Source organism: Streptomyces sp. NPDC093801 (assembly GCF_040701585.1).
Classification (GTDB): domain Bacteria; phylum Actinomycetota; class Actinomycetes; order Streptomycetales; family Streptomycetaceae; genus Streptomyces.
Window position 1 is genome coordinate 71,010 of sequence record NZ_JBFBDP010000024.1, and the last position, 56,423, is coordinate 127,432.

At 74.5% G+C, this 56,423-nt stretch carries 48 protein-coding genes and 1 pseudogene (1 of these 49 only partly in view); 20 read left to right on the forward strand and 29 right to left on the reverse strand.

The annotated features are described in order from the left end of the window. The first annotated feature begins 42 nt into the window (after window positions 1-42). From AB0469_RS26835 to AB0469_RS26845, 3 genes are all read left to right on the forward strand, one after another. On the forward strand, window positions 43-999 hold the full coding sequence (locus AB0469_RS26835; RefSeq protein WP_366454008.1) for a GNAT family N-acetyltransferase: 957 nt from the start codon (window positions 43-45) through the stop codon (window positions 997-999). After that, entirely contained in the window at window positions 996-1,478 is a 483-nt protein-coding gene (locus AB0469_RS26840; RefSeq protein ID WP_366454010.1) for a DUF402 domain-containing protein, read from the forward strand. The genes AB0469_RS26835 and AB0469_RS26840 overlap by 4 nt, the downstream gene beginning before the upstream one ends. 214 nt (window positions 1,479-1,692) lie before the next feature. Further along, a complete protein-coding gene (locus AB0469_RS26845; RefSeq protein WP_366454011.1) occupies window positions 1,693-2,739 on the forward strand; it encodes a lytic polysaccharide monooxygenase in 1,047 nt (348 codons plus the stop codon). Between the two features lie 3 nt (window positions 2,740-2,742). On the opposite strand, the gene AB0469_RS26850 is transcribed toward AB0469_RS26845, so the two are convergent. Beyond that, entirely contained in the window at window positions 2,743-3,603 is an 861-nt protein-coding gene (locus AB0469_RS26850) for an alpha/beta fold hydrolase (RefSeq protein ID WP_366454012.1), read from the reverse strand. A gap of 207 nt (window positions 3,604-3,810) precedes the next feature. Here AB0469_RS26850 and AB0469_RS26855 point away from each other — a divergent pair, with 207 nt between their 5' ends. Next, a complete protein-coding gene (locus AB0469_RS26855) occupies window positions 3,811-4,929 on the forward strand; it encodes an acyl-CoA dehydrogenase family protein (protein ID WP_366454013.1) in 1,119 nt (372 codons plus the stop codon). Between the two features lie 120 nt (window positions 4,930-5,049). Here AB0469_RS26855 and AB0469_RS26860 read toward each other — a convergent pair whose 3' ends face one another. Together AB0469_RS26860 and dnaE are read right to left on the reverse strand one after the other, a co-directional pair. Then, window positions 5,050-6,234 carry a hypothetical protein gene (locus AB0469_RS26860; RefSeq protein WP_366454014.1) on the reverse strand — a complete coding sequence of 395 codons (1,185 nt, stop codon included), beginning with the start codon at window positions 6,232-6,234 and terminating at the stop codon, window positions 5,050-5,052. Continuing rightward, a complete protein-coding gene (gene dnaE, locus AB0469_RS26865; protein WP_366454015.1) occupies window positions 6,231-9,851 on the reverse strand; it encodes a DNA polymerase III subunit alpha in 3,621 nt (1,206 codons plus the stop codon). Before dnaE ends, AB0469_RS26860 begins: the two co-directional genes overlap by 4 nt. A gap of 147 nt (window positions 9,852-9,998) precedes the next feature. Here dnaE and AB0469_RS26870 point away from each other — a divergent pair, with 147 nt between their 5' ends. Continuing rightward, window positions 9,999-11,129, forward strand: coding sequence for a DUF3533 domain-containing protein (locus AB0469_RS26870; protein ID WP_366454016.1), 1,131 nt, complete (start codon window positions 9,999-10,001; stop codon window positions 11,127-11,129). Between the two features lie 124 nt (window positions 11,130-11,253). Continuing rightward, the gene (locus tag AB0469_RS26875) at window positions 11,254-12,117 is read left to right on the forward strand and encodes an alpha/beta hydrolase (RefSeq protein ID WP_366454070.1); all 864 of its coding nucleotides are present in this window, start codon (window positions 11,254-11,256) and stop codon (window positions 12,115-12,117) included. Here AB0469_RS26875 and AB0469_RS26880 read toward each other — a convergent pair. Next, window positions 12,114-12,695, reverse strand: coding sequence for an NADPH-dependent FMN reductase (locus AB0469_RS26880; RefSeq protein ID WP_366454017.1), 582 nt, complete (start codon window positions 12,693-12,695; stop codon window positions 12,114-12,116). The genes AB0469_RS26875 and AB0469_RS26880 overlap by 4 nt on opposite strands. Before the next feature lie 243 nt (window positions 12,696-12,938). On the opposite strand from AB0469_RS26880, the gene AB0469_RS26885 reads away from it, so the two are divergent. The 6 genes from AB0469_RS26885 to AB0469_RS26910 all read left to right on the forward strand — a co-directional run bounded on the left by AB0469_RS26885 (window position 12,939) and on the right by AB0469_RS26910 (window position 22,569). Continuing rightward, the gene (locus AB0469_RS26885) at window positions 12,939-13,103 is read left to right on the forward strand and encodes an FXSXX-COOH protein (protein WP_366454018.1); all 165 of its coding nucleotides are present in this window, start codon (window positions 12,939-12,941) and stop codon (window positions 13,101-13,103) included. A gap of 29 nt (window positions 13,104-13,132) precedes the next feature. Next, the gene (gene fxsB / locus AB0469_RS26890) at window positions 13,133-15,391 is read left to right on the forward strand and encodes a radical SAM/SPASM protein FxsB, inactivated metallohydrolase extension form (RefSeq protein WP_366454019.1); all 2,259 of its coding nucleotides are present in this window, start codon (window positions 13,133-13,135) and stop codon (window positions 15,389-15,391) included. After that, window positions 15,388-16,182: an AAC(3) family N-acetyltransferase gene (locus tag AB0469_RS26895; RefSeq protein WP_366454020.1), complete on the forward strand. Its 795-nt coding sequence runs from the start codon at window positions 15,388-15,390 to the stop codon at window positions 16,180-16,182. Before fxsB ends, AB0469_RS26895 begins: the two co-directional genes overlap by 4 nt. A 43-nt stretch (window positions 16,183-16,225) precedes the next feature. Next, complete coding sequence (locus AB0469_RS26900; protein ID WP_366454071.1) at window positions 16,226-17,629, forward strand: TIR-like protein FxsC; 1,404 nt, start codon at window positions 16,226-16,228, stop codon at window positions 17,627-17,629. Then, window positions 17,613-21,596, forward strand: a complete 3,984-nt coding sequence (gene fxsT, locus AB0469_RS26905; protein WP_366454021.1) for an FxSxx-COOH system tetratricopeptide repeat protein — start codon at window positions 17,613-17,615, stop codon at window positions 21,594-21,596. The genes AB0469_RS26900 and fxsT overlap by 17 nt, the downstream gene beginning before the upstream one ends. Before the next feature lie 73 nt (window positions 21,597-21,669). Next, complete coding sequence (locus tag AB0469_RS26910) at window positions 21,670-22,569, forward strand: DUF4231 domain-containing protein (protein WP_366454072.1); 900 nt, start codon at window positions 21,670-21,672, stop codon at window positions 22,567-22,569. A gap of 133 nt (window positions 22,570-22,702) precedes the next feature. Here AB0469_RS26910 and AB0469_RS26915 read toward each other — a convergent pair whose 3' ends face one another. The 4 genes from AB0469_RS26915 to AB0469_RS26930 form a co-directional block, all read right to left on the reverse strand. Continuing rightward, window positions 22,703-23,182 carry a hypothetical protein gene (locus tag AB0469_RS26915; protein ID WP_366454022.1) on the reverse strand — a complete coding sequence of 160 codons (480 nt, stop codon included), beginning with the start codon at window positions 23,180-23,182 and terminating at the stop codon, window positions 22,703-22,705. 83 nt (window positions 23,183-23,265) lie between these two features. Further along, complete coding sequence (locus AB0469_RS26920; RefSeq protein WP_366454023.1) at window positions 23,266-24,150, reverse strand: S1 family peptidase; 885 nt, start codon at window positions 24,148-24,150, stop codon at window positions 23,266-23,268. Between the two features lie 161 nt (window positions 24,151-24,311). Continuing rightward, window positions 24,312-25,133, reverse strand: coding sequence for a DUF1684 domain-containing protein (locus AB0469_RS26925; RefSeq protein ID WP_366454024.1), 822 nt, complete (start codon window positions 25,131-25,133; stop codon window positions 24,312-24,314). Between the two features lie 118 nt (window positions 25,134-25,251). Continuing rightward, window positions 25,252-26,598: a DUF5685 family protein gene (locus AB0469_RS26930; protein WP_366454025.1), complete on the reverse strand. Its 1,347-nt coding sequence runs from the start codon at window positions 26,596-26,598 to the stop codon at window positions 25,252-25,254. Between the two features lie 285 nt (window positions 26,599-26,883). Here AB0469_RS26930 and sepF point away from each other — a divergent pair, with 285 nt between their 5' ends. Next, entirely contained in the window at window positions 26,884-27,342 is a 459-nt protein-coding gene (gene sepF / locus AB0469_RS26935) for a cell division protein SepF (protein ID WP_366454026.1), read from the forward strand. A 16-nt stretch (window positions 27,343-27,358) separates the two neighbouring features. On the opposite strand, the gene AB0469_RS26940 is transcribed toward sepF, so the two are convergent. Next, window positions 27,359-28,552: an acyl-CoA dehydrogenase family protein gene (locus tag AB0469_RS26940; protein ID WP_042811154.1), complete on the reverse strand. Its 1,194-nt coding sequence runs from the start codon at window positions 28,550-28,552 to the stop codon at window positions 27,359-27,361. Between the two features lie 33 nt (window positions 28,553-28,585). After that, on the reverse strand, window positions 28,586-30,304 hold the full coding sequence (locus AB0469_RS26945) for an MFS transporter (RefSeq protein ID WP_366454027.1): 1,719 nt from the start codon (window positions 30,302-30,304) through the stop codon (window positions 28,586-28,588). Between the two features lie 295 nt (window positions 30,305-30,599). Between AB0469_RS26945 and AB0469_RS26950 the strand changes: the two genes are divergently transcribed. Both AB0469_RS26950 and AB0469_RS26955 read left to right on the forward strand, forming a co-directional pair. Then, window positions 30,600-31,736, forward strand: coding sequence for a hypothetical protein (locus AB0469_RS26950; RefSeq protein ID WP_366454073.1), 1,137 nt, complete (start codon window positions 30,600-30,602; stop codon window positions 31,734-31,736). A gap of 262 nt (window positions 31,737-31,998) precedes the next feature. Next, complete coding sequence (locus tag AB0469_RS26955) at window positions 31,999-33,051, forward strand: phosphatase PAP2 family protein (RefSeq protein WP_366454028.1); 1,053 nt, start codon at window positions 31,999-32,001, stop codon at window positions 33,049-33,051. A gap of 133 nt (window positions 33,052-33,184) precedes the next feature. Here the strand turns inward: AB0469_RS26955 and AB0469_RS26960 are convergent, their stop codons facing one another. Together AB0469_RS26960 and AB0469_RS26965 are read right to left on the reverse strand one after the other, a co-directional pair. Further along, window positions 33,185-34,234 carry a YafY family protein gene (locus AB0469_RS26960; protein ID WP_366454029.1) on the reverse strand — a complete coding sequence of 350 codons (1,050 nt, stop codon included), beginning with the start codon at window positions 34,232-34,234 and terminating at the stop codon, window positions 33,185-33,187. A gap of 331 nt (window positions 34,235-34,565) precedes the next feature. Continuing rightward, a pseudogene (locus AB0469_RS26965) lies at window positions 34,566-35,144 on the reverse strand (transglycosylase family protein); the annotation flags it as partial. 293 nt (window positions 35,145-35,437) lie between these two features. Here AB0469_RS26965 and AB0469_RS26970 point away from each other — a divergent pair. Continuing rightward, window positions 35,438-36,253, forward strand: a complete 816-nt coding sequence (locus AB0469_RS26970) for a hypothetical protein (RefSeq protein ID WP_366454030.1) — start codon at window positions 35,438-35,440, stop codon at window positions 36,251-36,253. A 226-nt stretch (window positions 36,254-36,479) separates the two neighbouring features. Then, window positions 36,480-36,920 (forward strand): hypothetical protein, encoded by a 441-nt coding sequence (locus tag AB0469_RS26975; protein WP_366454031.1) that lies wholly within the window; start codon window positions 36,480-36,482, stop codon window positions 36,918-36,920. 16 nt (window positions 36,921-36,936) lie between these two features. Here the strand turns inward: AB0469_RS26975 and der are convergent, their stop codons facing one another. From der to AB0469_RS26995, 4 genes are all read right to left on the reverse strand, one after another. Beyond that, window positions 36,937-38,400 carry a ribosome biogenesis GTPase Der gene (gene der / locus AB0469_RS26980; protein ID WP_366454032.1) on the reverse strand — a complete coding sequence of 488 codons (1,464 nt, stop codon included), beginning with the start codon at window positions 38,398-38,400 and terminating at the stop codon, window positions 36,937-36,939. 74 nt (window positions 38,401-38,474) lie between these two features. Continuing rightward, window positions 38,475-39,062, reverse strand: a complete 588-nt coding sequence (locus tag AB0469_RS26985; RefSeq protein ID WP_366454074.1) for a lysophospholipid acyltransferase family protein — start codon at window positions 39,060-39,062, stop codon at window positions 38,475-38,477. Window positions 39,063-39,118: 56 nt separating this feature from the next. Continuing rightward, entirely contained in the window at window positions 39,119-39,820 is a 702-nt protein-coding gene (cmk, locus tag AB0469_RS26990; protein WP_366454033.1) for a (d)CMP kinase, read from the reverse strand. Between the two features lie 281 nt (window positions 39,821-40,101). Continuing rightward, complete coding sequence (locus AB0469_RS26995; protein WP_366454034.1) at window positions 40,102-41,190, reverse strand: prephenate dehydrogenase; 1,089 nt, start codon at window positions 41,188-41,190, stop codon at window positions 40,102-40,104. Between the two features lie 154 nt (window positions 41,191-41,344). Between AB0469_RS26995 and AB0469_RS27000 the strand changes: the two genes are divergently transcribed. The 3 genes from AB0469_RS27000 (at window position 41,345) to AB0469_RS27010 (ending at window position 42,981) form a co-directional block, all read left to right on the forward strand. Continuing rightward, the gene (locus AB0469_RS27000; RefSeq protein ID WP_366454035.1) at window positions 41,345-41,689 is read left to right on the forward strand and encodes a DUF952 domain-containing protein; all 345 of its coding nucleotides are present in this window, start codon (window positions 41,345-41,347) and stop codon (window positions 41,687-41,689) included. A gap of 87 nt (window positions 41,690-41,776) precedes the next feature. Beyond that, window positions 41,777-42,265: a Rieske (2Fe-2S) protein gene (locus AB0469_RS27005; protein ID WP_366454036.1), complete on the forward strand. Its 489-nt coding sequence runs from the start codon at window positions 41,777-41,779 to the stop codon at window positions 42,263-42,265. A gap of 29 nt (window positions 42,266-42,294) precedes the next feature. Beyond that, the gene (locus AB0469_RS27010) at window positions 42,295-42,981 is read left to right on the forward strand and encodes a nucleotidyltransferase domain-containing protein (protein ID WP_366454037.1); all 687 of its coding nucleotides are present in this window, start codon (window positions 42,295-42,297) and stop codon (window positions 42,979-42,981) included. Window positions 42,982-42,991: 10 nt separating this feature from the next. On the opposite strand, the gene AB0469_RS27015 is transcribed toward AB0469_RS27010, so the two are convergent. From AB0469_RS27015 to AB0469_RS27075, 13 genes are all read right to left on the reverse strand, one after another. After that, a complete protein-coding gene (locus tag AB0469_RS27015) occupies window positions 42,992-44,008 on the reverse strand; it encodes an ADP-ribosylglycohydrolase family protein (RefSeq protein ID WP_366454038.1) in 1,017 nt (338 codons plus the stop codon). Next, the gene (locus tag AB0469_RS27020; RefSeq protein ID WP_366454039.1) at window positions 44,005-44,796 is read right to left on the reverse strand and encodes an NUDIX domain-containing protein; all 792 of its coding nucleotides are present in this window, start codon (window positions 44,794-44,796) and stop codon (window positions 44,005-44,007) included. Before AB0469_RS27020 ends, AB0469_RS27015 begins: the two co-directional genes overlap by 4 nt. After that, on the reverse strand, window positions 44,793-45,881 hold the full coding sequence (locus tag AB0469_RS27025; RefSeq protein WP_366454040.1) for an AAA family ATPase: 1,089 nt from the start codon (window positions 45,879-45,881) through the stop codon (window positions 44,793-44,795). The genes AB0469_RS27020 and AB0469_RS27025 overlap by 4 nt, the downstream gene beginning before the upstream one ends. Continuing rightward, complete coding sequence (gene pnuC, locus AB0469_RS27030) at window positions 45,878-46,495, reverse strand: nicotinamide riboside transporter PnuC (RefSeq protein WP_366454041.1); 618 nt, start codon at window positions 46,493-46,495, stop codon at window positions 45,878-45,880. The genes AB0469_RS27025 and pnuC overlap by 4 nt, the downstream gene beginning before the upstream one ends. Before the next feature lie 139 nt (window positions 46,496-46,634). Beyond that, on the reverse strand, window positions 46,635-47,873 hold the full coding sequence (locus AB0469_RS27035) for a pseudouridine synthase (RefSeq protein ID WP_366454042.1): 1,239 nt from the start codon (window positions 47,871-47,873) through the stop codon (window positions 46,635-46,637). Beyond that, window positions 47,873-48,478 carry an SMC-Scp complex subunit ScpB gene (gene scpB / locus AB0469_RS27040; protein ID WP_366454043.1) on the reverse strand — a complete coding sequence of 202 codons (606 nt, stop codon included), beginning with the start codon at window positions 48,476-48,478 and terminating at the stop codon, window positions 47,873-47,875. Before scpB ends, AB0469_RS27035 begins: the two co-directional genes overlap by 1 nt. After that, the gene (locus AB0469_RS27045) at window positions 48,478-49,626 is read right to left on the reverse strand and encodes a segregation/condensation protein A (protein WP_366454044.1); all 1,149 of its coding nucleotides are present in this window, start codon (window positions 49,624-49,626) and stop codon (window positions 48,478-48,480) included. Before AB0469_RS27045 ends, scpB begins: the two co-directional genes overlap by 1 nt. Before the next feature lie 171 nt (window positions 49,627-49,797). Beyond that, window positions 49,798-50,280, reverse strand: coding sequence for a hypothetical protein (locus tag AB0469_RS27050; protein WP_366454045.1), 483 nt, complete (start codon window positions 50,278-50,280; stop codon window positions 49,798-49,800). Next, window positions 50,265-51,302 carry a ParA family protein gene (locus tag AB0469_RS27055; RefSeq protein WP_366454046.1) on the reverse strand — a complete coding sequence of 346 codons (1,038 nt, stop codon included), beginning with the start codon at window positions 51,300-51,302 and terminating at the stop codon, window positions 50,265-50,267. The genes AB0469_RS27050 and AB0469_RS27055 overlap by 16 nt, the downstream gene beginning before the upstream one ends. Window positions 51,303-51,751: 449 nt before the next feature. Beyond that, complete coding sequence (gene ald / locus AB0469_RS27060) at window positions 51,752-52,867, reverse strand: alanine dehydrogenase (RefSeq protein ID WP_366454047.1); 1,116 nt, start codon at window positions 52,865-52,867, stop codon at window positions 51,752-51,754. Between the two features lie 152 nt (window positions 52,868-53,019). Then, on the reverse strand, window positions 53,020-54,993 hold the full coding sequence (locus tag AB0469_RS27065; RefSeq protein ID WP_366454048.1) for a tetratricopeptide repeat protein: 1,974 nt from the start codon (window positions 54,991-54,993) through the stop codon (window positions 53,020-53,022). Between the two features lie 308 nt (window positions 54,994-55,301). Further along, a complete protein-coding gene (locus tag AB0469_RS27070; RefSeq protein ID WP_366454075.1) occupies window positions 55,302-55,934 on the reverse strand; it encodes an NUDIX hydrolase in 633 nt (210 codons plus the stop codon). 78 nt (window positions 55,935-56,012) lie between these two features. Continuing rightward, window positions 56,013-56,423: the 3' end of a CTP synthase gene (locus tag AB0469_RS27075; protein ID WP_366454049.1), read on the reverse strand. The gene runs 1,224 nt beyond the window's last position; the window shows 411 of its 1,635 coding nt (coding positions 1,225-1,635); its start codon lies off the right edge, out of view; its stop codon occupies window positions 56,013-56,015.

Sequence of the window (56,423 nt, forward strand, 5' to 3'; positions counted from 1 at the left end):
TTCGCAGGCGCCGGGGGCGGATCCGCCCGTAACGTCGGCCGCATGACCCTCCCCGCCGTTCACGTGCGCGACGTGCGGCCCGACGACCCCGCCGACAGCGGGGCCGTCGTACGCGTGCGCCGCGCCGCCCTGCCCTTCATGGTCACCACCCCCGACGGCGTCGCCTTCGAGCTCGGCTCCGCGCACCCCGGCGCCCGCTACCGCCTCCTGATCGCCGAGACCGCCGACGGGCGGGCCGTCGGCACCGCCCAGGTCGGCCTCGCCCACGACAGCCCCGAGCCCGGCCAGTCGTACGTCAACGCCTACGTCGACCCCGCCCACCGGTCCCTCGGCGCCGGCACCGCCCTGCTGCGCGCGGCGGAGGAGCACCTCGCCGCGTGCGGGGCCGTGGACGCGTACGCCTGGGTGCTCGACGAACCCGCCCACCGGGCCTTCGCCGAGCGGCACGGCTACCGGCCCAGCCGCTCCGCGCACTTCCTGCGCCTGGACCTGGCGGCGGACACCCTCCCGCCGCTCCCCCGCGCCCTGCCCGCCGGGGTGGAGCTGCGCCCCGCCTCCGCCTTCGCCGCCGACCCCAGGCCGCTGTACGAGGCCGACGCCGAGGCCACCGCCGACGAGCCGGGCGACGTCCCGGCCGTGCTCGACGACTACCGGGCCTGGCTGGACGGCGTCTGGCACGACCCGACCCTCGACCACGAGCTGACCTCGGTCGTCCTCGTCGACGGGGCCGTGGCCGCCTTCTCGGCCGCCCGCACCGACGGCCGCACCCGCTACTCCTCGGCGATGACCGGTACCCGGCGCGCCTTCCGCGGCCGCGGCCTGGCCAAGCTCGCCAAGACGGACTCGCTCCGCCGGGCCCGTGCGGCCGGCTACACCGACGCCTTCACCGGCAACGACGCCGGGAACGGACCGATGCTCGCCATCAACGAGTGGTTCGGATACGAGATCTGCGCGACCGAAACGCGCTACACGAAGAAGCTCGGAGGAGCCTCACGATGACCACCACCTGGACCATCACCCTCACCAAGGGCGGCCGTACCAAGATCGGCTACCCGGCGGTGCAGCTGGCCGACGACGGGGACCGGATCTCGGTGCGGGCCCCCTGGGCGGCCGAGGGCGTACGGGACTTCGGGTTCGTCCGCTTCGAGCCGGGCGACGTGTTCGTCGAGCACTTCTGGCGGACGCGCTGGTACGCGGTCAAGGAGGTCCGGAGCGGCGAGGGCGTCCTCAAGGGCTGGTACTGCGACGTCACGCGCCCGGCCGTCGTCCGCGAGGGCGGGATCCTCGTCGAGGACCTGGACCTGGACCTGTGGGTGTCGGCGGACGGGAAGACCGTCCTGCGGCTGGACGAGGACGAGTTCGCCGAGAGCGGGCTGGCCGCGAGCGACCCCGAGGCGGCGGCCCGGGCGGTACGGGCGCTGGACGCGCTGGAGGAGCAGGCCCGCTCGGCGGACGGGCTGACCGCCCTGCTGGGGTAGCCGGGCGGGCTTGCCTGTGGGGGTGCTTAGGGGCTCCTTAAGCGGACCCTAAGGATCCTCTCCGGGGGCGCGAAGGCGGCCGAACGGGCTTTCCCCCGGGCTAGCTTGGCCGGGCCAGGGAGGCCGCGGGAGGCGCCGGGCCCCGACGGGGGCGGCGCCGAAGCGGCCGGTTCCGCTGGTGCACCCCTGCCCCGCGCCCGAAGGAGATCCGCCCATGCCCGCACCCCGCCGCACCGCCGCCCGTATCGCCGCCGTCGGCCTCGCCCCGCTCGCGGTGGCCGCGTACGCGGCCGTTCCGGCGGCGGCCCACGGGTCGATGACGGACCCGGTCAGCCGGGTCGCCGCGTGCTACGCGGAGGGCCCCGAGGCGCCGAAGTCGCCGGCCTGCAAGGCGGCCGTCGCGGCGGGCGGGACGCAGCCCCTCTACGACTGGAACGCGGTGAACATCGCGAACGCCGCCGGCAAGAGCAGGTCCCTGATCCCGGACGGGCAGCTGTGCTCGGCGGGCAACGCCAAGTACAAGGGGCTCGACCTGGCCCGCGCCGACTGGCCGGCCACCCCCATGGCGGCCGGGGCGCACACCTTCCGCTACAAGGGGACCGCCCCGCACAAGGGCTCCTTCGAGCTGTACGTGACGAAGGACGGCTACGACCCGTCGAAGCCGCTGAAGTGGTCCGACCTGGAGCCCGCGCCCTTCGCGAAGGTCACCGACCCGGGCATGCGGAACGGGGACTACGTGTTCGGCGGGGTGCTGCCGAAGAAGACCGGGCGCCACCTCATCTACAGCATCTGGCAGCGCTCCGACAGCCCCGAGGCCTTCTACACCTGCTCCGACGTGGTCTTCGGCAAGGACGGCGGGAGCGGCGCCGGGACCGGGACCGGGGCCACCCCGGGCGCGGGCGCGCCGAGCGCGTCCGCGCAGCCCTCGCGGCCCGCGGCCGCCGAGCCGCCCAAGGCACCGACGGACCAGCAGATCTCCGACGGCGCGGGGAAGTCCACCGTGGAGCACGGGGGCCACGGCGACGACGACCCGAAGACGAACGGCCGGAGCGCCGCCTCCCCGATCGCCGCCGCACCGGTCTCCGCCCCGGTCCCCTCCCCCGCCGGCGGCAAGGAGGGCGGGAACCTCGCGGAGACCGGCGGGAACGGCGTCACCCCGGCGCTCGCGATCGCCGGCGCCGGGGTGGTGGCCGTCGGTGCGGCCGTGCTGTTCGCCGTGGCCCGCCGCCGGGCTGCCGGGGCGGGCCGGAGCGTGCGGTAGGGGTCAGTCGAAGACCGAGGCGCACGTGGTCCGTTCCGCGTGCGCCGGGTCGAGGGCGTTGACCGCCTCGTGCCAGGCGATGCGGTCGGTCAGGCCGATGGCCACGTGCTCCGAGAGGTCCAGGGGGCACAGGTCCTGGAGGACGACGTTGCGGACGTTCGCCCCGTCGAGGAAGGCGCTGCGGTACGGGGTGACCACCTCGTCGTACTTGGTCGCGATGACGGTGTAGGAGACGCCGGGGACGGTGTCGCCGCCCGCGTTCAGCTTCTGCTGGAAGGCGGAACCGACGATCTGGTCGGCCAGCCCCGGGGTCGCCGTGCTGATCAGGTCGGCGGCTCCGGGGAAGTACGGGAGCAGCTGGGTGAGTCCGGACAGGGTGGTGCCGTGGTTGTCGGGGGCGAGGCCGACGAGGGCGTTGACCCTGGCGGCGCCGCCCAGGAACTTCAGGTAGTAGCGCGGCATCATGCCGCCCTGGGAGTGGCCGACGAGGTCGGCCTTGGGGGCTCCGGTGGAGGCCAGCACCCTGTCGACGAACGCGTCGAGCTGGCCGGCCGACGTGGCGATGGGGCCGAGCCCGTTGAAGAGGGGCACGCCGGGCAGCTGGCCGTAGTCGAGGGAGTAGACGCAGTAGCCGCGGTGGACCAGGTACGGGGCGAACCCGAGCCAGTTGTCGACGGAGTTGCCGAAGGTGCCGTGGACGAGGACGACGGGGCGCGGGTGTGCGGCGGACGGCTTGCAGGACCAGTTGTTCCAGCCGCTGCTGGGGGCGGACGCCGCCTGCGCTGCGCCGGTGGGGGCGACGAGCGCGGCGGCGGCCAGGGTGAGGACGGCCAGCGGGCGGAGCAGGCGTCTCCAGGGCAGCATCGTGTGATCTCCTCGCGGTCAAGGGGAATGGCGTGGGGGTTCCGTCCCGTGATCCGGATCACAAGGGGGCTGCTGCCGCTAAATTACGGGCGAGTAGCAAGACTGGGAAGTTACGCGGCGGTAAAAACTCGCGTGTCCAGCGTGCCTCCGGTACCGCTCGGGAAGGATGGACGCGTCCGGACCCCCACCGCCGAGGTGATCACCGCCATGCACGAGGCCCCTGGAGCCGGTACCGCCCTGGCCACCCCGCCCGAGCTGGCGGCCGACCCGCTGGTTGCCGCCGTGACGGAGACGGCCGTGCGGGAGCTGCGGCCGCAGGCGGAGCGGACCGCGGCCGAGGGGGTGCCCCGCACGCACCTGGACGCGCTCGGCTCCTGCGGCGCGTACGGGCTGATCGGATACGAACCGGCGCCCTCTTCCGGCCTCACGCCCCGTCAGGTGGCCCGGGAGGTCCACGAGGTGCTGGCGGCGGTGGACCCGTCGACCTGGTTCGTGTGGACCCAGCACGTCCCACTGGCCAAGGCCCTCGTCCAGGCCGCCGACCCGGTGGCCGCCGCCCTGCGCGAGAGCTGGCTGCCCGCCCTCGTACGGGGGGAGCGGCGCCCGACGGCGGGCTTCGCCTTCCTGCGCCGCCCGCGCCCGCCCGTCACGGCGGAGCGGGTCCCCGGCGGGTGGCGGCTGGCCGGCCGGATGCCGTGGGTGACGGGCTGGGGGGTGGCCGACTCCCTGTACGCCGGTGCCGTCACCGGCTCCGACGAGGTGGTCCTCGCCCTGGTCGACTGCGCACCCGGCGGCCGGGACGCGGAGGGGCTGAGCGCCGTCGACGGGGCCCCGCTGTGGGCGATGGGCGGGACGCACACGGCCTCCGTCGAGCTGCGCGGGGTCTTCGTACCCGACGCCCGGGTCCTCGGCGTGCTGCCCCGGGCGGACTGGATCCGGGCCTACGACCTGGAGAACGCCGACGCCCAGCCGGCCGTCTTCGGCCAGCTGCGCGCCACGGCCGACTTCCTGCTCCGCTCGGACCCGTACGGGGAACTCGGCCTGCGCCTGGCGGAGAAGGCCGCCCGGCTGCGCACCGACGCCTACGCCCTGCGCGACGGACTCCCGGCCGGCGAGGGCGTCGGGGACCGGCTCTCCCTGCGGGCCGCGGCCCTGGACCTGGCCGTACGGGCGGCGGCCGCCTGCGTGGCCGTCGCCGGCGGCCGTGCGATCCAGTACGGGCACACCGCGGGCCGGCTCTCCCGCGAGGCCCAGTTCCACCTGATCCAGGCCCAGACCACCCCGCTGCGCACGGAGACGGCCCGGCTGATGCTGGGCGACCTCTGACCCCTGACCTCTGGCCTCCGGTCCCCGCCCTGGCCGCAGTCCCCGCGGCGGGCCGCTGAAGTCCTGCCCGTGGGCATGTGCCGGTCAGCTGCGGGAGCTCCGCCCCCGGACCCCCGCGCCTCAGACGCCGGCGAGGCCGGCCGGTACCGCAGCCGGGCGGACCGTGCCCGGGCCGAAGCGGGCGTTGGCGCGGTCGATGGCGGCTTCCACCGTCAGGCGGGCCTCGCGGACCGGGTCCAGGGAGAGCTGCCGGGTCACGCCCTCCGCGGCCGCGAGGTCCTCGGCGCGCAGCACCATGCCGGTCAGCCGGGCCCGTTGCAGGCCCGCCGCGTCCATGAGGCGGTACGCGAGGGTCCGGAGGTCCTCGTCGTGGGCGGAGGGTTCGGCGAGCCGCCGGGAGCGCTCCCACCGGGTGCCTCCGGCGAACTGGAGGGTCAGGCACAGGGACCGGGCGGCCTGGCGGCGTCCGCGCAGCTGTGCGCCGAGCCGGACCACCAGGCCGAGCAGGGCGGCCCGGGCGTGCGGTCCGTCCAGCTCCTGGCGGGTGAAGCCGGTCCGGGCGGCGGCGGAGGAGGGCAGGTCGCGGGGGGTGACGGGGCGGGGGTCGACCCCTCGGGCGCGTTCCGCGACGAGGCGGCCGGTCCGCTTGCCGAGGATCCGCTCCAGGACCCCGGGCGGGACCCGGGTGAGCGCTCCGACGGTGTGCAGCCCGTATCCGCGCAGTGCCTCGGCCTGGCGGGGGCCGAGCCCGTGCAGGGCCTCCACGGGCAGGGGGGCGAGGAAGGCGGCCGTCCGCCCGGCGGGCACGGCGAGGACCCCGCCGGGCCCCTGGATGCGGGCGGAGGCCATGGCCGCCACCGCCCAGGTGTCGGCGACCCCGATCCGTACGTCCGTGCCCAGCCGGGCCACGGCGCGCAGCCGGACCACTTCGGCGATGCGGGCGGCGTCGGCGCCGAAGTAGCGCCGGGCGCCGCGCACCTGGACCAGTGCGGCCCGCGGCGGCAGGGCCTGGACCAGCGGGGAGAACTCGCGCAGCAGCTCCAGCACCTCGCGGTAGCCCTCGCCGGGCAGGGCGGGGGCGCAGCGGACGTGCAGGACGCCGCCGGCGCCGGGGTCCGTGCCGGGGTCCGTGCCGGGGTCCGTGCCGGGGTCCGTGCCGGGGGCGGCCGCCGGGACCGGCCGGGGCGTACGCCGTGCACCGGAGGCCGTGGCGGAGGCGGCGCCCCGGCCGGAAGCGGCACCGGGCAAGGGCGTGGGGGCCGGGGTCGGCCCGGTCGTGCGGCGTCTGCCGGGGGCCGTCGTCATCCCGCGCTCCCCGGACTGGAGTGCCAGAGCTTGCGGCCGGTGGCGGCGCGTTCGCCGGGCGGCTGGAGGTCGGCCCACGGGTTCATCGCGTAGCCGGTGGGCAGGTGGATGCGGCGGCCGGTGTCCCCGGGGCCCTCGGGCAGGGGCCGTGCCAGGCGCGCCGTGACCGCCTCCAGGCCCTCGTCCTCGCGCAGCCGGGCCAGTTCGGCCAGGTCCCAGGCGGCCGCCCCGACGACGCTCAGGCTCTGCGGGCCGCGCCGTTGCACGACGCCCCGCACCAGCAGCAGGAAGGAGTGGAAGACGGTGTGCGCGCAGGCTTCCTGGCTGTCGTCGAAGAAGGCCAGGTCGACCAGTCCGGTGCCGTCGTCCAGGGTGGTGAAGACGACCCGTTTCCCGGAGCGGATCGGCGGGGTCTGGGTGGCCGCCTTGGCGCCCGCGACGAGCACGGTCCGCCCGTGCGCGGTCTCCCGCAGGCGGCGCGCCGGGACCACGCCCAGCTCGGCGAGGAAGGCGTGGTGGTCGGCCATCAGGTGGCGGGAGGCGTCCATGCCGAGGACGCCGAGTTCGGCGCTGAGCCGTTCGGCCTCGGTCAGGTCGGGCAGGCCGACGGGGGCGGTGGACCGGCCTCCGTCGAGGGGCAGTTGGGATCCTCCCCGCACCCCGGCGGCACGCTGGGCGCCGTGCAGTTCCGTCAGGTGCAGCAGCAGGTCGCGGCGGTTCGCGCCGAAGGCGTCCAGCGCGCCGACCTGTGCGAGCCGTTCGGCCACGGGGCGCCCCGGGTGGGCCCGGCTCCAGAAGTCGCGCAGGGAGGTGTACGGCTGTCCGGCCTCGATGCGCAGTGCCTCGGCCTCGCTGATGCCGTGGACGTCGGCCAGGGCGAGCCGCAGCCCCCACCGGTCAGGCCCCCGCCGGCCCGAGGTGTCGGACACCGGTTCGATGCGATGGGTGACCGCCGAGCGGTTCACGTCCAGCGGCAGCACCGGCACGCCCCGCCGGCGCGCGTCCGCCAGCAGCAGCCGCTTGGGGTACATGCCCGGGTCGTGGGTGAGCAGCCCGGCGTAGAAGGCCGCCGGGTGGTGGGCCTTGAGCCAGGCCGACTGGTACGTGGGCACGGCGAAGGCCACCGCGTGCGCCTTGCAGAAGCCGTAGCTGCCGAAGGCCCCGACGATCTCCCAGGTCCGGGCGACCACCTCCGCCGGGTAGCCGCGTCCGGCGGCCATGGCCGCGAACCAGGCCTTGATCCGGCCCTGGGACTGCGGGTCGGAGAGCCCGCGCCGCACCCGGTCGGCCTCGTCGCGGCCGCAGCCGGTCATGACGTGCACGATCTCGATGACCTGTTCGTGGAAGACCACCACCCCGTAGGTCTCGCGCAGCGCGTCGGCCAGGTCGGGGTGCGGGAAGCGGACCGGGGCGCGCCCGTGCCGGGCCTCGATGAAGGGCCGCACCATGTCGGCGGCGACCGGGCCGGGCCGGAAGAGGGAGATGTCGACGACCAGGTCGTGGAAGGCGGCCGGCTGGAGCCGTCCGACCAGGTCGCGCTGGCCGGGGGACTCGATCTGGAAGCAGCCCAGCGTCTCGGCCGAGCGGATCAGCTCGTACGTCGCCGGGTCGCCCGGCGGGACCTGGGCGGGGTCGTCGAGGTCGAGCTCCTGCCCCGTGGCGCGGCGCAGCTCGGCGACGGCGTGCGCCATCGCGGACTGCATCCGTACGCCCAGTACGTCGAGTTTGAGCAGCCCGAGGTCCTCCACGTCCTCCTTGTCGAACTGGGACATGGGGAAGCCCTCGCCGCTGGTGGGGACCACGGGGGTGCGCTCCAGCAGGGTGGCGTCGGAGAGCAGCACCCCGCACGGGTGCATGGCGGTCCCGCGCGGCAGCGCGTCCAGGGCTTCGACGAGGTCCCACAGCCGGGCGTACTCCTCTCCCCGCACGTCGTCGCGCACGCCGCGCAGTTCGGGCAGTTCGGCCAGGGCGGCGCGGGCGTCGCGGGCCCGGATGTGCGGGAAGGCCTTGGCGAGCCGGTCGACGGCGGCCGGGTCCATGGCCAGGGCGGCGCCGGCGTCGCGGATGGCGTGGCGGACCCGGTAGGTCTCGGGCATGGCGACGGTGGCGACGCGCTCGGCGCCGAAGCGGGCGATGATCCGGCGGTAGACCTCCAGGCGGCGGGCGGACTCCACGTCGATGTCGATGTCGGGCAGGACGCGGCGGCGCCTGGACAGGAAGCGTTCCATGAGCAGGCCGTGGGCGACGGGGTCGGCGTGCGCGATGCCGAGGAGGTGGTTGACGAGGGAGCCGGCGCCGGAGCCGCGGGCGGCCACCCGGACGCCCATCTCCCGTACGTCGTCGACGACCTGGGCGACCGTCAGGAAGTACGAGGCGTAGCCGTGGTAGGCGATGACGTCGAGTTCCTCGTGCATCCGCTCCCAGTACGCGCGGTCGCCGGCGTGGCCGCGCAGCACCATGCCCGCGCTGGCGCGGGAGGTGAGAACCCGCTGGGCGGTGCGGTGGGCGGCGCCGACGAGGCGGGCCTCGGGGAAGTGCACGGAGCCGAGGCCGAGGTCGTCCTCGGGGTCCACGGCGCAGGCCTCGGCGGTCTCGCGGGTGCGCGCGAGGAGTCGGCGGGCGTCGGCGGGACGCAGGCCGGCCGCCCGGGCGATCCGGTCGGCGGCCCCGGCCATGGCGGCGGGGTCCTTGAGCCACCGCTCGCCGCCGTCGAGGGGACCCCGGGGGTCGACGGGGACGAGGCGGCGCGCGGCGTCGAGGACGTCGGCGACGGGACCCTGACCGGGGTCGGCGTAGCGGACGGCGTTGGTCAGCACGGCGGGGACGCCCTGTTCGGCGGCGAAGCCGACGGTGCGGGCGGCCAGGCGCAGCGAGCCGGGGCCGGTCCCGGGGCGGCCGTGGTCGACGGCCTCCAGGCGCAGGGCGTCCCCGTAGACCTCCCGCCAGGGGGCGAGCAGCCGCGCGGCCCGGTCGGGCCGTCCGGCGGCCAGCGCCCGCCCCACCTCGGACCCGGGCCCGAGCAGGACGAACACCCCGCCGCCGCCGAGCGCCTCCCAGGGTGCCAGGGGCAGCCCGCCGCCTCCGGCGGGGGGCTGGAAGCCGCCCGCGGCGGCCGGACCGCCGCCCCACCCGTCCACGCCGGACGCGGCGGAGCGGGCACCGCCCGGCCAGGGGCCGCCGTCCCCGGTGCCCGGCCCCCGCTCCGCCGGCGCGGGAGCGTGCGCGGCGGTGACCAGGCGGCAGAGCTCCGCCCAGCCGGCGGCCCCGTCGCGGGCCAGGAAGAGCGCGCGGGGGGCGGACTCGTCGACGAAGGCCCCGCCCTTGACGGGTACGCGTCGGCGATACGAGGCCTCGGCCCCGCCCGTCCGGGGGCCGCCCGGCCCGCCGGGCGACGACTCCGCGGGGGAAACCGCCAGGTCCACGCCGAACAGCGGCCGGATCCCGGCCGCCGCGGCCGCCTTCGCGAAGCGGACCGCGCCCGCGAGGGTGTCGCGGTCGGTCAGGGCGAGGGCGTCCATGCCCCGCTCGGCGGCGCGTTCCGCCAGCCGCTGCGGGTGCGAGGCGCCGTAGCGCACGGAGAACCCCGAAACGGTGTGCAGATGCGTGAACCCGGGCACCCGCGGCCCTCCTGCTTCCCTCGACCTTCTTGCCTCCCCCCTTCGTCCACCATAGAGCAATTCGAATATCCGTGCGAAACACTTGTTCGATCATCCATTCGGTCCGCCCCTGCTGCGTCCGGCCCCCGGCGCGCCGAGCGTGGGGGCATGACCCAGCCCACCCGGCCCACCGGGCCCACCGACACCGCTCCGGGGCCGTCCGGCGGATTCCTCGCCGAGGTCAAGGACGCCGTGACCGTCCGGGCCGCCGTGCTGGTCCTGGGAGTGCTGGCCCTCCAGCTGGCCTTCATCACCTCGTACATCGGGGCCTTCCACCACCCGAAGCCCAGCGAGATCCCCTTCGCGGTGGCCGCCCCCGCGGAGCCGGTCGCCGCACAGGTCGCGCAGCGGCTCGGCGCCCTGCCCGGAAAGCCGCTCGACCCGCGGCCGGTCGCGGACGGGGCGACGGCGCTCGCGCAGGTCGGGAACCGGGACGTGGACGGCGCGCTGATCGTCGACCCGGCGCGCCCGAACGACCGGCTGCTGGTCGCGAGCGGCGCCGGGGCCTCCCTCTCCCAGGCCCTGGAGCAGATCGTGGGCCTGGCCGAGAAGTCCCGGGGCCGCGGGGTCGTCGTCGTCGACGTGGCCCCCGCCGGCCGGGGCGACAGCCGCGGCCTGAGCTCCTTCTACCTGGTCGTCGGCTGGTGCGTGGGCGGCTACCTGTGCGCCGCGATCCTCGCCATCAGCGCCGGCGCCCGGCCCGCGAACTCCGCCCGCGCCGTGATCCGGCTCGGCGCGCTGCTCCTGTACGCGATCGCCGCCGGACTGCTCGGCGCGGTCGTCGCGGGCCCGGTGCTGGGCGCGCTGCCGGGCCCGGTCACGGCCCTGTGGGGGCTCGGCACCCTGGTGGTCTTCGCGGTCGGCGCGCTCACGCTGGCCCTCCAGGGGCTGGCGGGCGTGGTCGGCATCGGCCTGGCCATCCTGCTGGTCGTGGTGCTCGGCAACCCGAGCGCCGGCGGCGCCTACCCGTACCCGCTGCTGCCGCCGTTCTGGCGGGCGATCGGCCCGGCCCTGCCGCCGGGCGCGGGTACGTACGCCGCCCGCTCCCTCACGTACTTCCGGGGCAACGGCGCGGCCGGCCCGATGCTCGTCCTGGCCGCCTGGGCGGTGGCCGGCGCCGCGGTCACGCTCGTCTGCGGGGCCGCCCGCCACGGCAGGCCGGGGGCGGCGGTGGGCAGCGGCCTGCCCGACGAGCCCGACGGGACGCCCGGCGCCGCGCCCGCCCCTTCCGGCTCCTGAAGGCCCCCTTCGCGCCCTATCGCATCGCCCGCCCCGGGAGCACAATCACCCTGACTGCTCGCGCCTGACGTGAGGGAGGGAGCGCGTGCGCGAAGAGGTGCGCACCGCTGACGGACGCGTCCTGATGGCGGAACACCGGGGCGACCCGGAGGGCAAGCCGGTCTTCCTGCTCCACGGCATGCCCGGCAGCAGGCTCGGCCCGGCCCCGCGGGGCATGGTCCTCTACCAGCGGCGGGTACGGCTCATCGCCTACGACCGGCCCGGCTACGGCGGCTCCGACCGGCATCCGGGGCGCACCGTGGCCGACGTGGCCCAGGACGTGGCGACGGTCGCGGACGCCCTCGGCGTGGACACCTTCGCCGTGGCCGGCCGCTCCGGCGGCGGCCCCGGGGCCCTGGCCTGCGCCGCGCTGCTGCCGGAACGGGTGACGCGGACGGCGGCCCTGGTGCCTCTCGCACCCCGGGACGCGGAGGACCTGGACTGGTTCGCGGGGATGGCCGCCTCGAACGTGCGGGAGTACACCACCGCCGCCGACGACCCCGAGGAGCTCACGGCCCGGCTGATCCCGCGCGCCAGCGGCATCGCCCGGGACCCCGGGCGGCTGCTGGACGAGCTGCGCCGGGAGCTGACCGCCAGCGACCGGATGATCGTCTCGGACGCGGGCCTGCGGTCGATGCTCCTGCGCAACTACCGCGAAGGGGTCCGCACTTCGGCTTTCGGATGGATCGACGACATGCTCGCCGCCAGCAGCCCCTGGGGGTTCGACCCCGCCGACATCCGCTGCCCCGTGCTGATCTGGCACGGGGAGCTCGACGTGTTCTCCCCCGTGGGCCACGCGCGCTGGCTGGGCCGGCGCATCCCGGGCGCCACCACCACCATCGACCCGGACGCCGCGCACTTCGCGGCCCTGCGCGCGCTGCCCGACGTCCTCACCTGGCTGCTGCGCGAGCTCCCCGACCCTCCCCTGGGCGAGCAGCAGCCCGCCTAGGCCGCCCCTCCCGCCGCACCGGCGAGCAGGGCGAGGACCCCGGCGAGGCGTTCGCGGACGGCGGGGTCGGCGATCGTCCCGTCGGCTCCCACCGTCCCCCGGTCCACCGGGATCCGTACGCAGGCGGCGTCGACGACGGCGGCGCCCGTGTAGCCGAGCACCGTCCGCAGCATGGCCTCGGCGCCCCCGCCGCGGCCCGGGGCGGCCGCGTTCACCCAGGCCACGGGCTTGTCGGAGATCTCGGTGCCGCCCACCGTCCAGTCCAGCAGGTTCTTGAACGAGCCCGGCAGGGTGCCCGCGTACTCCGGCGCGCAGACCAGCAGCGCCGCCGCCCCGGCGATCGCCTCCCGCAGCGCGGCCACCGGGGCCGGCAGCGGGTCGGTGTCCTCGTCGGGGTTGAAGTGCGGGAGCCCCGCGAGGCCTTCGTAGCGGACGGCGGCCACCGGCGCGGGGGACCCAGCGGCCGCGGACGCGGCGGCGACGGCCTCGGCGGTGCGCAGCACGGCCTCGTTGACGGAGCCGGCGCGCAGGCTTCCGGAGAGGAGCAGGATCACGGGGAGTGCGTCTGACGTGGGCATCCGTCCACGCTACCGACGGACCCTGGACACCCGCCGGCCGCCCCCGGGGAACGGGGTCCTTCCGGGCGGCGAACGGCCGCGTTCGGCACCTCGAGTATTCCCCCACTCTTTCTATAGAACGCTTGACCAGGCGTCATGTCTCGGTTGCCAATGGGGTGCAGGCGAGTAAAGTCCCAGCCAGATGCCGGCGGCGCGCCGGCGTCATTCTTCCCCGTTTCATCTGGCCTCCCCGAGGACGGTGCCATGAACACTTCCGCAACCCCGCCGACCAGTGCGGTCAAGGACCGCCGGGTCCCCCTCGACAAGATCGACATTCACAGCGCGCCGGTCGCCGCGGCCCTCGGCCGGGTACTGCCGTCGGAATCCGGCCGTCACGCGCAGGCACCGATCTTCAACTCTGCGCTCTGACAATGGAGCAAGCGCTCTAGACTGGTGGAATGACCGGCCTGATCGCATTTCGCGAGATCGTCCTGAAAGTTCACAGCAGATGCGATCTCGCTTGTGATCATTGCTACGTCTACGAACACGCTGATCAGAGCTGGCGAGCCCGGCCGAAGACGATCTCCCCCGAGGTCATTTCCCAGACCGCGTCGCGGCTCGCCGAACATGCCCGTGACCATGCACTCCCCTCCGTCACGGTGATCCTCCACGGAGGGGAACCCCTGCTGGCGGGCCCGGACCGACTCCGCCTGGTGTGCGAGGAGTTCACCCGTGCACTCGCCGGGACGGCCGAGCTCGACCTGCGCGTCCACACCAACGGGCTCCAGCTCGGGCCCCGTTACCTGGACCTCTTCGCCGAGTACGGCGTCCGGGTCGGCGTCTCCCTCGACGGGGACCGCGCGGCGAACGACCGCCACCGGCGCTTCGCGGACGGCCGCTCCAGCCACCCGCTGGTCCTGCGGGCCGTCGACCTGCTCCGCTCGGAGCCCTACCGCCACCTGTACCAGGGCCTGTTGTGCACCGTGGACGTCTCCAACGACCCGGTCGCCGTCCTGGACGCCCTGGTCGCCCTGGAGCCGCCGCGGGTGGACTTCCTGCTCCCCCACGCCACCTGGCAGACCCCGCCGCAGCGGCCCGCAGGCGCGCCCGACGCGTACGCCCGCTGGCTGCTGCGGGTCTTCGACCACTGGGAGCGGCTGGGGCGGCCGGTGCCCGTGCGGCTCTTCGAGTCCCTGCTGTCCACGCTGCGCGGCGGACCCAGCCTGACGGAGTCCCTGGGGCTGGCCCCGACCGACCTGGTCGTCGTCGAGACCGACGGGACGCTGGAGCAGGTCGACTCCCTCAAGAGCGCCTACGAGGGGGCGGCCGCCACCGGGTTCAACGTCTTCGACCACGCCTTCGACCGGGTGGCGGCCCACCCCGGGGTGCGGGCCCGGCAGCTGGGGCTGGCGGGCGTCAGCGCGACGTGCCGCCGGTGCCCTGTCGTACGTTCGTGCGGCGGTGGGCTCTACACCCACCGCTACCGGGAGGACGGGCCGGGCGGCCCGGGCTTCGACAACCCCTCCGTCTACTGCTCCGACCTGCGGGAACTGGTGGAGGGCGTCGAGGGGCGGACGGCCGCCCGGGAGGCCGCCCCGCAGCTGGCCGACCCCGCCGAACTCGCCCGCTCCCAGGAGGAGCTGACCCGCGCCCTGCTGGCCCGGCTGAACGGCGAGCTCGCCGCCGATCCGGAGTGGGCGCGGGCCTGGGAGGTGCTGACCCGGGCCGAGGGGGCCGGCCCGGACGCACTGGACGCCGTACTGGACCACCCGTTCACCCGGACCTGGGTGCTGGAGGCTCTCGACGCGGCCCGCGAGGGGCGCCCGGACGCCCCGGCCGCCGCCCGCAGGCTGGCCGCGCTGGCGGCGGCGGCCGTGCTGCGCGGCGGGCTGGATGCGGCGGCCGAAGTGACCTACCGGGACGGCGAGGTGTACCTGCCGACCCTGGGCCTGCTGCGGCTCGGGGAGCCGGGTACGGAGGGCCGCGCCGTCCTGCACGCCACCGGCGAGGAGTACGCGGTCGTCCGGGCGGGCCGCACCGAGCACCGCTTCGGCCCGGCGGCGGGCGACGCGCGCTGGCTGCCCGTACGGACCTGGCGGCCCGGGCCGGGGCAGCCCCCGGTGGCCCTGGAGGACCTGGACCCGTACCGCAACTGCTTCGCCCGCCCGCCCCGGCTGCGGCTCGGCGCCGGGGAGGCCGACGCGTGGCGGCGCCGCCTCGACGCGGCCTGGGCCCTGCTGCACCGCACCGTCCCCGAGTTCGCGCGGGCGGCCGCCGCCGGGCTGAGCACCCTGACCCCGCTGGCCGGCGGCCCGCGGGCCCAGGGCTGGGGCGAGGCCGGGCGGCACGGGCCGGGCGCCCTCGGGGTGCCCTACGCGGCCGGGGTGCGGGAGACCGCGCTGGCCCTGCTGACCGGGCGGCGGCGGGCCCGGCTGCGGGCGCTGGCCGAGGTGGCCGACCTGTACGCGCTGGACGGCGCCTGGCAGCACCCCTCACCCTGGCGGACCCGGCCGGTGCCGGTGTCGCGGCTGCTGGCCGACGTGCACGAGCGGGTCGCGGTGGAGGCGTACCGGCGGGCCACGACCACGCAGGAACCGGGCGGCGCGGACCGGCTCCACCGGGCCCTGGACCGGCTCTCGCAGGCGGCCGAGCTGACGGTGACCGGCAAGCGGCTGGTGGAGGAGCTGCGCTGGGAGCTGAAGGCGGTGGACGCGTGAGCGGCCGCCTCGCCCTGGCGGTCCAGCTGCGGCTGCTCGGCGTGCGCCCGCGCCGGCGGCTGCTGGTGCACGCCGCGCTCGGCGGCACCGGCCTGCACCCCGGGACGCTGCGCGAGGCCCTCACCGGGGTGCTGGGGCCGCAGGGCACCCTGGTGGTCCCGGCCTTCACCGCGGAGAACTCCCTCACCTCCTCCGCCCACCTGGCCCGGATCGCCGGCCTCGACGAGGACGCGGTGGCGGCCTTCCGCGCCCGGATGCCCGCCTTCGACCCGGAGCGCACCCCGAGCCAGGGCGTCGGCGCCTTCGCCGAGGCGGTCCGCACCGCGCCGGGCGCGGCCCGCAGCGCCCATCCGCAGACCTCCTTCGCCGCGCTCGGGGCGGACGCGCGGCGGATCTGCTCGGAACACCGGCTGGAATGCCACCTGGGCGAGGATTCCCCCCTGGGAAAACTGTGCTGGGAGGGAGGGCAGGTACTCATGATCAATGTGGGATTTTCGGCGTGTACCGCTTTCCACCTCGCGGAGTACCGAATTCCGAAGCCCCCCTTGCGCATGTACGACTGTGTGGTGAAGGTGAACCTTCCGGGCGGGCGGCGGGGGCACGGGGACGAGGGGGAGTGGACCAGGTACGAGGACGTCGCCCTGGACGACAATGATTTCGCGGAGATCGGCCGGGCGTTCCCGGATTCGCTCCTGCGCAGGGGGAAGGTGGGCGGGGCACCCGCCGTTCTGTTCTCGATCGCGGACGCCGTCGATCACGCCCAGGCCTGGATGACCGAAAACAGATGCTGATTGACTGAACGAGGAGGGGATGTGGCGGAAGAGCTCCGGAATGATGTTCCTTCGCTCGCATCTTCGGGACGGGGGTCGTGTGCCCGCATCAGTGCAGCCGTACTTTTTTCTCAGTTATGCGCATACGCCGAGGTTCGGGCCCGGAGGACCCGACCCGGACATGTGGGTGGAGCGGCTCTTCCGTGATCTCTGCAACCACATCATGGCTCTCACCAGCCTGCCCGCCGGCTCCGAGGTCGGCTTCATGGACCGCGAGATACGCAACGGCGAGGGCTGGTCGGAACGGCTCGGGGCGGCCCTCGCCACCTGCCGGGTCTTCGTCCCCCTGTTCTCGCCGCGCTACTTCGCCAGCCAGATGTGCGGGAAGGAGTGGTTCGCCTTCGCCCAGCGCGCCATCCAGGTGGGCGCCGCCAGCAACGAGAAGACCGAGGCCATCGTCCCCGCCCTGTGGGTACCGGTGCCCCCCTCCCAACTGCCGCTTCCGGCCGAGCGGTTGCAGTTCAACCACAGCACCTTCGGCGAGCGCTACGTCACCGACGGGCTGTACGGCCTGATCAAACTGCGCGGCTACGCCGAGCAGTACGAGCACGCCGTGTACGAACTCGCCCGCCGCATCGTCGGGGTGGCCGAGAACGTGCGCCTGAAGCCGGTCCGCCCGCTGGACTACCGGGTGGTGCCCAGCGCCTTCGGCCCGGCCGGCGCCCGCCCCGGCGGCACCTCCGCCCGCACCCTCCACGTCACCGTGGCCGCCGCCTCCCGGCACGAACTGCCGGAGGGCCGCAGCCCCGAGTACTACGGGGAGAGCGCCCTGGAGTGGAACCCGTACCACCCGACCTCCCAGCGGCCCGTCGCGTTCGTGGCCGAGGAGCTGGTCAAGAACCTCAACTACCAGACCACGCTGTCCTCCTTCGACGACGAGGCCGGCCACTTCGACAGCAAGCAGCCCCCGACCCGGCCGGAGATCCTCATCGTCGACCGCTGGGCGGTGGAGGACGAGCACCGCCGCCAGCGCCTGGCCGCCTTCGACCAGGAGCACCGCCCGTGGATCAACGTGGTGGTGCCGTGGAACCGGTACGACCACCAGAGCCGGGCCAGGGAGGACGAGCTGGCGCGCCGGCTGGAGGAGACCCTTCCGGTCAAGATGGGCCAGGGCCGGGCCGCCTGCCGGGCCGCCGCCAACGGCGTGGCCAGCCTGGAGACCCTCGGGCAGATCCTCCCCCAGGTGGTCGAGGCCGCCGCCCAGCAGTTCCTCAGACACGCCCAGGCGTACCCGCCGGCCGGGCACACCCCCACCGAACGCCGGCGCCTGGTCGGGCCGATGGGGATGGGCGACCCGCCACCGGCCCCCTTCCCGCCCGCCGCGCACCGGCTCGGGCGGGACCGAAGCGACGCAGCCGACGACAGCACCGACACCGACCGGGGGGACGCGGATGACAGCCAGTCGTGACAGCCGAGACGGACGCATCGTCACCTTCTACTCGTACAAGGGCGGGACCGGCCGCACGATGGCGCTGGCCAACACCGCCTGGATCCTCGCCTCCAACGGCAAGCGGGTCCTCGCCGTGGACTGGGACCTGGAGGCCCCGGGCCTGCACCGGTTCTTCCACCCCTTCCTGGACCCCTCCACGCTCGGGGCCACCACCGGGGTCATCGACCTGATCAGCGAGTACGCCTGGGCCGCCACCAGCCCGGTGCAGCGCGCCGCCGACTGGCACAAGGACTACGCGCGGATACAGCCGCACGCCGTCTCGCTCAGCCCCGAGACCCTGGGCTGGGACTTCCCCGACGGGGGCACCCTCGACTTCGTCTCGGCGGGCCGGCAGAACCGCGAGTACTCGGCGACCGTGTCCACCTTCGACTGGGACAACTTCTACGACCGGCTCGGCGGCGGGCTCTTCTTCGACGCCCTGCGGGCGGACATGAAGCAGAACTACGACTACGTCCTGATCGACAGCCGCACCGGCCTCTCCGACATCGCCGACATCTGCACCGTCCACCTGCCCGACGTCCTGGTCGACTGCTTCACCCTGTCCGACCAGTCCATCGACGGCGCCGCCTCCGTCGCCCGGCAGATCGACGAGCGGTTCGGCGACCGCGGCATCACGATCTACCCGGTGCCGATGCGCATCGACGAGGGCGAGAAGGAGAAGGCCGACGCGGGCCGGGCGCTGGCCCGGATCAAGTTCGACCGGTTCCCCGGCGCACTCGTCGGCGACGAGCTGACCGCCTACTGGGGCGCGGTGGAGATCCCGTACCGCCCCTACTACGCCTACGAGGAGACCCTGGCCACCTTCGGCGACGAGGCCGGGCTCACCAACTCGCTGCTCTCCGCCTTCGAGCGGCTGACGACGGTGGTGACCGCGGGCGAGGTCACCTCCATGCCGGTGATCGCCGAAGAGGTGCGGCTGCGGATCCGGGACGCCTTCACCCGGCGCCGCCCGGCCCTGCCCGCCGACCTCTTCCTCTCCTACGTCGCCGAGAACCGGATGTGGGCCGACTGGATCGAGTCGGTGCTCACCCGGGCCGGCTTCCGGGTCGTGCCCAAGGACGTCTCCGCGGAGCGCCCGCCCGCCCCCGAGGGCGGCGGCGACACCCTGGGCGGCGGGACGGGCATCAGCGTGGACACCGCCGCCCGGACGGTGGTGCTCCTCTCCAGCGCCTACCTCAAGTCGGCCCGGGCCGTGGAGGTGTGGAACCGGGCCGCCGCCGAGGATCCCACCGGGGGCAGGCGCCACCTGATACCGCTGCGGGTGGGCGACGTGCGCCTGGCCACGCCCTACATCGACCGCAACCCGGTGGACCTGTTCCGGCTCGACGAGGTGCACGCGACCGCCGCCCTGCTGCGCGCGGTGGAGCGGCCGATGGCCCTCGCGGACACCGTCGCCGGCGCCTCCCAGCCCGGCCCCCGCTTCCCGGGGACGGTCCCGAAGATCTGGAACGCGCCGCCCCGCAACCCGGGCTTCACCGGCCGCAGCATCGTCCTGGAGCGGATGCGCGACCAGCTGGGCGGCGGCATGGCCGTGGTCCTGCCGCAGCCGCAGACCCTGTACGGGCTGGGCGGCGTCGGCAAGACGCAGGTGGCGCTGGAGTACGTGCACCGGTTCATGGCCGACTACGACCTGGTGTGGTGGATCTCCTCGGAGCAGACCGACGACGTGGTCGCGGCCCTCGCGGAGCTCGCCGTACGGCTGGGCGCGCAGACCGGCGAGGACATGGCGGCCGCCTCCCAGGAGGCGATCGACCTGCTGCGCCGGGGGGTGCCGTCCGCGCGCTGGCTGCTGGTCTTCGACAACGCCGACGATCCCGAGACGCTCAAGCGGTTCTTCCCCCCGGGCGGCCCGGGGCACGTGCTGGTGACCTCCCGCAACCAGTCCTGGTCCCAGTACGGGGACGCGCTGCCGGTGGACGTGTTCCTGCGCGAGGAGTCCGTCGAGCACCTCCAGCGCCGTGCGCCGGGGCTCACCAAGGACGACGCCGAGCAGGTGGCCGTCGCGGTGGGCGACCTGCCGCTGGCGGTCGAGCAGGCCGGGGCCTGGATCGCGGAGACGGCGACGCCCGTGTCCGCGTACCTGGAGCAGCTCGCCGAGCAGACCGCGCGGGTGCTGGGCCTGAACCAGCCGGCCGGGTACCCGCAGCCGGTGGCCGCGACCTGGAACGTGTCGATCGAGCGGCTCCAGTCCCGCTCCCCCGCCGCCGTGCGGCTGCTCCAGCTGTGCGCCTTCTTCGCGCCCGAGCCGATCTCGGCGAACCTCCTCTACAGCAAGGAGATGATCGACGCGCTCAAGCCGTACGACGCCTCGCTCCAGGAGAAGCTGGTGCTGGGCCGGGTGATCCGGGAGATCGGCCGGTTCGCGATGGCCAAGGTCGACCAGGTCAGCAACAGCATCCAGGTGCACCGGCTGGTGCAGGCCGTGATCCGGGCGCAGCTGTCGGAGGAGGAGCAGCGCGAGGCCCGGCACGCGGTGCACCGGATCCTGGCGGGGGCCCGCCCGGACGACGACGAGCCGATAGACAACCCGGCGACGTGGCCGAGGTTCAACACGATCTGGCCGCACCTCATCCCGTCCGAGGCACGGTTCTGCAAGGAGCCGGAGACCCGCCGGCTGCTGATCGACCGGGTCCGCTACCTGTGGAAGCGCGGTGACTTCAAGGCCGCGTACACCCTCGGCGAGGAGCTGCGCGAGGCGTGGCGGGAGATGCTCGGCAGCGACGACCTCCAGTACCTGTACCTGCGCTTCCACCTGTCGAACATCCTGCGCTCGCAGGGCCGGTTCGTGGAGGCGAAGGAGCTGGACGAGGTCACGCTGGAGCGGCAGCGGGCGGCGCTGGGCCCCTCGCACCCGCACACGTACATGACCACCAGCGGCCTGGCGATGGACCTGGGCGCGCTCGGCCGGTACGGCGAGGCGATGGAGCTGGCGACGGCGGCGCACGAGGGCTTCGGGCAGATCTTCCACGAGGCGCACCCGCGCACCCTGGCGGCGGCGAACAACCTGGCGCTGAACCTGCGCATGGTCGGGCAGTACGCGCGGGCCAGGGAGATCGACCAGGAGGTCTTCGACCGGCGCACGGAGGTGCTGGGCCCGGACCACCCGTACACGCTGTCCTCGGCGCAGAACCTGGCCCGGGACCTGCGCGAGGTGGGCCGGTACGACGACTCGGTGCAGCTGCTGAGCCGGGCGTACGACATCTACAAGCGGACGCTGGGCCGGGCCTTCCCGGGCACGCTGTCGGCGGCGAAGAACCTGGCGGTGTCGCTGCGCCGGGCCGGGGAGCTGGAGGACGCGCTGCGGCTGACGACGGCGACCCGCAACCGGTACCGGGCCAAGTACACCTCCGTCAACCCCGACCTGCTGGCCTGCGAGCTGAACCTGGCCTCGGACCTGTTCGCGACCGGTGATCCGGGCGCGGCGCGGGACCTGGCGCAGGAGGTGGTGGACGAGTACATGAAGGTGCCGGGCGAGAGGCACCCGTACACCCTGGCCGCGCTCAACAACCTGGCGGTGTTCCACTGGGGCACGGGCTCGGCGGAGACGGCGGAGCCGCTGCTGCGGCAGACGATCCGCAGCATGCGGGAGGTGCTGGGCGACAACCACCCGCACACCGTCTTCGCGCACCTGAACCTGGCCAACGCCCGGGCGGACCTGGGCGATCCGGAGGGTGCCCTGGAGCTGGAGCGGGAGGCGGTGGTGCGGCTGCGCGAGGCGCTCGGGGCGCACCACCCGGAGACCCTGGCGAGCTCGTCGAACATGGCGGTGAGCCTGGACATGACGGGCCGCAAGGAGGAGGCGGCGAGGGTGCGGGCGGAGGCGGTGTCCGAGCTGGCGCGGCTGCTCGGGGAGGACCACGGTCTGACCCGGTACGCCCGGGACGAGCGGCGGGTCCACCGGGACCTGGAGCCGCTCGCGGTGTGATCCGACGGAGGGCGGCGGGGCTTCGCGGTCCCGCCGCCCGGGAACGAGCGCAGGGGGCGCCGTGACCGACAGCATGACCTTTCGCAACGAGGACCTGCCGGCCCTCTTCCACCACACCGATCAGGCGGCGGTCTCCCGGCAGCGGGAGTCCACGCAGGCCACGCGGGCGCAGCTGGTGCTGCTGGTCGTCGCGGCGGGGGCGGCGGCCCTCCCGTCGGGGCCCGCGCCGGGCGGGCTGCACCTGTTCGCGGCACTGGGCGCCCTGGCGTACGCGGGGGTGCTGGCCGTGGGCGTGCGGGCGACGCGTCGGCGGGCCCGTCCGCAGTGGCAGCTCAACCGGAGCGCGGCCGAGTTCATCAAGTCGCTGGCGTGGCGGTACGCCGTGCACGGGGCGCCCTTCGGCAGTGAGGTGGCCGGGCCGGAGGGGGTGTACCGGGCGCGGCTGGAGAAGGGGCTGGACGAGCTGCGCAAGATGGGCTGGCGGGATCCGCGGACGGCGGGCCTGCTGCCGGAGGGAGGGGAGATCACGGGGGCCATGCAGCGGCTGCGCGGGCTGGAGTACCAGGTGCGCAGGGAGACCTACGTCCGGGACCGGCTGATCGAGCAGCGCACCTGGTACCAGCGCCGGGCGGAGGGCTCGCGGAGGGCCACGGCGCTGTGGTCGTGGACGATCGTGCTGCTGACCTGCCTGGGGCTGCTGTTCGCGCTGTTCGGGGCGTTCGGTTCGGGTCCGGGGGCGTCGGCGGCGGCGGGGCTGACGAGCGCGGCCGCCGCGGCGGCGATCGCCTGGAACGAGGTGCGCCGCCACCATCCGCTGATCGAGGCGCACACGCTGATCGAGCAGGACCTGTCGGCGATGATGGTCGTGATGCAGACGACGATCACGGAGTCGCAGTGGCCGTCGGCGGTGTACGAGACGGAGCGGTACGTGTCGCCGCAGCACACGGACTGGCTGGCGCGGCACAGCAGTTGACCGCGGGGCCGGACCCGCGCGGTCCGGGGCGCGGCCGACGTGCCGCGGCCGACGTGCCGCGGGCGACGTGCCGCGGGCGACGTGCCGCGGGCGACGTGCCGCGGGCGACGTGCCGCGGGCGAGGGGGCGTGGTTCAGTCGCGGGCCACGCCCTCGGGCCAGATGACGGTGACGGGTTTGCCCAGCGCGCGGGCGTAGGCGACGATCTCGCCGGTGCCGCCGTGCCCGCGGGCCGGGAGGCCGTCCCAGACGGCGACGAGCCGGTCGCAGGTCTCGGCGATGTAGGTGCCGGCGGCGTAGTAGGCCTCGTCGGTCGAGCGGGGGAAGGCCATCACCACCTCCTGGGTGGCGCGGTCCTTGAGCCGCCGGTACGCGGCGAGGGCGTGCGGGTCGCGGAAGGTCTCCTCGTAGTCGCCGCTGGGGATGACGACGGTGAGCTCGGCGCCGTGTTCCAGGGCGATGGCGGCGAAGAGCTGGTCGGCTCCGTCCGCGAGGCTGGAGAGGGCCTCCAGCGGCCCCGGCTGGCCGCCGAGCACGTTCCGCAGGCCCTCCTCGACATGGGCGAGGCCCGCGTCGGGAATCGACCGGTGCCCGGTCACGCCGATCCGCTTCATACGAGCTTCCTCCCCCGTGGACGCCCTGGACATCCTCCCAGAAGGCGGGAGGACGTCCAGGGGGCCTGCGCCGGGGCCGGCCGTCAGTAGACGCTGACGCCGTAGGCGCTCAGGGCTTCGGTGACGGGCTGGAAGAAGGTGGTGCCGCCCGAGGAGCAGTTGCCGCTGCCGCCGGAGGTGAGGCCGACCGCGCGGCTGCCGGAGTAGAGCGGGCCGCCGCTGTCGCCGGGTTCGGCGCAGACGTTGGTCTTGATCATGCCGTAGACCACGTCCCCGTTGCCGTAGTTCACGGTGGCGTTGAGGCCGGTCACGGTGCCGCTGTGGATGCCGGTGGTGGAGCCGCGCCGGGTGACGGACATGCCGTTGGTGGCGTCGACGGCGGTGGTGATGTCCTGGCTGCCGACGGTCCCGGGCGGGACCGGGCTGTTGCTGGCGTATTTGATGAGCCCGTAATCGTTGGTGGGGAAGCTTGAGCCGACGGTGCTGCCGATGGTGGTGGTGTGGGAGGTGCTGGTCCACCAGGTGCCCGCGCCGTCGGTGCAGTGGCCGGCCGTCAGGACGTAGTAGTTGGCGCCGTTGCGGACGTTGAAGCCGAGCGAGCAGCGCCAGCTGGCGGCGTAGATGGCGTCACCGCCGGAGAGCAGCTTCCTGATCTTGCCCGGGGTGCGCTCGATGCGCAGCGCGGCGGCGTCGGGTCCGGCCTCCTGGCGGATTCTGGCCAGGTCGGACTGGGTGACGGTGGAGTCGGCGGTGACCACGAGGGTGCCGGTGGCGGGGTCGGTGTGCCAGGCGGTGCCGGCGACGTCGGCCCGCAGGACGGAGGCGCCGGCGGCGGCGAGCCGGGCGGCGCTGAAGCCGGTGTCCGCGGGGTCGGCGCTGGCGGCGGTGGGCGCGGCGATCGCGGCCGCGGCGGCGAGGCCGGTGGCCACGGCGAGCAGCCGCAGGCGGGTGGTGCTCTTGATCCTCACTTCACGTCCTCCCGGAGGGGGTCTGGGGCCCGGCGGTCGTGGGGGTGCCGGAGCCCTTGAGCGGCGGGGGGAGGGCGCGGCGGACGCACGGCCGTCGGCCGAACGTTTCGCCGTGCCCCTGACAAGTCCGCCGGATGACGCTGAACCGGAGTGTCATGGCGTCAGTTAGCGGCGGCAAGGGCGCCTTTCAGCCGTCGCTCTCCTGCGGCGGCCGCGAACGGCAGGGTGTTCCCGGGGGGCGGGAACGGGCAGATGAAGTGGTCGGCGAACGCGCAGGGCGGCAGCAGGGCGCGGTTGAGGTCGACGGTGACGCCCCCGTCCGGATCCGGGACGCCCGGCCGCAGGAAGCGGAACCGGTAGCTGGATCCGCCGCTGGTGGCGTCGGCGAAGACGGCCCACAGGCTGCCGTCGTCCCCGTCGACGGCCACCTGGAGGGCATGGCGGGCGCCTCCGTGCTCGAAGAGCAGCTCGCCGCCCAGACCGAGGCCGCGGGTGCGCCCGTCGGCGTTCTCGACCTGGACGGTCCGGTCCTCCCCGTACGGACGGAACCGGCCCGGCAGGGCGAAGGCGGGGTCGTAGGGGGTGGCCTCGATGCCCCGGAAGGAGCGCCGGGCGGCGGAGCCGGGGTCGTAGGTGCGCACGGCCCACTCGCCCTCGCGCCGGATCACCATCAGGCGTACGCCGCCCGCGGCGAGGCGGGAGCCGGCCGGCGGGCCCTCGTCGGCGCCCAGGCACACCTCCCCGGCGAGGGGCTCGCCGTCGAGCCGGAGGCCGTCCTCCGGGACGGCGCTCACCACCACGCCGTCGCCGGTGGCGCTCCAGCGGCCCGGAACGGCCGGAATTCGACCTTCCAGGTCCTCCGGCACCCTGGGGGAGATCCAGTGGGTGCCGGTCAGCGCGAGGGGTCCGTAGGGGGCGGAGACGGTGGCCGTGCGCTGCTCGTGCCACCGCTGCCAGGCTGTGGTCGCTTCGTCGTCATCCATGCCGCACAACCCTTCCACGCGGGCCCGGACGGGAATCCCCCCGTACGCCGTCCGGGCCTGTGGAACCGGTGGACTGACGCGTCCTCATCCCTGTGGCCGCCGTGGGACGGACGCCGTGTCAGCTGCAGCCGCAGTCGCAGTCGCAGCCGTCGCAGCAGCAGCCGTCACAGTTGCAGCAGTCACAGCCGTCGCAGTTGCAGCAGTCGCAGTCGCAGTCGTCGCACCAGGCGTCGCGCTTCTTGCGGGACCAGGGGCCCTCGTAGTCGGTGCAGCAGATCTGGCAGGTGCAGAACAGTCCGATGGCCACCGCGCAGCCGTGCAGCAGCCCCCGGCGCGGCTTCTGCGGGGGCAGCCCGCCGAAGCCGCCGCCCCCGCCCCCGCCGCCGCCGGGGCCGCCGGGGCCCATCGGGGGCGGCGTGCCAGGGCCGCCCGGGGCGTACTGGGGCGCGCCGCCGTAGGGGTTCTGGCCGTACGGCGCGCCGCCGTACGGGCCGCCCTGCCCGTGGCCGCCGTGGGCGTACGGGTCGTGGCCCTGCGGGGGGTAGCCCTGCGGGGGCTGCCCGTAGCCCTGCCCCACGGAGTTCGCGGCGGCGTGGCCGTGGCCGCAGGAGTTCGTGCCGAAGGCCCGGTCCACCGAGGTGCGCAGCTCGTGCACCAGCAGCCGGTGGGCGAGCCCCGCGTCCGCGAACTCCACCTCGCGCATCGCCAGCTTGATCCCGTGCAGCGCGTCGTCGCACAGCCGGCGGGCCTCGGCGCGGGAGGTCCCGGTCGCGGTGAGGGGGTTCCAGGCGCCCGCGGCGGCGTCGGCGGCCTGGTCCTCGACGGCGTCCAGCAGGTGCGCCAGCCGTCCGAAGTAGCGTCCGGCCTCGGCCAGCGGCGCGGCGTTGCCTGGCCGTCCGGCCAGGACCGCGGTATGCGCGAAGGCGGCCGCGGTCGCGGTCTCCGTCGGCTCGGTGACCACCAGGACGGGAGTGCCGGGGCCGGCCAGGGTCTCGATGCCGCCCTGGCGGTCCACGGCGTCGACGAGCACCGCCGTGTCGAAGCCGAGCGCGGCCCCGGTGCGGGCGCCGGCCCGGTCCCAGCCCCGGGCCACCCGGCGCGCGGCGGCGGCGATCGGGGCGCGGGCCAACAGGCCGTCCCGGTCCGCCACGTGGTCGCGGACCTTCGCCGAGGCGAGCACCAGCGAGACGGCGGCGGCGAGCCGGGCGCCCTCGCCGTTGGCGACGGGGGCCGTGCGCATACCACGCAGCGGGCAGGGTCCGGCGGTGCGCCGCGCGCCGGGCAGCGGACCCGACTGAGCCTCCGTCAGAACGGAGACCAGCAGCCCGTCGTAGTTCGTGACGATCCTCGCGAACTGGCCGTGGTCACCGCGAAGTGCCAGGCACAGACCGCAGAGATGGGCCATCCACTCCGTCTTGAACCGGTCGCCGAGCCGGTGCGTGCAAGGTCTGACGATGCCGAACAATCCGCTTCCCCCGTGTGTCATCCGCGTGTTTCGGGGGCATCGTATCCAGCCAACTCGTTCACCCGTACGCCCGAGCTCCTCACCCGGACGGCGGCGGCGGTCGTATTTTCACTCAGTCAGCAGCGGCAGGGGCCGGGAACCTCACCGGTGCAACGGATGTTCTGCACCAGTCCCGTCACGAAACCCCTGCGCGGCGGCTATCCACTTGGCGCGTTGTCAGCATCATGGACGACCATAGGGGCAACGGAGCAGAAGACAGACTGGCCACGGTGAAAGGAGGCGTCCATGGGTTCGGTACGCAAGGCGAGCGCCTGGTTGGGTCTCGTGGAGGACAACGACGACGAGCGGTACTACGACGACGACTACGCGGAGGCGGTGGACCGCCGGCAGGGCTCGGTCTCCGGACCCGGCGACCAGTGGGTCACCGACCCCCGGGTGCGGGTGGCCTCGGAGTCCGCGGTCGAGCGGGGCCGGCGGATCGCGACGGTGACCCCGGACGGGTTCCGGGACGCGCGCGGCATCGGCGAGCTCTTCCGCGAGGGTGTCCCGGTGATCGTGAACCTGTCGTCCATGGACCCGACCGACGCCAAGCGCGTGGTCGACTTCGCGGCCGGCCTGACCTTCGGCCTGCGCGGCTCGATCGAGCGGGTGGCGACCAGGGTCTTCCTCCTGACCCCGGCCGACACCCAGATCGTCAGCGGTGAGGCGGGCGGCCGCTCCCGCGACTTCTTCAACCAGAGCTGAGCAAGGACTCGCCGGCCTAGCGGAAAGCGTCCAGCCCGGTGAGCGCCTTGCCCAGCACCAGCTGGTGCATCTCCACGGTGCCCTCGTAGGTGAGCACCGACTCCAGGTTGGTGGCGTGCCGCATGACGGGGTACTCCAGGGAGATCCCGTTGGCCCCGAGGACGGTCCGCGCGGTACGGCAGATGTCGATGGCCTCGCGGACGTTGTTGAGCTTGCCGAAGCTGATCTGCTCCGGCCGCAGGGTCCCCGCGTCCATGCGCCGGCCCAGGTGGTGGGCGAGCAGGATGCCCTTGTGGAGCTCCAGCGCCATGTCGGCCAGCTTGGCCTGGGTGAGCTGGAAGCCGCCGATGGGCCTGCCGAACTGCTCGCGCGTCCGCGCGTAGTCGAGCGCGGCCTCGAAACTGGCGCGCGCCGCGCCCATGGCCCCCCACACGATCCCGTACCGCGCGTGGCTGAGGCAGCCCAGCGGACCCTTGAGCCCGGTGACGCCCGGCAGCACCGCGTCCGCGGGCAGCCGTACGTCGTCGAGCACCAGCTCGCTCGTCACCGAGGCGCGCAGCGACCACTTGTGCTTGATCTCCGGGGCGGAGAAGCCCGCGCTGTCGGTGGGCACGGCGAAGCCGCGGATCCCCTCGTCCGTCTGCGCCCAGACGACGGCCACGGAGGCCACCGAGCCGTTGGTGATCCACATCTTGCGGCCGTTCAGGATCCAGTCGGAGCCCTCCCGCTTGGCATGGGTGCGCATCGCGGCCGGGTCGGAGCCGACGTCCGGCTCGGTCAGCGCGAAGCAGCCGATCAGCTCGCCGGCGGCCATCCCCGGCAGCCAGCGCTGCTTCTGCTCCTCGGAGCCGTACTTCCAGATCGCGTACATGGCGAGGGAGCCCTGGACGGAGACCAGCGAGCGGATCCCGGAGTCGGCGGCCTCCAGCTCCAGGCAGGCCAGGCCGTACTGGACGGCGCTCGCGCCCGCGCACCCGTAGCCGGTCAGGGACATGCCGAGGGCACCGATGGAGCCGAGCTCGCGGGCCAGCTCGCGGATGCCGGGGAGCTCGCCGGCCTCGTACCACTGGGCGATGTGCGGCAGGACCCGGTCGGCGGCCCAGGAGCGGACGGTGTCGCGGACGGCGAGGTCCTCGGGGCTGAGCAGTTCGTCGAGACCGAGCGGATCGGTGGGGACGAAGGGGGTCTTCGGCGCGGACGACGCGGACAAGAGGGGCCTCCCGGCAGGCGCGTGGGGCGAAACCTAGCGGTGCAAGTTTGTCGCCGACCCCGCCCCGGGTCCACCCCCGACCGGAGCGGCGGGCCCCGCGGCCTGGGCGGGGAGGCGTACGGCCGCCCCCGCGTCGGCGGCGGCCGGGGCCTGCGCGGCCGGAGCCTGCGCGACCGCGCCGCAGGCGGCCGGCTCGGCGCCGTCCATGGTGCGCGGCAGCTTCAGCGCCATCACCGCGCCCGCCAGCAGCAGGCCGGCGCTGACCACCAGGGTCACGTGCAGCCCGTGCACGAAGGAGTGCCGGGCGGCGGCGGCCAGGGACTGCCCGGCCGCGCCGCCGAGGTGGGCGGCGATCTGGTAGGCCTCGCCGAGGGAGTTCGCGGCGCCCGCCGAATCCTCGGCTGGCACCCCCGGAACGCCGAGCAGGCCGGGCCGGTAGGCGGCGTTCATCACGCTGCCGAGCAGGGCGATGCCCATGCCCGCGCCGAGCTGGTACGAGGTCTCGCCTATGGAGGCGGCTCCGCCCGCGGCATCCACCGGGGCCTCGCTGAGCATGGACTCGTACGCCGCGAACAGGGTGGTCTGGAGGCCGAAGCCGAGCAGGACGAACCCGGCGGTCAGCAGCACGGGCCGGTCGTGCTGGCCCATCAGCGTCAGCAGCAGCACCGCGCCGGCGGTCAGTACGAAGCCCAGCGAGACCATCGTCCGCGGGCCGACGCGCTGGAGGGTGTACGAACCGGTGGCCCCGGCGGCCATCGCGGCGAAGGTCAGCGGCAGCAGCCGCAGGCCGGTCTCCAGCGGGCTCAGGCGCAGCACCAGCTGGAGGTACTGGACCGCGATCAGCTCCAGGCCGACCAGGGCCAGCATGGCGAGCACGATGCAGCCGACGGAGGTCGAGAAGGCGGCCCGGGAGAACATCCGCATGTCGATCAGCGGGTGCTCGCGCCGCTTCTGGCGGCGCACGAAGAGGACCAGCAGCACCGCGCCGAGGACCAGCGGGACCAGGGCCTGGGGGTCGGCGAGCTGGCGTTCGGCGCCGATCCGCTTGACGCCCAGGACCACGCCGAGCACGCCGGCGGCGGCCATCAGCGCGCCCAGTACGTCCCAGGGACCGTCGGCCGCGCCCCGCGACTCGGGCAGCAGCCAGCGGCCGAGGGGCAGGATCAGCCCCATGAGCGGGATGTTGATGAGGAAGACGGAGCCCCACCAGAAGTGCTGGATGAGGAACCCGCCCAGGACCGGTCCGCTCGCCGCGCCGATCGCGGCGACGGCGGTCCAGATGCCGATGGCCAGGGCCCTCTCGCGCCGGTCGGGGAAGACCTGGCGCAGGATCGACAGCGTGGCGGGCATGATCATCGCCCCGCCGACGCCGAGCAGGGCCCGGGCGCCGATCAGCACCTGGGCGTCGTCGGCGAGGGCCGCGATCGCGGAGGCCGCGCCGAAGAGCGTGTAGCCGAGGAGCAGGATCCGGCGGCGGCCGACGCGGTCGCCGAGGGTGCCGAAGAGGATCAGCAGCGAGGCGCACACCAGCGGGTAGGCGTCCACGATCCACAGCAGCTCCTGCGAGCCGGGGCGCAGGTCCTCGGTGACGGCGGGGACGGCGACGTGCAGGATCGTCGCGTCGAGCGCGACGAGCACCAGGCTGACGCAGAGGACCGCCAGGACGACCCAGCGGTTGGCGCCGCCGGAGGCCTCCGTGATCCGCTGCCTCAGGGAGGGCTTCCTGTCGCCGGCCGTGTTCGTCCCCGACATCCATGTACCTCCCAGGTGATCCCTCGCACTCGGCGGACCAGCGTCGTGTGGCGCCGCGGGGTGGTGCCCTGTGCGGCGTCCTACGGGGTCCGGCATCGACACGCGAGTGAAGGGTCAGCGTACGCGAGTTCGTGTGGCCGACACGTGGTCAAGCTCTCATCCCGGCGGCGGCCCCCCTGTGGTGTGCGCCACTCGTCCCGCTCCCCCCTCCCCCGGCGTACACGCCCGGTCACGGCCCGTGGTTCTCGTTCCGTCCCCGGTTGCGGCGCCGTCGATACTCGTCCACGTGACAACTGTGCCCGCCTCCGGCGCTCCCCCCAAGGATCCCGGCCCCGGCCTCCGCCGGGCCGCGCCCGCGCTCGCCGCCTTCGCCGCGGTGCGGCTGCTCGTGCTGGCCGTGCTCGCGGTGTGGTGCGCCGCGGCCGGCAGCAGCCCGCACACGCTGCTGTCGGCGCGCTGGGACTCCCTCTGGTACGCCCGCATCGCCGCGCAGGGGTACGGGTACGAGGTGGTCCTGCCCAGCGGGGCCGTCCATTCCAACCTGGCGTTCTTCCCGCTGCTGCCGTGGCTGGAGCGGTGCGTGGCGGCTCCCTCCGGGCTCTCCTACGGCTCGGCCGGCCTGGTGGTCTCGGCGGTCGCGGGGCTCGCGGCCGCGTGGGGGGTCTTCGCCGTCGCGGACCTCCTGTACGGGCGGCGCGCCGGGGTGCTGGCGGTGGCCCTGTGGGCGGCGCTGCCGGTGGGGATCGTCCAGTCGATGGCGTACAGCGAGTCGCTGTTCACCGCCCTGGCCGCCTGGGCCCTGTACGGGGCGCTGCGCGGGCGCTGGCTCACGGCAGGTCTGCTCGCCGCGGGGGCGGGGCTGACCCGTCCGGTCGGGGCGGCGGTGGTCGCGGCGGTGTGGGTGGCGGCCGCACTGGCGTGGCGGCGCGGGGAGCGCTCGTGGCGGATGGCGGCCGGGGTGGTGCTGGCCCCGCTGGGGGCGGGGGCGTACGCGCTGTGGGTCGGGGCCCGGACCGGCGGGGGGCTGACGGGCTACCTGGACGTGCAGGCGGGCTGGGGCAACGGCTTCGACGGAGGCTGGGCGTTCGCCCGGTTCATCGGGGCGCGGCTGGCCTCGTCCGCCTTCCCCGCCGGGGTGGGCCTGATCGCGGGCGTGCTGCTGGTGCTGTGGCTGTACGCGCTGTGCGTGCGCCGCCGCCAGCCGGCCGCGCTCCTCGTCTACTGCGGGATCGTGGTGGCGCTGGCGCTGTGCGCCTCGGGGTACTTCGGCTCCAAGCCCCGGCTGCTGCTGCCGGCGTTCCCGTTGGTGCTGCCGCCGGCGGTGGCGCTGGCCCGGTGGCGGCCCGGGCGGGCGGCCGCCGTCGTCGGGGGGCTCGCCCTGGCCTCGGCGGTCTACGGGGCGTTCTGGCTCAACGGCTCGGGCCCGCCGTGACCCCGGCGCCGCCTGCGCATGATCACGGAACGGAACATTCCAATCCATGATTGCGCAAAGGAATTGAGCTGCAACGATAAACCTGCCGTAAGCGCGCGGACAATTGGCCGCGCAGCACTCCGAGAGCAGTTTCCGGGGAGTTCCAACGGGGGGCGAAATAACGGGAATTAAGTCCCGCGTGAGACGCACTCCACATCACATGGTCATCACAAAGCGCGCGATTCGCACGGGCCGTGCTTCGCCGCGCGGTAACGTCGATTGAGTGCGTACCGATCAATTGCTGACCCGTCTGGAGCCGGTGTTCGCCCGGCTGGACCGGGAACCAGAGCGACCGGCTCATCTGCAGACTCCGCAGATGAGCCGGCACCGCGTCGTGCTCCTCTCCGCGACCTTCGCCTTCTACGTGGCGATCGTCGTGGCCGTGCTGACGACGTCCTGGCTCGTCCGCCTGGACTGGCAGATCATGTTCTTCCGGCCCTACGAGCAGTGGCCGCAGATCCACGCCTTCCTCGACTACCTGGTCGTCCTCGGCCAGCGCGGCCCCACCGCGGTGATGGTCGCGGCCTGGCTCGGCTGGCGCTCCTGGCGGCAGCACACCCTCCGCCCGCTGATCGCCCTCGGCGTGGCCCTGCTGCTCCTGAACATCACCGTCGGCTCCGTGAAGCTCGGCCTCGGCCGGCTCGGTCCGCACTACGCCACCCAGATCGGCTCGGCCGAGCTCTTCGCGGGCGGCGATATATTTCCTTCCGGCCACACCGCCAACGCCGTCGTGACCTGGGGGATCCTGGCCTACCTGGCCTCCACCACGGTCACCCGGCGGGTGCTGTCGATCCTCTCCGGCGTGCTCTCGCTCAGCGTCGGCGCGACCACCGTCTACCTCGGCACCCACTGGGTGAGCGACGTCCTGCTCGGCTGGACCGCCGGCCTGCTGATCATGCTGGCGCTGCCCTGGTTCGAGCCGCTGATCGCCCGCTCCGAGGCGTACGTCTTCGAGCTGCGCGAGCAGTGGCGCCGCCGGCTGGAGGACGGCCGGGTCTCCGAGCCCGTCGCCGCCGCGCTCACCCCGCTGCTCTCGGCCGGCGGCAAGTGGCAGCCCCGGCGGGCCGACGCGGCCGAGGCGGCGCCCGCCGCCGCCCCGACGGCCGCCGGCGGGCACTCCCCCGCGCTGCGGCCCGGCGGGCACGCCCACCCGGTGTCGCGGCCCCACCTGATCCGCTCCGAGCGCACCCCGGTCACGCCGGCCGGCAGCCGCCGCCCGGCCCACACCGAGCGGACCGCGGCCGCCCGCAGCGCCCGCCCGGCCACCGGCAGCTGACACCCCGCGGGGCGGTACGCACACCCACCCCGCACCACGACGGCGGCCCGGTTCGACGAACCGGGCCGCCGTTCATATGTCCGGCCCGTCAGCAACGCGCCCGGACGTTCCTCCGTACCGGGTCACGCTTGTGTCACGGGTTGTCGACAGCCGCGACCACCGAATCGCCCATTCCCCCGACGGAATTCAAATCCCCCCGAAGCGAATTCCCGTTCTCTCCCGCGCTCTCCAGCGCACGGCCGAGAAGGTCCCGCAGAGCCCGGATCCGATCGCCCAGCTCCGGGGGCTCCACCACCTCGAACTCACACCCGAGCAGCATGATGTGAATCACCAGGACATCGAGGTTCACCGCCCCGGTGCGCAGCAGGCAGCCGTCCGCGCCGAGCGGCTCCAGCACCCCGTCCGAGGGGCCGACGACCCGTGCCGCCACCTCGGCCGGAACCTTCAGCCGCACCACCGCGCGGGCGGCGTACGCGCGCTGCGAGACCCCCTCGGACACGTACGCGGCGAGGTCTTCGGCCGGGGCCGGACGCGGGGCGAAGCGCGGGCCGTGCGGCGGGCGGGGCTCGATCCGGTCGGCGCGGAAGGTCCGCCAGTCCTCGCGGTCGAGGTCCCAGGCGACGAGGTACCAGCGGCGCTCGGTGCACACGAGCCGGTGCGGCTCGACCGTCCGGCGGCTGACCGCCCCGCCGTGGTCCCGGTACCCGAAGCGCAGCCGCTCGCCGTCCCGGCACACGGCGGCGAGCTCGGTGAGCACGGCGGGGTCGACGGTGTCGCGGCCGGGCCCGCGGAGCATGGGCACGGTGAACTCGTTGAGCGCGCCGACCCGTCCGCGCAGTCGGCCCGGCAGCACCTGCTCCAGCTTGGCGAGCGCCCGCACCGATGCCTCCCCGATCCCCTCGACCCCGTTCCCGGCGGCGGTGCGCAGCCCGACGGCGACGGCGACGGCCTCGTCGTCGTCGAGCAGCAGCGGCGGCAGCTCGGCGCCCGCGCCGAGCTGGTAGCCGCCGCCGGTGCCGGGGCTGGCGTTGACGGGGTACCCGAGCTCCCGCAGCCGGTCGACGTCCCGCCGGACGGTCCGGGGCGTGACCCCGAGCCGCTCGGCCAGGTCGGCGCCGGTCCACTCGCGGTGGGCCTGGAGGAGGGAGAGGAGGCGCAGCAGCCGCGCGGAGGTCTCGAGCATCGGCCCAGTGTCCCCTTTTTCGTGCGGTGCTCGCGGGGCTCGGCCGTGGCCGGCCTCCCCGGCTTCGCACCGCTGCGACGGACTCCGTCCGCCGGGCGCCGGGCGGGGTCCCCTGACCCCGATACCGGGCGCGGCGCGCCCGGTATCGGGGTCAGGGGCGGAGCCCCCGGGAACCGGGGGCGGCTACTTGGGGGGGTACGGCGGCCGAAGTCGCCGGAGCCGGGGCGGCCGGAACCGGAGTCACCGGGTTGGGACGCGCCGGAGGCGGAGTGGCCGGGGGCAGGGTCGTGGCCGGGGGCTCGGGGGCCGTGGGCGGGGCCGGGGGTGGGGGGAGGGTGAGGAGGAGGCCGGGGCGGAGGGCGGACGGGTCCGGGCCGATCACGGTGCGGTTCGCCTCGTACAGGGCCCGCCAGCCCCCCGCGACGCGGTACCGCCGCGCGATCCCCTCCAGCGTGTCCCCGCCCCGCACCGCGTGCATCCGCCCGGCCAGCCCGTACCGCTTCGCGCACACCGGCCACGCCTCCCACCCCTGCGACCCGAGCACGTCCTCCGCGACGCGGATCTGCTGCTCCCGCGTCGCCAGGTCGGCCCGCGCCGCGTACGCGAGCCCCCCGTGCTCCACCCACGTCGGCTGCCAGAACTGCAGGCCCCCGTAGAAGCCGTTGCCCGTGTTCACCGACCAGCGCCCGCTGCTCTCGCAGTCGGCGACGCAGTCCCACGGCCACTCCCCGCCCGGCCCGCAGTCCCCCGGCCCGTGCCCGATGACGCCCGGCGAACCGGGACGCACGGCCCCCGCCGGCCCGGGGGCGGGCGGGGGCGGCGCCGCGACCGCGCCGGCGCCCCACGGGAGTACGAGCACCAGCGCGGCGCAGACCGCGAACGCGGCCCGCCGGAGACGGACATCGGGCATCGCGCCACGCTACGCAGCGCCCGCCCCCCCGACCGGGCCGCCACGCGGCGGACCCCCGCGCCCCACCCGGACGGCCGACCGCCGCACCCCGCCCAAACAGCCAGCACCGGCCACCAACTGCGCACAACCAAGCAACAGTTGCCACAAAAACGAAGCCGCCTCCGAGCGGTTCACTCGTTCGGGTGGCCGGTTCGATTCCGTTCCCTCGGACGGCGTGACCCCGGCCGAGCCTCGGGCGTTGATCCCGGCGAGCCGGGAACCCCCCGGCCTCCGCACGAATGAGGAGCCCCCCCGTGCCGCGCATGCTCGACGTCAGTCTTGAGGTACGTGCCGAGATCGGTGACGAAGAAGCCGACAGGCTGCTCACCGGCGACGACGCCCCGGGCAGTTACGACTGCACCTCCTGCCGCACCCCCGGCGACCCCGAGACCGACCCGACGAGCACCGTGCTGTTCGTGGGCGAGGAGACGGCCGTCCTCGCCTTCGCCCACGCCGGCTGCATCCCCTCCCAGGTGGTCACGGTCTCCGAGGCCGAGCTCCAGGGCGCGGTCCGCAGCATCACCGGTGACAGCCCGGCCCCGGAGCCGGCGGCCCCCGCCGGCGAGGTCCCGCAGAGCGTCCCCGGCGGCCAGGCCGTCCTCGGCATCACGAGCGGCCTGATCCTGATCAACGGCGAACTCCACCCCGCGCTGGTCGTCGAGCCGACCGCGCCGATCGCCCGCCCCGGCACCACCGGCCCCGGCGACGACTTCCTGCCGCTCCTCATCGAGCAGGGCTTCATCCCCGTCACCGACACCAACCAGGTGCCGTCCGCCCTGGAGGGCTGGTCGGTCCTGCTCGCCGGCGGCCAGCTGCACGCCGTGCTCCAGCCCGGCGCGGGCGGCGGCCCCCAGGCCTCCTGGTGGCAGGCCCACCAGGCGCTGTCCGTCACCGACGGCTGGCGGGCCGCGGTCAACAAGACCCAGCGGGTACTGGTCTACGCCGCCCCGGTCGGCTCCATCGGCCAGCAGCCGCGCGAGGACCTGCTCCGCGACGCCCTGGACAAGGCCGCGAGCAACGGCAAGCTCGTCGCGGCCTCCATGCCCCTCGCGGGTGCCCCGGGCGCCTGAGCCCGCCCTCTCCTTCTCCTCCCCGCCGGAAACGGCCGCCCGTCCTCCCCGCGAAAGGGGCCGGGTGGCATGCGCCGGGGGTGCGCGGTCCGTCCCGCGCACCCCCGGCGATCTGCGTTTTTTACGCCCCGTCACCCCGCATCCGCAGGGCCGCGGTTTCGTTGGCTGATACGTGCATGCATACGACCCCTCCCGCGCCCCGTCCCACCCGCACAGCGTCCCCCCGATGCGCCCCGCACTGGACCGGGACCACGCTCCGGCCGCCTCGCACACCCCGATCTTCGACGCCCTGTACTCGGAGTACCTGCGCGCCTTCCGGGCCCTGCCGGGCGACCGGACCGGCGAGGAGGACCTCGGCTTCACCGCCTTCTCGTACGGGTCCTCCTACGGCTCCCCGTACGGCGGCTCCTACACCGGCTCGTCCGGCCTCTCCTACGGCAGCGGCTCGTACACCGCCGGGTGGAACGGTTCCGCATGGCAGCGGGCCGATCCCTGGCAGCCCGCGTACCCGCCGGCGCCGATCGTCCCCCAGCCCCTGTACGCCCATGCCGGCGCCACCGCGTCCGGGACCGCGGCCGGCCCCGGATACGGCGACGGGCGGCAGCACCACACCGGGATGCAGCACATCCCGGCGGCACTGCCGCCCGCTCCGCGCCGGGGCTACTGACCCCGGCGCGCTGCCGCTACTTCTTCTTCTTGTACTGGGCGCCGCGCTTCTCGCGCACCCGCACCGAGATGTGCAGCGGGGTGCCCTCGAAGCCGAACTCCTCGCGCAGGCGGCGCTCGATGAAGCGCCGGTAGCCGTGCTCCAGGAAGCCGGAGGCGAAGAGGACGAACCGCGGCGGCTTGCTGCCCGCCTGGGTACCGAACAGGATGCGGGGCTGCTTGCCGCCGCGGATCGGGTGCGGGTGCGCGGCGACGATCTCGCCGAGGAAGGCGTTGAGGCGGCCCGTGGGGACGCGCGTCTCCCAGCCCGCGAGGGCGGTCTCGATCGCCGGGACCAGCTTCTCCATGTGGCGGCCGGTCTTCGCGGAGACGTTGACCCGGGGCGCCCAGGAGACCTGCTGCATCTCGGTCTCGATCTCGCGCTCGAGGTAGTAGCGGCGCTCCTCGTCCAGCTCGTCCCACTTGTTGTACGCGATCACGATCGCGCGGCCGGCCTCGACGGCCATGGTGATGATGCGCTGGTCCTGGACGCTGATGCTCTCGGTGGTGTCGATCAGGATGACCGCCACCTCCGCCTTCTCGACGGCGGCGGCCGTACGCAGCGAGGCGTAGTAGTCGGCGCCCTGCTGGAGGTGGACCTTCTTGCGGATGCCCGCCGTGTCGACGAACTTCCAGGTGACCCCGCCGAGCTCGATCAGCTCGTCGACCGGGTCGCGGGTGGTGCCGGCCAGCTCGTTGACGACGACGCGGTCCTCGCGGGCGACCTTGTTCAGCAGCGAGGACTTGCCGACGTTCGGGCGCCCGATCAGGGCGATGCGGCGCGGGCCGCCGATCGGGGCGCCGCCGAAGGTCTGCGCGGGCGCCTCCGGCAGGACGTCGAGGACGGCGTCGAGCATGTCGCCCGTGCCGCGGCCGTGCAGCGAGGAGACCGGGTACGGCTGGCCCAGGCCGAGGGACCACAGGTAGGCCGCGTCGGCCTCGCCGCTCTGGCCGTCGACCTTGTTGGCGCACAGCACGACGGGCTTGCCGGCCCGGCGCAGCAGCTTGACGACGGCCTCGTCGCTGTCGGTGGCGCCGACCTTGGCGTCCACGACGAAGACGACCGCGTCTGCGGTCTCGATGGCGTACTCGGCCTGGGCGGCGACGGAGGCGTCGATGCCGAGGACGTCCTGCTCCCAGCCGCCGGTGTCGACGACCTTGAAGCGGCGGCCGGCCCACTCGGCCTCGTAGGTGACGCGGTCGCGGGTGACGCCGGGCTTGTCCTCGACGACGGCCTCGCGGCGGCCGATGATGCGGTTCACCAGGGTCGACTTGCCCACGTTCGGGCGGCCGACGACGGCGAGGACGGGGAGGGGGCCGTGACCGGCCTCCTCGATCGCGCCTTCGACCTCTTCGAGGTCGAAGCCTTCCTCCGCGGCGAGCTCCATGAACTCCGCGTACTCGGCGTCGCCAAGTGCTCCGTGGTCGTGCTGGTCGTTCATGAAGTCCGTTCCTCGTCGTTCGTGGTGATCGGTGGTACCCGCGCGGCGGGCGCCACTACTGGTTCAAGTCTCGCTCAGCGGCCGGTGAGGCGCTTGGCGTCGGCCAGGTGGGCGGTCAGCCGGTCCTGGATGCGTACGGTGGCCGCGTCCAGCGCGGTCCGGGTGCGGCGGCCCGTGCCGTCCCCGGCCTCGAAGGCGGAGCCGAAGACGACGTCGACGCGGCTGCGCAGCGGCGGCAGGCCCTTGACGAGCCGGCCCTTGGCGTCGGTGCTGCCCAGGACGGCGACCGGCACTATGGGCGCGCCGCTGCGGACCGCGAAGTAGGCGAGCCCGGCGCGCAGGGACGCGAAGTCCCCGTCGCCGCGGGTGCCCTCGGGGAATATCCCCAGGGCGCCGCCTTCGCCGAGGACGTCCAGGGCGCGGGTGATGGCGGTCCGGTCGGTGCCGGCGCGGTCCACCTTCACCTGCCCGATCCCCTCCAGGAAGGGACCGAGGGGCCCGACGAACGCCTCCTTCTTGATCAGGAAGTGCAGCGGCCGGGGCGCGGTGCCCATGACCAGCGGGCCGTCGAGGTTGTGGGAGTGGTTCACGGCCAGGATGACGGGGCCGGTGGCGGGTACCTTCCAGGCACCCAGCACGCGCGGCTTCCAGAGCCCGTACATGAGCCCGATCCCGATGCGTCTGCCGACCGCCGCACCCTTGAGGGAGGGCGTATCGCTCACTTGCTCCGCCGCTCTTCCACCAGCGTCACGACGCACTCGATGACCTGGTCGAGGGTGAGCTCGGTGGTGTCCACCTCGACGGCGTCGCCGGCCTTGGCCAGCGGGGAGGTCTTGCGGCCGGAGTCGGCGGCGTCCCGCTTGATCAGGGCTTCCTTGGTGGCGGCGAGGTCCGTGGCCTCCTTGCCGCGCAGTTCGCCGCTGCGGCGGGCGGCGCGGGCCTCGGCGGAGGCCGTCAGGAAGACCTTGAGGTCGGCGTCGGGCAGGACGGTGGTGCCGATGTCCCGGCCCTCGACCACGATCCCGTCGGCCTGCGCGGCCGCCTCGGCGGCGATGGAGCGCTGGAGGTCGGTGATCAGGGTGCGCACCTCGGGGACGGCGCTGACGGCGCTGACCTTGGAGGTGACCTCCTGGGTGCGGATCGGGCCGGAGGCGTCCAGGCCGTCCACGGTGATGGTGGGCGCGGAGGGGTCCGTCCCGGAGACGATGGCCGGCTTGCCGGCGGCGAGGGCGATCGCCTGCGGGTCGTCGGTGTCGATGCCGTTGGTGATCATCCACCAGGTGATGGCCCGGTACTGGGCACCGGTGTCCAGGTAGCGCAGCCCGAGCTTGGCGGCCACGGCCTTGGAGGTGCTGGACTTGCCCGTGCCGGAGGGACCGTCGATGGCGACGATCACGGCGGACGGAGCTACGGATTCCACGGTGCGGGCACCTTCCTGGTTGCGCGGACGAGTCCGGGCGCGCCAATAGCGCCCCTCCCCAGGTTACCGGCCCCGCGCACCCGCCGGTCCCGGGCGGTCGGCGGGGGCCGCACGGCCGGGCTCCGGGCCGGGCCGGAGCGGGCGTCCGCCGGGCCGGAGCGGGCGTCCGCCCGGCCCGCGGGCCGGGCGGACGGGGACGCGCCGGATGGCGGGAACGCGGGACCGCGCCGGGTGGCGCGGGCGGCAGCCCGGTTCGAGGGGCCCGTGCCCCGTCGGGGTCCCTACTGCTGGCGCAGGGCCCAGCCGCGTTCGCGGAGCTCGGTGGTCAGGGCGGCGGCGGCCCGCGGCTCGACCATGAGCTGGACCAGGCCCGCCTGCTGGCCGGTCGCGTGCTCGATCCGCACGTCCTCGATGTTGACCCCGGCCCGGCCGGCGTCGGCGAAGATCCGCGCCAGCTCGCCGGGCTTGTCGCTGATGAACACCCCGACCGTCTCGTAGGCCGTGGGCGCCGCGCCGTGCTTGCCCGGGACCCGCACCCGTCCGGCGTTGCCCCGCTTGAGGACGTCCTCGATGCCGGCGGCGCCGCCCCGGCGCTCGGCCTCGTCGGCGGACTGGAGGCCGCGCAGCGCCTCCACCGTCTCCTCCAGGTCGGCGGCGATGCCGGCCAGGACGTCGGCGACCGGGCCCGGGTTGGCGGAGAGGATCTCCACCCACATCCGGGGATCGGAGGCCGCGATCCGGGTCACGTCGCGGATGCCCTGGCCGCACAGCCGGACCGCCGTCTCGTCCGCCTCCTCCAGGCGGGCGGCGACCATGCTGGAGACCAGCTGCGGGGTGTGGGAGACGAGCGCGACCGCCCGGTCGTGGGCGTCGGCGTCCATCACCACGGGGACGGCCCGGCACAGGGCGACGAGCTCCAGCGCCAGGTTCAGCACCTCGTGGTCGGTGTCCCGGGTCGGGGTCAGCACCCAGGGGCGGCCCTCGAACAGGTCGGCCGTCGCGGCCAGGGGGCCGGAGCGCTCCTTGCCGGCCATCGGGTGGGTGCCGATGTAGGCGGAGGTGTCGGCGCCCAGGGCGGCGAGCTCGCGGCGCGGACCGCCCTTGACGCTGGCCACGTCCACGTAGGCCCGGGCCAGCCCCCGCCCGATGGCGTCGGCCAGCGCGGCGGCCACGTGGGCGGGCGGCACGGCCACGATCGCGAGGTCGACCTGGCCCTCGGGGGCGTCGTCGGTGCCGGCGCCGAGGGCGGCGGCGGTCCGGGCCTGCGTCGGATCGTGGTCGATGAGGTGGACGGCGATCCCGCGGGCGGTCAGGGCGAGCGCCGCGGAGGTGCCGATCAGTCCGGTTCCGATGACGGCGGCGGTTCTCACGGGGGCGCTCCAAGGTGATCGCTGACGGCTGGTCCTGACTCAGGGTAGCCAGCGGATACGCCCTCGGTCCCCTGCGGTCCGCCCTGTGGACGGCAGCGGACCGACACGAGCCGCCGGGTGCGCCCGCGGGGCCCGTCTCCGGTAGAACGACCGCATGATCTTCCACATCGTCCCGCTCGCGGACTGGAGCGCCGCCCCCGAGCTCCCGTACGCCCCGCCCTCGCTCGCCTCCGAGGGGTTCGTCCACTGCTCGGCGGACCGCCCGACCGTCCTCGCCATCGCGGGGTCCCACTACCGGGAGGTTCCCGGCCCCCTGCTCGCCGTGGAGCTCGACGAGGCGGCCCTGACGTCGGAGGTCCGCCGCACGGGCGGCCCGAAGGACCCGTACCCGCACGTCCACGGGCCGTTGAACCGGGACGCCGTGCTGCGCGTGTGGGAGGTCGTACGCACGCCCGGCGGCGGCCCGGCGGAGCTGACCCCCTGGCGCCGGGGCGGGTGAAACCGGAGCGGCGGGCTTCTGCCGGAGCCCGTCGCGCGCCAGGATGCTGCTCGCCGCCCCCGCCACCGACCGAACCACGGAGCTCCCATGACTGAGTCACAGACCGCCCGGCGCACGGTACTCGCGGCCGGAGCGGCCGCCCTGGCCGGCGGCACGCTCGCCGCCTGCGGAGGCGGGACGGAGAAGTCCGCCACCGAGCCGGCGGCCCCGTCCGCCCCCGCCGCCCAGCCCTCCGCCGCCGCGTCGGCGGCCTCCTCGCCGGTGGCGTCCGCCCCGCCGCGGGCCGCGAAGGCCCTCGTGGCCTCCTCCAAGGTGCCGGTGGGCGGCGGCACGGTGCTCAAGGAGGAGAAGGTGGTGGTGACCCAGCCGACGGCCGGGTCCTTCCGCTGCTTCTCGGCGGTGTGCCCGCACCAGGGGTGCCTGGTGAACAAGGTCGCGGACGGCACCATCGACTGCCCGTGCCACGGCAGCAGGTTCCAGGTCTCGGACGGCGCGGTGACCCACGGTCCGGCGACGCGCGGCCTGGAGGAGAAGAAGATCACGGTGGCCCCGAGCGGCGAAATCTCGCTCGCCTAGCCGGGACCCGGCCGCCTACCCTCCCCCGCATGGACGACCTCACCCTGGTCCGGGACCACACGATCTACGCCTGCGTGATGGGCTCCCGCGCCTTCGGGCTGGCCACGGAGGCGAGCGACACCGACCGGCGCGGTGTCTACCTCGCCCCCACGCCGCTCTTCTGGCGGTTCGAAAAGCCCCCCACGCACGTGGAGGGGCCGCGGGAGGAGGAGTTCTCCTGGGAGCTGGAGCGCTTCTGCGAACTCGCCCTGCGCGCCAACCCGAACATCCTGGAGTGCCTGCACTCCCCCCTGGTGGACCGGCTCACCCCGGTGGGAGAGGAGCTCCTCTCGCTGCGCGAGGCGTTCCTCTCCCGCCGGGCCCACGCCACCTTCACCCGCTACGCGGTCTCGCAGCACCGCAAGCTCGTCGCGGACGTCCGCCTGCACGGCGCCCCGCGCCGGAAGCACGCCATGCACCTGCTGCGCCTGCTCCTGTCCTGCCGCGACCTGCTCCGCTCGGGCCGCCTGGACATCGACGCCACCCCGTACCGCGACCGCCTCCTGGCGGTGAAGCGGGGCGAGCTGACCTGGGAGGAGACGGACGCCTGGATGACCCGCCTGACGGAGGAATCCGAGGCGGCCCTCACCTCCACCCCCCTCCCGCCCGGCCCCGACCTGCCCCGCGTGGCCGACTTCCTCCACCGCACCCGCCGGGCATCGGCCGCCCGGTCCTAGGCCGTACCGCTCAGGCGTCCCAGAGGGTGCCGAACGCGAGGAGCTCCTCGCGGTATTCGATGCCGCCCTCCCAGTCCCGGGGCCAGGCGTCGGCGCCGAGGTGGGCGCCCGCGAAGGCGCCGGCCAGGCAGGCGAGGGAGTCGGAGTCGCCCGCCGTGCAGGCCGCGCGTCGCAGGGCCAGCAGGGGTTCGTCCGGGAAGAGCAGGAAGCAGTGGAGGGCGGTGGCCAGGGCCTCCTCGGCGATCCAGCCGTCGCCGGTGGCCAGGCACGGGTCCGTCTCCGGAGAGGGGGTGCGCAGGGCCGCCGCGAGCCGGTCCAGGACGGCCAGGCAGTCGTCCCAGCCCCGGGCCATGAAGGACTCGGGCGAGGCGTCGGAGGCGGTGCGCGTCCAGAGGTCGCCGAGCCAGCGCTCGTGGTAGCGGGTGCGGTTCTCCAGGGCGTACGAGCGCAGCCGCCCGACCAGGCCCGTCACCTCGGTGCCCTGCGCCAGGAGGTGGACGGCGCGGGCGGTCAGGTCGGAGGCGGCGAGGGCGGTGGGGTGGCCGTGGGTGAGGGCCGACTGGAGCTGGGCGGCACCCGCGCGCTCCTCGTCCGTCCAGCCGGGGACCAGGCCGACCGGCGCGACGCGCATGTTGGCTCCGCAGCCCTTGGAGCCGGTCTGGCTGGCGTCCCGCCAGTCCCGCGCCGGGTCGTCGAGCAGGCCGCAGGCCACCAGGCAGGTGCGGCCGGGGGCGCGGTTGTTCTCCGGGGAGTGGTACCAGTCGACGAACTCCTCGCGGACCGGCCGGGCCAGGCGCAGCGGCCCGACGCGGCCGCGCTCGGAGGCCGTCCGTATCCCGCGGGCCAGGGCCAGGGTCATCTGGGTGTCGTCGGTGACGATCGCCGGGCGGGGCAGGCGCATCTGCCGCCAGGGCCCGGTCTTGGCCAGGATGGACGGGACGTCGTTGAACTCGGTCGGGAAGCCGAGGGCGTCGCCCAGGGCCAGTCCGATCAGGGCGCCGGTCGCGGCGCGCTTCGGGGCGCTCACAGGGTCGGTCCTTCCGTGGGTCGCAGCAGGGGCGGGTGGAGCGTGGTCGCCGGTCCGGCCCGGTAGAGGGCGGCCGGTTTGCCGCGGCCGCCGGTGAGCCGGGCGGCTCCCGGCACGGCTTCGACGAAGCCGGGGGTGGCGAGCACCTTGCGCCGGAAGTTGGGGCGGTCGAGGCCGGTGCCCCAGACGGTCTCGTAGACGGCCTGGAGTTCCCCGAGGGTGAACTCGGGCGGGCAGAAGGCGGTGGCGAGGCAGGTGTACTCCAGCTTCGCGCCCACGCGCCGGCGGGCGTCCGCCAGGATCCGCGCGTGGTCGAAGGCGAGCCCCGAGGCCTCCGCCACCGGCACCCAGCGCGCCCGGTCGGCGTCCCCGCCGCCCCGCTCGGCCGGCTCCGGCAGGTCGGGGACGAGCGCCGTGAAGGCGACGGAGACCACCCGCATCCGCGGGTCGCGGTCGGGTTCGCTGTAGGTCCGCAGCTGTTCGGGGTGCAGGGACCGGACCAGCTCCGCCGGCAGGCCCGTCTCCTCGGCGAGCTCGCGCAGGGCCGCCGTCTCGGCGGACTCCCGGGGCAGCACGAAGCCGCCGGGCAGTGCCCAGGCCCCCGCGTAGGGGTCCTGCGCGCGCCGGATCAGCAGGACGTGCAGCACGCCGCCGCGCACGGTGAGCACGGCCAGGTCCACGGTCACCGCGAACGGCTCGAAGGCGTACGGGTCGTAGGCCCCGGGGTCCCGCGGCCCGGGTCCGGCCGGGCGGCGGGGGGCGTCACGGTCCGGCTCGCGCGGGGTCATCGGCGCTCCGGGAGCGGGTCCGCGAACCGCCAGCCCTCGGCCAGGAGGCCGTCGACCGCCGCCACGGCCTGCTCCAGCCGTGCGCGCCGGTCGCCGCCCACGACGAGGAAGCGCCGCCCGGTACGGGCGAGCTCCCGCCGGAAGCGGGCGGTCATCCAGGGCCTCGGCTGCGGCCCGTCGCGCAGGCCGTCGTCCTCGAAGGGGACCCCTTCGTGGTCCGTCAGCAGGTACAGGTCGCGGCGGGTCCGCGCGGCGATCCGCTCGACCTCGCGGTTGCGCCCGCCGACGTAGCGCTCGTGCCAGATGCCCGTGGCGAAGGAGTCGGTGTCGCAGAAGAGCACCGGGGAGCCGAGCCGGGCGGCCCGGTCCTCGTCGGCGTCCTGGCGGCGGGCGATCACCGGGAACTCCCGCGAGGTGAAGGACACGTCCTCCCAGGAGGCCGACGGGTCCGCCGCGCGGGCCGCGGCCAGCTTCTCCTCGCTGTACGCGCGCCCGTACTCGGCGACCCAGCCGGTCTTGGCCCACACCCCGCCGCGCCGCCGGTAGTGCGCGGCCAGCTCCCGCGAGAGGGTGGTGGTCCCGGTGGACTCGGCGCCGAGCACGACGACCCGCCGGGTCAGCGCGCCCCGTACGGCCGGCCCGAGGAACTCCCAGCAGCCGGCGGGGTCCGCCCGTACGGCCGTCCCGGAGACCGGGAACAGGGTGCGCGCCGGGTCGACGCAGACCTCCTCGGCGCCGAAGCGCCGGGCGAGCTCGGTGCCGTACTCCTCGGAGGTGAAGACGGCGTCCACGGGACGGCCCACCGCCGCCCGGAAGATCGCCATGTGCGCCTCCCAGACCGCCGGGTCGTGCAGGTCGACGGGGACGTCGTCGACCGCGCCGACCACGTCCGCGCCGGGGTGCTCCTCGCGCATCCAGGCGACCCGGTCGGCGAGCGGCACCGACTCCACGGAGGCGGCGCACACCAGCACGGTCAGCCGCTCGCACTGGTCCTGGGCGGTGCGCACGAGATGGTGGTGGCCGGCGTGCGGCGGGTAGAACTTGCCGAGCACCAGCCCGTGCCCGAAGCGCCTGCCGCCGCTCATGCCGCGGCCCCCGCCGCCGTCGCCGTACGGGCGTCGCCGCGCGCCGGGAGGGCGCGCCGCCAGCCGAGGAACCCGGCCGCGCACAGGGCGAGGAAGCCGACGTAGAGGACCGAGGTCAGGTACAGCCCCTTGTAGGCGTACAGCGGGACGTAGACGAGGTCGGCGGCGATCCACAGCCACCAGGACTCCAGGAGCTTGCGGCACTGCCCGTAGGTGGCCATGAGCGAGAGGGCGGTGGTGAGCGCGTCCCAGAACGGGACGGTGGAGTCGCTGACCCGGCCGAGGAGCAGGGTCAGTGCGGCGGTCCCCACCGCCCCCGCCGCGAGCAGCCAGAGCCATGCGGCGCGCGTGGTGCGGCGCACCGGCAGGGCCTCGGCGCTTCCCGGTCCACCCCCGTGGGTCCAGGACCACCAGCCGTACGCGGCGAGGGCGATGAAGACGATCTGCAGGCCGGCGTCGGCGTAGAGGCCGGCCTGGGCGAAGAGGACGATGAAGAACACGTTGTTGGCGATGCCGACCGGCCAGTTGGCGACGTGCTGCCGGGCCACCAGCCAGACGCACAGGGCGCCCGTGGCGAAGCCGAGGATCTCGGTCCAGCTCAAGTACCAGCCCATGGGGCCACCCGCTCCCTTTAATAGTCAGATTGACTATAAACAGCCGGTGGCTGCTCCGGCAAGGCGCCTGGCGCCCGCGGGAACGCGGAAGCCCGCGGTGCCGGGGGCACCGCGGGCTTCCGTACGGGTCTCGGGACGGCTAGAGGCCGACCTCGCGCATGAGCATGCCGACCTCGGTGTTGGTCAGGCGGCGCAGCCAGCCGGACTTCTGGTCGCCGAGCTCGATCGGGCCGAAGGAGGTCCGGACGAGCTTGTCGACCGGGAAGCCGGCCTCGGCCAGCATGCGGCGGACGATGTGCTTGCGGCCCTCGTGGAGGGTCACCTCGACCAGGTAGTTCTTGCCGACCTGGTCCACGACGCGGAAGTTGTCGGCGCGGGCGTAGCCGTCCTCCAGCTCGATGCCGTCCTTGAGGCGCTTGCCGATGTCGCGCGGCAGGGAGCCGGTGATCGCGGCGACGTAGGTCTTCTGCACGCCGTACTTCGGGTGCGTGAGGCGGTGGGCCAGCTCACCGTGGTTGGTGAGGAGGATGATGCCCTCGGTCTCGGTGTCGAGCCGGCCGACGTGGAAGAGGCGGGTCTCGCGGTTGGTGACGTAGTCGCCCAGGCACTGGCGGCCGTCCGGGTCCTCCATGGTGGAGACGACGCCGGCCGGCTTGTTCAGCGCGAAGAACAGGAAGGACTGGGTGGCGACGGTCAGGCCGTCCACCTTGATCTCGTCCTTCGGCTGGACGCGCTTGCCCTGCTCGGTCACGATCTCGCCGTTGACCTCGACGCGGGCCTGCTCGATGAGCTCCTCGCAGGCGCGGCGCGAGCCCATGCCGGCACGGGCCAGCACCTTCTGCAGGCGCTCGCCCTCCAGCTCGGCGCCGGGGAAGGTCTTCGGGGTCTTGATCACCGGCTTGTCGGCGTACCGGTCGCGCACGCGCTCCTCGATCCGCGCGTCCAGCTCGCGGGGCCGGGACTGGCCGCTGCGGCTGCCCGGGCCGCGGCGCGGGCCGCCGGCGCCGCCGATGCCGGGGGTCTTGGAGGCCTTGGGGCCGCCCTTGGCACCACCGCGCGCGGCCGCGCCACGGGCGCCGCCGCCGCTGCGGCCGCTGCGCTCGCCCTCGGGGCCGACGTCGTAGCGGCGCTCCTCGGGGCGCGGGTTGCGGGGGCGCTGGGGTGCCTGGTCGCGGTCGCGCGAGCCGCCCTGGCCGCCGCCGGAGGAGCCGCGGTAGCCGCCGCTGCCCGAGCCGCCGCCGGAGCCGCCCCGGTAGCCACCGCCGCCGCTGCCGCCACCGCGGTAGCCGCCGCCACCGGAGGAGCCGCCACGGGCGCCACCGCGCCCGCCGCCGCCGCTGTTCCTGTTGCCACCGTTGCCGTTGCCGCTGCTTCGCATCAAAGTTCCGTCGTCTTGTCGTCGTCTACGTCAGTGTCCGGTGCGTCCGGATCGAACGACGGCACACCTTCTTGCGTCTCGGCTTCGATCGCGTCCGCCTCGGGGAGGAAGGGCGCGAGCTCCGGGAGCTCGTCCAGGCCGCGCAGGCCCATCCGCTCCAGAAAGTAGTTCGTCGTCCTGTACAGGATCGCACCTGTTTCGGGTTCCGTGCCCGCCTCGGCCACCAGACCCCGCTGGAGCAGGGTCCTCATGACCCCGTCGCAGTTGACCCCGCGGACCGCCGAGACCCGCGAACGGCTCACCGGCTGGCGGTAGGCGACGACCGCGAGGGTCTCCAGGGCCGCCTGGGTGAGCCGGGCCTGCCGGCCGTCCAGGACGAAGGCCTCGACGGCGTCCGCGTACTCGGGCCGGGTGTAGAACCGCCAGCCCCCGGCGACCAGGCGCAGCTCGAAGCCCCTGCGCTGGACGGCGTACTCGTCGGCGAGGGCGGCGAGGGCGTCGGCGACCTCGCGGGGGGTGCGTCCGAGCACCTTGGCGAGGTGGTCGGCGGTCGCGGGCTCGTCCACCACCATCAGGACGGCCTCCAGGGCCCCCTTCAGCTCCATCAGTCCCCTGCCTCCACGACTCGGTCGAACTCGTCGGTCACCGTCGGCATGCCGTCGCCGTCGCCCCCGCACCAGCGGACGGTCAGGGTGAGCAGCGCCTCCTCCTGGTCGAGGACCACGGCCTTCTCCCGGTACAGCTCCAGCAGCGCCAGGAAGCGGGCGACGACGGTGAGGGTGTCCGGGGCGTCCTCGGCCAGCTCCCGGAAGGTCGCCTCGCCGCGCGCCTTGAGCAGGCGTACGACGAGACCCGCCTGCTCGCGGACGCTGACGAGCGGGGCGTGGATGTGGTCGACGTAGACCTCGGGCTTCGCCCTGGGCTGCATGGCCCGGACGGCGAGGCGGGCGAGGCCGTCGGCGCCGATGCCGATGACCACCTCGGGCAGCAGCTCGGCGTGGTGCGGCTCCAGCCCCACGGTCCGGGGGAAGCGGCGGCCCTCCTCCTCGGCCCGGTGCTCGAAGATCTCGGCGATCCGCTTGTACGCGCGGTACTGGAGCAGCCGGGCGAAGAGCAGGTCCCGGGCCTCCAGGAGCGCGAGGTCGGCCTCGTCCTCCACCTCGGCGGCGGGCAGCAGCCGGGCGGTCTTGAGGTCGAGGAGGGTGGCGGCGACGACGAGGAACTCGGTCGTCTGGTCGAGGTCCCAGTCGGGGCCCATGGCGCGGATGTGTGCCATGAACTCGTCGGTGACCTGGGAGAGGGCGACCTCGGTGACGTCGAGCTTGTGCCGGGAGATCAGCTGGAGCAGCAGGTCGAAGGGCCCCTCGAAGTTGTCGAGCCGCAGGGTGAACCGCCCGTCGCCTCCGGAGGGGGGCATGCCGCCGGAAGCCGCCTCCGCGGCACCGGGGACCGCCTCGGGCTCCGCGGACGGGGCCGGGTCGGCCGTCGCGGCCGGGGCGGCAGCCGGGTCGGGCGCCGCGGACGGAGCGGGGGCCGCCTCGGGCGCCGCGGACGGGGTGGGCGGGTTCGGGGGCGGGGTGGGCTCCGGGAGCCGTTGTGGGGGGCCTGCGGGGCCGTCGGCGGCTTCGTGGCCGGGCCGGGGGACCTCGTCGCCCGCCGGGGCCCCCCGCCCCGCAGCGGGCGCCTCAGCGGGCTCCGCCGGGGTGCCGGGGCCGTGCCCCAAGGGGCGGCGGGGGGGGTGGTTCGGGGGCATGCGGGTCCAGGGTGGTGCGGTGTGGATGCCGGGCGGCCCTTGCAGCCTAGGCCCTGGCCGGGCGATTCCCCGCCGACCGGGCGCGGGGCGGTGTCCCCTCCCCGCACTTCGCCCGCTCCTCCCCCGACCACCGCTGGGGGAGGAAGGGGGGCGGGGAACGGCGTCGCGGGCTCAGCGGCCCCGCAGGCGGCGGACCAGGATGCTGGCGTCGCCGCGCGACTCCAGGTCCGCCAGGACGACCGCGACCGCCTCACGGACGATCCGCCCCCGGTCGACCGCGAGCCCGTGCTCCCCCCGGAGCACCAGCCGGGCGTGCTCCAGGTCCATGAGTTCCTCGGCGGAGACGTAGACCGTGATCTTCTCGTCGTGCCGCTCGCGCCCGCTGGGCCGCCGGTTCGCGCCGCGGCCCTGCGCCTTGCCCTGCCGGGCCCCCGCGCTGCCAGAACCTTCCTGCGGCCTGCGCTGGGCGCCCACCGCCGGGGCGTCCCCGGTGGTCCTCGCCGTGCCGTCCGCCGGTGCGGCCGCCGTGTGCTCCGTACCCGCGGGCTGCGGCGCCTCCTCGGCGCCCCGCCGCGGCGAGGACGACTGGAGGGCCATCCCCCCGGTCGTGCGGAACAGTTCGTCGGCGCCGGGCAGACTCACTCGGCGGGACACCGGGCGAGCACCTCCCTGGCCAGCTGGCGGTAGGCGGCGGCGCCGACGGAGTTGGAGGCGTACGTGGTGATCGGCTCGCCTGCGACGGTGGTCTCCGGGAAGCGCACCGTCCGGCCGATGACCGTGTGGTAGACGTGGTCGTCGAAGGCCTCGACGACGCGCGCCAGCACCTCGCGGCTGTGCACCGTGCGGGAGTCGTACATCGTGGCGAGGATGCCGTCGAGCTCCAGCTCCGGGTTGAGGCGCTCCTGGACCTTCTCGATGGTCTCGGTCAGCAGCGCCACACCGCGCAGTGCGAAGAACTCGCACTCCAGCGGGACGATGACCTTGTGGGCCGCCGTCAGGGCGTTGACCGTCAGGAGGCCCAGCGAGGGCTGACAGTCGATCACGATGTAGTCGTAGTCGTTCATCAGCGGCTTGAGCGCCCGCTGGAGCGTCGACTCGCGCGCGACCTCGCTGACCAGCTGCACCTCGGCGGCGGACAGGTCGATGTTGCTCGGCAGCAGGTCCATGTTGGGGACCGCGGTCTTGAGCAGCACCTCGTCGGCCGACATGCCCCGCTCCATGAGCAGGTTGTAGACCGTCAGGTCGAGTTCCATCGGGTTCACGCCGAGGCCCACGGACAGCGCGCCCTGCGGGTCGAAGTCGACGAGCAGCACGCGGCGCCCGTACTCGGCGAGCGCGGCACCCAGGTTGATGGTCGACGTGGTCTTGCCGACGCCGCCCTTCTGGTTGCACATCGCGATGATCGTCGCCGGACCGTGGTCGGTCAGCGGACCCGGGATCGGGAAGTACGGCAGCGGGCGCCCGGTCGGGCCGATGCGCTCGCGGCGCTGGCGGGCAGCGTCGGGCGCGAGGGTGGCCGCGTACTCGGGGTCCGGCTCGTATTCCGCGTCGGGGTCGTAGAAGTGCCCCTCGGGCACCTGGTCGTAGTCGGCGAAACCAATGGGCGCATCGCCGCTGTGGTCGCCGGCCGTGGAGTTCACGTCTAGGCCGTCCATGCTCTTTTGGGGCGTCGTCATGTGCTGGTGGTTTGCGAAGGTGCGGACCGCGACGGAGCCGACAGCTTCGAGCCCGGCGGAACCCTGGTTCCGCTCGGGCGTCCCTGCTCGACCACCTCCGGGAGCAAATGTCGACTCATTCACAAGTCGTCTTACCTCCTCGGACGTGACCAGGACACTTATCGATAGGTCAGCGTTGCACCATGCCGACGGTTGGCGACTCTATGGCGTGTCACCGCCCAGCGGCAACACAATCCGCCGGACCCGGCACGATGTGTCGGCAACCGAACACCACTCTGTCAAGGGCGTACGGGCAGTCGTCATGAAGTTTCGCGGGTGCGCGAAAGGGTTAAAGGGTTACGTTCGAGGCGAGTTGAACGGCCTCCGCGGGCCCGCCGCAAACACCTCCGGCCGGACCTTGGGGGCAAGGTCCGGCCGGAGACGTGAGATTGACGTCAGTCGTTGACGGTTCAGCCGAGAAGGGCGCTGAGCTCGACGGACTCGAGGTTGTGGGCCTCGGCGACGGGGCCGTAAACGACCTTGCCGTCATGGGTGTTGAGGCCCAGCGCGAGCGCCGGGTCGCGACGGAGCGCCTCGGCCCAGCCGAGGTTCGCGAGCTGCACGATGTAGGGCAGCGTCGCGTTGGTCAGCGCGTAGGTGGAGGTGTTCGGCACCGCGCCCGGCATGTTGGCGACGCAGTAGAAGACCGAGTTGTGGACCTGGAAGGTCGGCTCGGCGTGGGTGGTCGGACGGGAGTCCTCGAAGCAGCCGCCCTGGTCGATGGCAATGTCGACAAGGACACTTCCGGGCTTCATCTTGGCGACGAGCTCGTTGGTGACCAGCTTCGGGGCCTTCGCACCCGGGATCAGTACGGCGCCGACGACGAGGTCCGCCTCGATGACGGCCTTCTCCAGCTCGTAGGCGTTGGAGACGATCGTCTTGACCTTGGTGCCGAAGATCTTGTCGGCCTCGCGCAGCTTGTTGATGTCGCGGTCGAGCAGGGTCACGTGGAAGCCCATGCCGATGGCGATCTGCACGGCGTTCCAGCCGGAGACGCCGCCGCCGATGACGACGCACTCGCCGGCGTGGGTGCCGGGGACACCGCCCGGGAGGACGCCGCGGCCGCCGGCCGAGCGCATCAGGTGGTAGGCGCCGACCTGCGGGGCCAGGCGGCCCGCGACCTCGGACATCGGGGCGAGCAGCGGCAGCGCGCGGTTGGCGAGCTCGACCGTCTCGTACGCGATGGCGGTGGTGCCGGACTCCAGCAGGGCGTCCGTGCACTCGCGGGAGGCCGCCAGGTGCAGGTAGGTGAAGAGGGTCTGGTCCTTGCGGAGGCGGTGGTACTCCTCCGCGATCGGCTCCTTGACCTTCAGCAGCAGGTCGGCGGTCGCCCAGACCTCGTCGGCGGTGCCGAGGATCTCGGCACCGGCGGCGACGTACTCGGCGTCCGTGATCGAGGAGCCCACACCGGCGTTCTGCTCGATGAAGACCTGGTGGCCGTTGCGGACCAGCTCATGCACGCCGGCGGGCGTGATGGCGACCCGGAACTCGTTGTTCTTGACTTCGCGGGGGATGCCGACCTTCATCGTCGATCACGGTCCTTGACTCAGGGGATGTTACGGGGCACTTCCATACATACCCGCCCACAAGAACGCGCAACGGGATGCACCACTGGATGTCGTGGTGAAGCCAGTCTAATGAAGGATGAGGCGCTGTCTAGCCTTGCAAACCAATAATTTCAGTCGGAGACACTGCGGATTTCGCAGGCTGCGGGGTCGTCTCCCAGCAATCTGTCGGCCGCTGACCGGTGCAGTCGTGCGGCCGCCGGGTCGCCCAGCCGGTCCAGGGTGTCGGCCAGCCTGACCTGGAGCGCGGCCTGCAGCCGCAGGTCCCCGGCACGGCGTGCGAGCTCGATCGCCTCGCGGCAGGTGTGCAGTGATTCCTCGGGCCGGCCGGCGTACTCCTGAATGCGCGCCATCTCGCTCAACGCCTTTGCCTGGCCCGGGACATCGGCCAGCCTGCGGTAGCCCGCGGCGGCCGCGCGCCAGCTGCGCAGGGCGTCCCCGTAGCGGCCCGCGTAGGTGTGCACGTTGCCGAGCCGTCCGTACAGCCGGGCCTCGTCCGAGCGCTCCCCCCGGGCGAGGGCGTGGGCCAGGGCGCGGCCGAACCAGTCGGAGGCCCTCGGCCAGTCCGCCAGCTCTTGGTACGCGCCGCCTACGGATTCCATCGCGCGGCCGGTCGCGTACGGGTCCTTCGCGGCCTTTCCGGCGGCCAGCGCGGCTCGGTAGCGCTCCAGGGCCTCGGGGGTGCGGCCGGTGGCCGCGTCCAGGTCGGCCAGGTTCAGCAGGGCCGCGGCCTGCTCCCGGTGCAGGTGGCGGCGCTCGGCCACGCCCAGGACGAGCCGGTGCAGCCCGTACAGCTCGGGGGCGGCGGCCTCGGTTCCCCGGTGCGCGGCCAGGGCCCTGACCAGCGCGGAGACCAGCCTGCGGGCCAGGGTGTCCAGGCCGCCGTCGGCCACGGCCAGGGTGGCGGAGGCGGTGAGCGCGGGCAGGCGGGTGTCCAGCCAGGTCGCGGCGGCCCGGCGGTCGGGGAAGCGGAGGGCGCGCGGGAGCCCGTCCAGGGCCTCCCGGGCCTCCGCGGCCTCGTCTTCGGGCAGGTCGGCCATGGCCTGGCAGGAGGTCAGCAGGCGTACGGTCCGCTCCAGCATCCGGGCCCGGGCCAGCTGCACCTCGGCGGGCCGCTCCCTGGCCTCCAGCAGGGACTGGAGGAAGGGCGCGAGGCAGCCGGGGAGCAGGAAGATCCCGTCCCGGTCGTGCCGTACGAGGCCCAGCCGGGCGAAGTCCTCCAGGGTGGACTGGGCCGCGGCCACGGAGCAGCCCGCGAGGGCGGAGGCGGTGTGCGAGTCGAGGATCCCGGCGGGCGCGAGCGGCAGCAGCCGCAGGGTGCGCTGGGCGGGCTGCGGGAGGGACTCGTAGACGATCCGGAAGGCGCGGCCGAGCGGGCCGGAGGTGCCCGGGGGCATCTCGTGGAGCTGCTTGGCCAGGTCGGCCACGGCGGCCTTGGGGTGGGCGGCGAGCCAGCCGCCGGCCAGGGTGAGCACGGCGGGCAGCGCCCCGCACTCCTCGGCGAGGTCCTCGGCGGCCAGCGGGTCGACGGTGATCCGGGTGTCCCCGATGATCCGGCCGAGCAGCCCGACGGCGGAGCCGGTGTCGAGCCCGCCGAGGGTGCAGGGGCGGACGTCGGGGATGCCGGTGAGGGGGCCCTCGGCGGTGACGACGACCAGGCACTCGGGGGTGTCCGGGAGCAGGGCGTCGACCTGCTGGGGGTCGGCGGCGTCGTCGAGGAGCAGGATCGCCCGCCGCCCGGCGAGGGTCTCGCGCAGGGCGGCGCTGAGGTCGTCCTCGCAGGCACCGGGCGGGGTGCGCTGCCCGAGGCCCTCCAGCAGGACGCGCACGGCCCGCTCGGTCTCCAGGGGCTCGCCGCCGGGTGCGGTCAGGCGGACGCGGACGAGCCCGTCGGGGTAGTCGTCGGCGACCTCGCGCACGAAGGCCTCGGCGAGGGCGGTCCGGCCGGAGCCGGGGCGCCCGGCGACGAGCAGCACCCGCGCGCGGGGCGCCTTGGCCTTGCGGCCGGAGAGGGTGTCGAGCCCGGTCCGCGCGATGTCCTCGCGCAGCTCCTTCAGCTCACGCCGCCGCCCGACGAAATCCGCCACGGATCCGCTCCTCTCCCTGCCTTCGGGTTGCTGAGCGTAGTTCACGCAGAGCGACGGGCCGTGTGGAGCGCGGCCTACGGATCGCCCGATCGGATCAGCGGATGGGCCTATTAATCGGCCGGGGGCTGCGCCGGTGCCGCAGCGCGGAGCTTCCCCGCCCCGCCCTTTCACCGTTTCCCGGGGCGAGCCCCGCACCCCGTTGCGCTCGAACGCCGCGCGGGGCCGGGGGGAACCCCAGCGGTGGCCGGGGGAGGAAGCGGCGGAGGGCGGGTGGGGGATCTCGCCCCGCGCCGCGGCGGCCAGGGCTGCTACGCCTCGTACGGCCGGGACGGCCAGGGGGCGTCCGCGGGGCGGAGGGCGTCCAGGCCGCCTTCGGAGGCCAGGGCCGCCGACAGGGCCAGGACACCCGTCACCAGCGCCGGGTTGCCGAGCTCGCCCGCCAGCGCCCCCCGGACGAGATCGGCCCGGTCCACCCACTCCACCCGCATGTCGGCCTCCTCCGACGAGGCCTCCTCGTACCGCTCCCCGTCCGCCTCGGCCACGTCCCGGGCCAGGAAGATCCGGACCGCCTCGTCGGAGCCGCCCGGGGAGGCGAAGAAGTCGGCGAGCACCCGCCAGTCCCCCGCCTTGACGTGCGCCTCCTCGTACAGCTCCCGCTGCGCCCCGTGCAGCGGGTTCTCACCGGGTACGTCGAGCAGCCCGGCGGGCAGCTCCCACAGCCGGCGCCGGACCGGGTGCCGGTACTGGTTGATCACCAGCACCCGCCCCTCCGCGTCCAGGGCGAGGACGCACACCGAGCCCGGGTGCACCTGGTAGTCGCGGCGGGCCACCGACCCGTCCGGCATCCGGACCTCGTCGGAGTCCACCGCCGTCTTGGCGCCCTGGAACGGCCGCCTGGTCGACAGCGTCTCCCAGGATTCCGCAGTGTCCCTGATGGCGATGCCCATGCCGATGTCCTCCACAACGCGCGACGGCCGGGGTACGGATCTCCGTACCCCGGCCGCCTACGTTACCGAGCGTCAGCCCTGCTGCTGGCGCTCCACCGCGGCCTTGACCAGGCCCGCGAAGAGCGGGTGCGGCCGGGTCGGGCGGGAGCGGAGCTCCGGGTGGGCCTGGGTGGCCACCAGGTAGGGGTGCACCTCGCGCGGGTACTCGACGTACTCGACGAGCTTGTTGTCCGGGGAGGTGCCGGAGAAGACCAGGCCGGCCTTCTTCTCCAGCTCACCGCGGTAGGCGTTGTTCACCTCGTAGCGGTGGCGGTGGCGCTCGTCGACGTACGCCTGGTCGCCGTAGACCTCGCGCACGATGGAGCCCTCGGCCAGCTTCGCCGGGTACATGCCCAGGCGCATGGTGCCGCCCAGGTCGCCCGCGCCCTCGACGAAGGCCAGCTGCTCCTCCATGGTCGAGATGACCGGGTGCGGGGTCGAGGG

Bases quoted from the DNA above. Each gene is read 5' to 3' on its own strand.
- AB0469_RS26900 (WP_366454071.1), top strand. From the start codon at position 16,226: ATGTTCCTTCGCTCGCATCTTCGGGACGGGGGTCGTGTGCCCGCATCA.
- AB0469_RS26975 (WP_366454031.1), top strand. From the start codon at position 36,480: ATGCGCCCCGCACTGGACCGGGACCACGCTCCGGCCGCCTCGCACACC.
- AB0469_RS26915 (WP_366454022.1), bottom strand. From the start codon at position 23,182: ATGAAGCGGATCGGCGTGACCGGGCACCGGTCGATTCCCGACGCGGGC.
- AB0469_RS27055 (WP_366454046.1), bottom strand. From the start codon at position 51,302: ATGACGACGCCCCAAAAGAGCATGGACGGCCTAGACGTGAACTCCACG.
- AB0469_RS26925 (WP_366454024.1), bottom strand. From the start codon at position 25,133: ATGGATGACGACGAAGCGACCACAGCCTGGCAGCGGTGGCACGAGCAG.
- scpB (WP_366454043.1), bottom strand. From the start codon at position 48,478: ATGGAGCTGAAGGGGGCCCTGGAGGCCGTCCTGATGGTGGTGGACGAG.
- AB0469_RS26870 (WP_366454016.1), top strand. From the start codon at position 9,999: ATGACCCAGCCCACCCGGCCCACCGGGCCCACCGACACCGCTCCGGGG.
- AB0469_RS27020 (WP_366454039.1), bottom strand. From the start codon at position 44,796: ATGACCCCGCGCGAGCCGGACCGTGACGCCCCCCGCCGCCCGGCCGGA.
- AB0469_RS26845 (WP_366454011.1), top strand. From the start codon at position 1,693: ATGCCCGCACCCCGCCGCACCGCCGCCCGTATCGCCGCCGTCGGCCTC.
- AB0469_RS26985 (WP_366454074.1), bottom strand. From the start codon at position 39,062: ATGTACGGGCTCTGGAAGCCGCGCGTGCTGGGTGCCTGGAAGGTACCC.
- AB0469_RS27010 (WP_366454037.1), top strand. From the start codon at position 42,295: ATGGACGACCTCACCCTGGTCCGGGACCACACGATCTACGCCTGCGTG.
- AB0469_RS26860 (WP_366454014.1), bottom strand. From the start codon at position 6,234: ATGACGACGGCCCCCGGCAGACGCCGCACGACCGGGCCGACCCCGGCC.
- AB0469_RS27035 (WP_366454042.1), bottom strand. From the start codon at position 47,873: ATGCGAAGCAGCGGCAACGGCAACGGTGGCAACAGGAACAGCGGCGGC.
- AB0469_RS27000 (WP_366454035.1), top strand. From the start codon at position 41,345: ATGATCTTCCACATCGTCCCGCTCGCGGACTGGAGCGCCGCCCCCGAG.
- AB0469_RS26960 (WP_366454029.1), bottom strand. From the start codon at position 34,234: ATGCTCGAGACCTCCGCGCGGCTGCTGCGCCTCCTCTCCCTCCTCCAG.
- AB0469_RS26880 (WP_366454017.1), bottom strand. From the start codon at position 12,695: ATGCCCACGTCAGACGCACTCCCCGTGATCCTGCTCCTCTCCGGAAGC.
- AB0469_RS27025 (WP_366454040.1), bottom strand. From the start codon at position 45,881: ATGAGCGGCGGCAGGCGCTTCGGGCACGGGCTGGTGCTCGGCAAGTTC.
- ald (WP_366454047.1), bottom strand. From the start codon at position 52,867: ATGAAGGTCGGCATCCCCCGCGAAGTCAAGAACAACGAGTTCCGGGTC.
- fxsT (WP_366454021.1), top strand. From the start codon at position 17,613: ATGACAGCCAGTCGTGACAGCCGAGACGGACGCATCGTCACCTTCTAC.
- AB0469_RS26885 (WP_366454018.1), top strand. From the start codon at position 12,939: ATGAACACTTCCGCAACCCCGCCGACCAGTGCGGTCAAGGACCGCCGG.
- der (WP_366454032.1), bottom strand. From the start codon at position 38,400: ATGAACGACCAGCACGACCACGGAGCACTTGGCGACGCCGAGTACGCG.
- AB0469_RS26840 (WP_366454010.1), top strand. From the start codon at position 996: ATGACCACCACCTGGACCATCACCCTCACCAAGGGCGGCCGTACCAAG.
- AB0469_RS26875 (WP_366454070.1), top strand. From the start codon at position 11,254: ATGGCGGAACACCGGGGCGACCCGGAGGGCAAGCCGGTCTTCCTGCTC.
- AB0469_RS26855 (WP_366454013.1), top strand. From the start codon at position 3,811: ATGCACGAGGCCCCTGGAGCCGGTACCGCCCTGGCCACCCCGCCCGAG.
- sepF (WP_366454026.1), top strand. From the start codon at position 26,884: ATGGGTTCGGTACGCAAGGCGAGCGCCTGGTTGGGTCTCGTGGAGGAC.
- AB0469_RS26945 (WP_366454027.1), bottom strand. From the start codon at position 30,304: ATGTCGGGGACGAACACGGCCGGCGACAGGAAGCCCTCCCTGAGGCAG.
- AB0469_RS26910 (WP_366454072.1), top strand. From the start codon at position 21,670: ATGACCTTTCGCAACGAGGACCTGCCGGCCCTCTTCCACCACACCGAT.
- AB0469_RS27045 (WP_366454044.1), bottom strand. From the start codon at position 49,626: ATGCCCCCGAACCACCCCCCCCGCCGCCCCTTGGGGCACGGCCCCGGC.
- AB0469_RS26850 (WP_366454012.1), bottom strand. From the start codon at position 3,603: ATGCTGCCCTGGAGACGCCTGCTCCGCCCGCTGGCCGTCCTCACCCTG.
- AB0469_RS26835 (WP_366454008.1), top strand. From the start codon at position 43: ATGACCCTCCCCGCCGTTCACGTGCGCGACGTGCGGCCCGACGACCCC.
- fxsB (WP_366454019.1), top strand. From the start codon at position 13,133: ATGACCGGCCTGATCGCATTTCGCGAGATCGTCCTGAAAGTTCACAGC.
- AB0469_RS27005 (WP_366454036.1), top strand. From the start codon at position 41,777: ATGACTGAGTCACAGACCGCCCGGCGCACGGTACTCGCGGCCGGAGCG.
- pnuC (WP_366454041.1), bottom strand. From the start codon at position 46,495: ATGGGCTGGTACTTGAGCTGGACCGAGATCCTCGGCTTCGCCACGGGC.